The organism is Vibrio mimicus CAIM 602 (assembly GCF_000338875.1).
Lineage (GTDB): Bacteria > Pseudomonadota > Gammaproteobacteria > Enterobacterales > Vibrionaceae > Vibrio > Vibrio mimicus.
In genome coordinates this window covers 1-57,671 of sequence record NZ_AOMO01000044.1, presented here as the reverse complement: position 1 = coordinate 57,671, position 57,671 = coordinate 1, and the positions used below count along the sequence as shown (strand labels likewise).

The following is a 57,671-nucleotide window of genomic DNA, read 5'->3' as shown; positions in this document are numbered from 1 at the left end:
ACTGCGTTGGAAGCACCCGGTGTTAGGTGAGTTTTCTAACGAAACTTTAATCCACATGGCAGAGCAGAATGGGTTGATCTTTGAAGTGGGCCATTTTGTCTTACATCAAGCGCTCAAAGCCGCCAGCAATTGGCTGAGCATTTGCCCCACTTTTCGTATTGCGATTAATGTTTCCTCGGTGCAGCTAAAAAACAGCCGTTTTGTTGAACAGATCCATGATCTGCTGACGTTTTACCACTTCCCTGCCCACCAGTTAGAGCTGGAGATCACCGAAAGCGGTTTGATTGTGGACGAACCAACTGCGATTGATATCCTCAATCGGCTGCACGGGCTAGGTGTGACACTATCACTGGATGATTTTGGTACTGGCTACGCATCATTTCAGTACCTGAAAAAATTTCCTTTTGATGGCATCAAGATTGATAAAAGCTTTTTGGAGCAAATTGAACACAGCGAAAATGATCAAGAGATCGTACGCTCTATGCTGCATGTTGCAAAAAAGCTCAAGCTCAAGGTCGTAGCAGAAGGGATTGAAACCAAGCAACAAGAGCAGTTCATTCTGGAGCATGGCTGCGATATTGGCCAAGGCTTTCTCTATGGCAGGCCTATGCCCAGTGACGCATTTGAACAAAAGCTAATACAGCATGCCCAAGGATTACCAGCGCAAGAATAAGCCCAGCTATGGTTGTTTCGTGCTGAGGGATTCGCTTATCATTCCTTTACTCTTCAGTGGGCGCTACCTATAATCGCGCTCCTCTTTTTCTTTCCCTATGAGCGATAATCGAGATGGATCGACTAATTGCAACACTTAAAAAACTCGAAAAGCAGAACTATCGTGCTTATCAGCAGATCAAAGGTCAATATGACTTTGGTGACTTTACTCTGTTCATCGACCACATTCAGTCTGATCCATACGCTTCAGCCTCTCGTCTACGTGCCACTCGTGCTTGGTCATTGACAGGTCTAGATTGGCTGAGAGAGAAATCGCCTGCTTACCAAATGGCGGCTCGTGATTTTATCGCTCGTGCATTTGCTGAATTTGCAAAGCAAGACAATAGCTTATCCATCGCTATCAGCGGTCAAACCGTTCTCGACAGCACTTCTGTACTGTTCAACGAGGATGGCATCGAACTGCGTTTTCGCATGAGTATGCCGGCAGAAGGACGCGATATTCTTGCGAAAAAAGCACTGAATATTCTGACTTTCCATCTGCCTAAGTATATCCGCCGCGCCACGCTTGATCGTGAACTGGATAAAGCAGCGCTACTGCATCACTGTGAAGTCGTAGAAGATCAAGAAGCGATGCGTGCACAACTGGATGATCTGGGTTTGGTGGCTTTTGTTGCCAACGGCAGTGTACTGCCTCGCTTAGCGGGTAACTGCGATCTGCCGATGAAAGAAGCCGTACCGTTCCAAACACCGAAATCCCTCGAAGTGACTCTTTCAACGCCAAACCAAGGTGACTTGGTTGGTATGGGTATCCCACAAGGGATTACCTTGATTGTCGGTGGGGGTTTCCACGGTAAATCAACGTTGCTTACCGCACTAGAACGTTCAATTTACAACCATATTCCTGGCGATGGCCGTGAGCGCATGGTGACGGATTTGAAAGCCATGAAAATCCGTGCGGAAGAAGGTCGTTGCGTACACAACCTGAACTTATCCAACTACATCAATCACTTGCCTATGGGTAAGGATACAACGGATTTCAGCACTCAAGATGCTTCAGGCTCAACTTCGCAATCGGCTTGGCTGCAAGAATCGATTGAAGCGGGTGCAACCACACTGCTGATCGATGAAGATACTTCCGCAACCAACTTTATGATCCGCGATGAGCGCATGCAGGCACTCGTCAGCAAAGGCGCAGAGCCGATCACGCCATTGGTCGATCGTATCGGGCAACTGCGTGATGATCTCGGCATCTCGACTCTCGTGGTAATGGGTGGTTCTGGTGATTATTTGGATGTTGCCGATACTGTGATCCAAATGCATGACTATCAGCCACTTGATGTCACAGAAAAAGCACGTGAAGTGATCGCTCAGCATCCAACTCAGCGCCGCAATGAATGTGAAACGCCATTGGCAACCTTTACCCCTCGTGCTCTAAACTGCGCCACACTGCAAAAACTGCTGTTGGATGGTAAATTCCGCGTTTCAGCCAAGGGCCTAGATTCACTGCGTTTTGGTAAAGAGTTCACGGATCTTTCCGCCCTTGAGCAACTACAAAGCTCAAGCGAAGTGAATGCGATTGGTTGGTTGTGGTTCCAACTGGCACAACTGCCAGGATGGACGGAAAATCCAGCTAAAGCAATGAACAAGATGCTTGAAGGTGATTGGTATCAAGCGATGCCAAATCACGGCGACCTCGCGAAACCACGTATTTTGGATGCTATGGCCGCGCTTAACCGTATGCGCAAGGCACAATTTAAAGCCTAAGCCATTAGCTGAGTTTCCAGCACCAATGAGCTTCAAAACAGTAACGCGACCAACTGGTCGCGTTACTGTTTCTAAAACCTGATTAGAATTCTTGCCTGAGCACGTTCCAAGCTTCACACAGAATACGGAAACGTTCCGCATTTCCATTATCCCGATCTGGATGCCAACGCAGCGCGAGCTTTCGCCATGTTTTTCGGATCTCAAACGAACTGGCTTCTTCGCTCAATTCAAACAAGCGCAAAGCTTGGCCACGGGTTAAATCTTTTCCATTATGGCTGCCTACAGAGTGGCGATAACGCGTCCAGAATTCATTAAGCAGTCTTTTGACTTCACCTTCATTCGCTTCATAGTTCATCCACTGGGTATAGTAGTCACGCAAAGGATCATCGACGTCGATTTCATGAAATTCACTACGCATCATCGGCATCAGAATGATGTTCATCGCTTCCACTTGTAACCACTTTTCTGGGTGCAATGTTTCTTGCAACTGGTACAGCGCATTCATGATCAAAAAGTTACGCTTGAACAGATCTTTTTCTGGCTGAGCATCCAACACGGGCATTAAGCCTAGTTCACTCAAATGCGCTGCCAAGGTGTGCACTTTCCACCCCGAAGGTTGACGCTTCAATACTTCGAAGATCGGCCACAACAGCGGATTTTCCATATAAGTTTGAAACGTTGCAGCAAGCTGGTGACTTTCTGACATAAGGCTTCCATTCCGAAGAAATACAGTAATTCAAGACCAATCTAACCGATTTGTCACGGTGGTGAAATGGCAAATCTTCATTGTGTGAAGCTCAATCCGCATAAGGCTTATAGGCTGTTTTTCTGACACCAGAAAAGCCAGTTTTCTGGCGTTTTCTCTCACGCTTCAAATTGACAATTGAACAATGTTCATAATGATGGCAGGATAATCAGCATTCCATTGACGGAGCCACTCATTATGCCACTATCTCGACCTCTCATCGGATTAACCCTGATTTACAGTTTGGTGTTTGTTTTTTCTTCGATTGCCCCCCTCTCACGCGCAGTCTGGTTAGCAGAAATTATTCCTGCCATTCTAGTATTAGGCACCATTTGGTGGGTTTCCCTACGCTGGTCATTCAGCACCACCGCGTATGTATTGATGTTTATCTGGCTCTGTTTACACACAGTGGGAGCCAAATACACCTTCGCAGAAGTGCCGTTTGATTGGTTCAATTCACTGATCGGTTCGACGCGCAATCAATATGATCGTGTCGCGCATTTTTCGATTGGTCTCTACGCCTATCCCATCGCTGAATGGTTGCTACGCAAACAACAATCGAAACCATGGCTAGCCTACAGTTTTGCTCTTTTCAGCATAATGAGCCTTGCCGCCGGCTATGAAATTATTGAATGGTGGTATGCCGCCCTTGCTGGCGGAGAAGAGGGGATCGCCTTTTTAGGTTCACAAGGTGACATTTGGGATGCCCAGAAAGATATGCTGTGCGATACCCTTGGCGCGATAACTGCGTTGGGATTACTCACTTGGCAACGAGTTCGCTCTTAAACCGTCGTGTTATGTTTTAGCCAAGCCAAATACGGCTCAAAACCTTGTGTGATTGGCAGTTGAACAATCTGTGGCACTTGGTAGTGGTGTAATTGTTGAATCACACTCTCCACTGCCGAGTAACATCCGACTTGGGTTTTGATGATTAAAAGGAACTCATTGTCTTGGCAATAGGTATCTTGCCACAGGTAATGGCTTTCAATTGGCAACGTCTGAACACACGCCGCCAGCTTGTGTTCAAGCAAATGACGAATGATCTGCTCAGCGTTTTTCTTTTCGTTAGTGGTGGTCAGTACGACACAATATTCCGTAGGGTTCATAGGATATCCTCGCTAGCTTAGACCTGAGATGCAAAGGTACTGCACGTACTCATTCCATGGATTGCCCAAAGTGTAAATTGGTGGTTAATTCAGTAGTAAGTTTGTTAAATTGACCATAAGGCTCGACAGAGTTCGACAAGAATATGATCGGTCGCAAGCTATACATGTACTTTCTATGAATTGCATCTCAATTTCGGAACAAAGATGATAAAGCAGGCCAACAAGTGGACTGAATATGTTTATGCTAAAAACAAATATAACAATACATCCAAGCCCAGCGTTACCTAGACGCGAGGCATAATAAAAACTCTTTTTGCTGCTGAGAATAAATGTATGAATAACCCTAATGTAGAAGAAACGATTGAATGCTGCCCGCTTTGCCAACACGACGAATTTTTAATTTCCGCGGATAATGAAAAGTTCTTCTGTGGCCAGTGCGGTTTTCATACCAACTCGCTCACTAGCATTCAGCCAATGCTTGCGGCCAGAGCGAATCTAAATAACCGCTTTGTTCACTTCGGAATAAAAACCCGTCAATAAACCAAACTGATTTCGCAGTTAGGCATAATGCTTTTACCGCGTTTACCATCAATCGGGAAACGCGGTGAGCATATTAATAAGGGGAATTATTTTCAGCGTTTATGCCGAGCGGAGTACTGGGTTATCACTTAAGAATTCAGTCAACTGAAGCAGAGTGTTCAATACGATAACCTGCTCAGAATCACTGAGGTTTTGTGGGTTTAATGGACTCAGTTGAAAGGTCAACACTCCAGCATTCAGTCCCGCTTCAACGCCTTTCGGTGTATCGTCCACATAAATACACTCATCCAAAGTAAAGCCCATATTCATTGCGCAATAGCGAATGAGATCAGGTTCTGGCTTCCAACTGTTGGCATCAAATGCAGAAAAAATCCGCCCTTTGAAATAGTGATCCAACCCGGCCAGTGCCAACGTCGTGGTGATTTTTTCTCGTGGAGCATTTGAAAGCACACAAAATTCAATTTGATTACGTTTCAGATAATGGAGTAAGGCACGAGCGCCCCCCATGGGCGACAACTTACGGCTAAAGGTAGCAGTCACAATCGCTCGGTAACGTTGCTCAAGCAAATCAATATCCGCAGTGATCTGCGCTAATTGACATGCCGAATTGAGGATGTCAGCAATTTTGCCGCCGGAGAAATGTTCTGCCACTTGTTGGTAGGTTAGCGTAACGCCAATTTCACCAAATACTTGAACCAGCGCTTCACAGCACAAACGCTCGCTGTCTACTAAGGTTCCTTCACAGTCAAAAATGACGCATTTCACTCTGGATTCAGTCATTATTCATCCCTCCATCCTATTGGCAGTGTATATCTCACTTCCGCGCTAAAAAGGATGGAGTTAACAGAATGACAGAAATAAATGCATGAGTGTGCATAACTTCAACCAGCATCACTCTTTTCAGGTCAGAATGGCTGACTAGAGTTCGATATAAGGAGTCGCTTCACTCGCCGCTACAGAGTTCCATTTCGCGTAAAGTGCATGAGCAAATTGCTCACGGTCACCGTAAGGCGTATTCGCTTTCACCACTAAATCAGAAAAGAGAACATTTCCTTCATGTTCAGTTACCATGCCTGCCGCCACTGGCTCACCAAGGTGGAAACCAAGAAATAGCTGACACGGTGGTGAGTAGATAATTTGAGTGAAAAACTCGACCAAACGTTCTTGCTGATATTTGTCAGAGCTGCGCGTGGCTTGTAAAAGTGCAAACCATACCGTCAAGCGATGAAAATCAACTAAGTAGATATCTTGCAGCAGTTGCTCATCACTGGCTTGTGGCTGGAAAGATGTAACTTGAGCTTGCTGACTTAAAGATTGATAAATATCGCGCCCTTCTAAACTTTCGGCAGTCGGGAACTCGACATCCACCTGACTACATAACCACTGATTTTTGGCAACAACCACAGGTGAGGGAGAGTAAATCATAGCGGGACTTCTTCTTGGTTGGTTAAGCAACTTCTATTTCATATCCGTTGCAGTAACGGCAGCATACTCATCCAACCCCCGTGCGACAAGCTTTAATCCCTTCCAATCTCGAATTGGCTAGTCGATTTACCTATGTTCTCGGGCTTGAAGCTGCACTGTGGACGGAAAATCAGTATGATGAGGTCACTTAAACTGAACGGAACGTCATTATGCTCAATCCCATTCGCAGTGCCTTGCTTCTTTCTTTCGCTTTTGTACTGAGTGGCTGTGATCGCTCAGAAGTCGGCGATGTCAGCCTCGGCATGTTTACTTTGAAAGATATTAAAATCAACAACCTGAATGATCCGATTGTCACTGGTGTCACCTGTCATGTCGCGAGTATTGAAGCCGATTTAAGTCTGGCAGATCCTTCCGATTCTTCGATTTCTTGCCGCCAAACTGGTGAGATAACGCCAGAGATGATCGCCCAAATTGATAAATCCTCTTCTGGTGAAGTGGTATTTCAAAAATCCAAAAGCATTTTCTTCAAATCGATGAAGATTCGCCGCATTTTTGATGCCAAGAACCAAACCCTGATGTATCTCTCCTACTCTACTAAAGAAACATCAGGCAGCTTCAAACATAGCTTATCAACCATTCCTTTATGGGGAACACAGGCTTACAACGCCTTCCCTGAAACACCGACAAAATAAGCTGAAATTCAGCAGCCTGAGGTGTGTTTCATATCACTTCAGGCTGTAATAAAAATGAAAGTAATCTTTCATAACTGTGATATGATGCGCGAAAATTTTCAATCAACACTTTCAATATGAAGTTTCCCGGCCAGCGCAAATCTAAGCACTATTTTCCAACTCACGCCCGAGATCCACTCGTAAACCAAATTCAGCAAACACCGAAGCTCCACCGCCCAACGATTGTGGGTGTGGGTCAGACCATCGTGGATATTGAAGCTCGTGTCGATGACGACTTCCTTGCCCGCTACGATCTCAGCAAAGGTCATTCGCTGGTACTGGAAGAGAGTAAAGCGGATGCGCTCTACGAAGAATTGGTTGAACGTGGCTTGATCACTCACCAATATCCGGGAGATACCATTGGTAATACATTGCACAACTATTCCGTGTTGGCGGACAGTAAATCAGTTTTGCTGGGTGTAATGTCGAAAAATATCGAAGTCGGCTCATACGCTTATCGCTACCTGTGCCGAACCTCTTCGCGCATGAACCTCAACCATTTGCAAACGGTTGATGGCCCAATTGGTCGTTGTTATACCCTGATTTCTGAAGATGGCGAGCGTACTTTCGCGATCAATGAAGGGCACATGAACAAGCTGCGCCCAGATAGCATTCCGGAAGAAGTGTTTGAAAAAGCTTCAGCTCTGGTTGTTTCATCCTATTTGATGCGTGGTAAACCAGAAGACCCAATGCCACAGGCCGTACAACGTGCTATTGAGATTGCGAAAGCACACGGCATTCCCGTAGTACTCACTCTAGGCACGAAGTATGTGATCGAAGGTAATGCTCAGTGGTGGCAAGACTACATGAAAGAGCACATTACTGCCGTTGCGATGAACGAAGAGGAAGGCGCAGCACTAACGGGTGAACGTGATCCACTGCTTACAGCGGATAAGGCTCTGGAATGGGTTGACTTGGTTCTGTGTACTGCAGGCCCAGTAGGTTTGTACATGGCTGGCTATATTGAAGAATCTGCCAAGCGTGAAACGGAGCTGCCGCTGCTACCAGGCAATATTCCTGAATTTAACAAGTACGAATTCAGCCGAGCCATGCGCAAGCAAGACTGTACTCATCCGCTGAAGGTGTATTCACACATTGGCCCGTATTTAGGCGGCCCACTGGAGATTAAAAACACCAATGGCGCTGGTGATGGCGCACTTTCTGCACTGTTGCATGATATGGCGGCTAACGCGTATCACCAACGTAATGTGCCAAATTCAGCCAAGCATGATCAGCCTTATTTGACTTACTCCTCGCTCTCTCAAGTGTGTAAATACGCTAACCGTGTGAGCTATGAAGTGTTGACTCAGCACTCACCACGTTTATCACGTGCATTACCAGAGCGTGAAGATAGCTTGGAAGAAGCTTACTGGGATCGTTAATCACCATATGGTGAAAACAATGTTCTGTAAGTGACTCTAAAGTAATAAAGAAGGCGACCATTGGTCGCCTTCTTTGTTTTCCAGTTAATGAAATGGCTTATTTTTCCAATTCATAACTTTTTTGTGCGGTGTAATAATTTTCTTTGAATGCCAAACTACCCCACATGGCGTTGGCGTGCGCTCGAGTCACGATCGATTCGTCAAGCTGAAGCGGTGTCATCTTATGTGTCACTGAGTCATATTGATAGGTCGTGATATCTTGTCCTGGTTGCAATACGACGACTTGGTTATCCGGTGTTAACCAACCAAAGTTTTTGTCGCGTTGCATCATCGCGCGTTGTTTTTCAACGGGAACGTCTTTGGTTAAATCAAAGCCGATCATTGGGTTTTCACTGCTAATACCGGCTAAGGAAAGCAGCGTCGGAGCCAAATCCAACTGGCTGAGTAAGCGATCATCTTTACGCGCTTCAATATCACCACCAAAAATAACTGCTGGAATATGGAAATATTCAACCGGGATTGGATTAGTGCCTTGCGTGCGCGCGTCATGGTCTGCGACTACAACAAACACTGTGTTATCCCAATAAGGTGATTTCTTTGCTTTTTCAACAAATTGCCCCAGTGCGTAGTCAGCGTATTTCACCGCATTTTCTACCGTCTGTTTAGGTTCGTTGTATTGAGTAATCACGCCATCTGGGTATTCAAATGGACTATGGTTAGACGAGGTAAACACCAAGCTAAAGAAAGGCTTACCTTCTTTTGCCATTTGAGTGAACTGTTCATCCGCTTTGTTAAATAGATCTTCATCCGATGCTCCCCATGAACCCACAAATTTCGGGTTAGAGAAGGTGGGAAGATCTTGCATGTCCACAAAGCCATTACCGAGGAAGAAACTCTTCATATTGTCAAAATGGCTCTCGCCACCATAAATGAATTGCGTGTGGTACTGCTTAGTTTTCAGCAAACCCGCAATCGAGAAGAAGTTATTCTGGCTTTTACCAAGCTTCACGACAGAGCGAGCTGGCGTTGGAGAAAAACCCGTAGTTACTGCTTCAATACCGCGTACAGAGCGAGTACCCGTGGCGTACATACGAGTGAATGCCCAGCCTTCGTTAATCAGTTTGTCCATGTTTGGAGAAACATCAATCCCACCGAGGCTTTTCACATAACGCGCACCGTGGCTTTCCATCAACAAGATCACGATGTTTTTAGGCGTACCTTGGTAAGCCGCAACATGTTTAGCCATGGACGGTTTAGTGTCACTAACGAAATCTTCTGGAGCCACATTCATAGAAGCTCGAATTTCATCAATCACGAGTTGTTTATCCATCTTAGGATAAAACTCAAACGCATTGGCTTCTGATCCCATTTGCTTCGCAGCGAAAATCACGGAATACGAAGAGTTCAAAACAAGATCATTCATCAAAGGATCGCTAGAGAAAGAAACCATCGCAGGGTTCATTGGACGGTGCCCTAATGAAGAACGGGCACCTAAGATACCGATTGCAACCACAAGCACGGCAATGACTGGACGCCAATACCATTTCGGGTAACGCAAATCGGAAACCAGAGTTTTACTCCATCTCCAGCCGAGTACCACAGTCAGCACACTCACAACTAGGCCAATAAACAGCTCCAGTTTGTAGCCAGACCACAGCATTCCGAAGACTTCTTTTGGATAAATCAGGTATTCCACAAACAAGCGATTAGGACGCAGATCGTACTCGATGATAAAAGGAGGTGTCGCCACTTCCATGTATACAACAAGCCAAAGACCTGCGGTGATCCAAGCACGCAGCACCCAATTCCAAATACGACCCAGCCAATGCTCACCAGAAATTAAGCTAGTCAAAAGTGCAGGTAAAATGAACAAGTAGCAGATTGACGCAAAGTCCACCCGTAAACCACTGGCGAAAATGCGTACCCAACCTTCTGCATTCGCCACGCGGTCAAAATGCCAAATCGCCAACCCTAAACGGGATAACGTAAAAATGGCTAACAAGGCAAGCAAAGCGCAAACGATAGGATAAAGAGGGCCAACGAATAGTTTTAGTTTATTCAAAGTCGTTACCTAGGATTGTTTATAGATTTAGTAAATGAATATCGATAATGTCAGATTAACATTTAAAATCAAACAACCCTTGGCAACAAAACTCAAATATTCAGTTTATTACGCCGAATAACGATCAGAGAGCCCAGCAATAAAGTAACAAGGAAAGAGATTGCCCCACCTGATGAGCTTTGGCTAGCTACTGTTGTAGTGGTTCCCCCGACATTTAATGTACGCACCCCGTTACTCTCTGTAACGTAATATTTCGGCGTCTCTAACCCGTTCATCACCCGCAAGATCCAACTGTAATAGTCAGAAACTTCTGTGAAGACAGAGGTAACAGGTTGAGAAGCATCACCACAAATGGATGGACCAAAACTGGTGATTCCAATTTGAATATAACCTGAGCCATTATCCCAGTAGACAGGACCGCCCGAGTCACCAGAGCATGTTGAGTTACGGTATGAACCAGACTGAGGACCAGTAAAACAGAGATGTCCCGAGCTAAAATTGGCTCCGTAATAAGCTGTACATGTGGAAAATGGAACAAATGTCAGATTCGTTTCGAGTAGTTGTGTTCCCCCCGTGGTATTGGTACTCACATAGCCGTGGCCGACTGCTTTGTAGGAGCCACCCGTGGGGTAGTTATCATTCACCGTACTATTCAATACGCCAACAAAATTGCTCACATTAAGGTCGTTTTCTAGCTTGATAATGGCAATGTCATTCGGCCAATAGGCCGATGAAGAATGGACATAGTTATCGGGATAGTAAAATTCTGCGCCACGAGCGAACTGAATGTTGCCATTCGGGTAATCATTTTCATCTTGCAACTGAGGAATCGCTACGGTGTAGAGCATGGCGTAACTGTCGCCATAGATGCAGTGTGCCGCGGTGAGGATGTAACGTGAGTTAAGAACCGTAGCACCGCAATAAGTTCTAGTGCTGTATTGATAGGGTGAGATATAAATCGCCAAACTGGCAAAAGAGGGATAATTGCTCACGGTCGCGACTGTGCCATTGACGATATAAGGGGTAACCTCAACCGCAGAGACCTTAGTGACTAACAGTAAAAGTATCCATAGCCATTTGCGCATGCTCCACCTCATTGGTTGAATTGGTTGTTCTGCTTATTTATCACCCGCTTAAAGTGTAGCAATGAAATGAAAGTATGCGACGCAGATAACAAAAAACCCGCAGTTTTACCTGCGGGCTTATCAATTCAAGTTAATTCAGTGAATTATGCTTCTTCGCGACGACGGCTATGGCCACGTTCACCACGGTAGCTACCACTGCTCTCACCACTACGGTTGCGCTCAAAACGACGCTCACCTTCACGGAAAGGACGGCCTTCACCACCACGGCCACGACCACCACGGAAACCGCCTTCACGGTTGCCTTCTGGACGACGACCACCGTCACGACGTGGGCCACCTTCACGACGAGCACCACCACGAGATTCGCGGAAATCGTCGAAGTCACACACTACTGCGCCCACTTCTTTTTGGCGGATACGCAGCTTGCGTAGCTTGCTAGAAACGTCGCTCGACATGGCTTTTGGCAGCTGAACAAACGTATGGCCTTGAGCCAGTTTGATTGCACCGATAGAACCTTTAGTCAGACCCAGTTCGTTCGCCAATGCACCCACGATGTCTTTCACTTGAACGCCTTGGTCACGACCAACTTGCAGTTGGTAAGTATCCCAATCGTGGTTCTCTTGATCACGACCACCGAATTCACGGCGAGCAGGACGATCACCATCACGGCGGTCATCACGACGCTCACGACGACGTGATTTTTCACGCTCCATCGCTTCGATCATTGGGTCAGCACCTACGTAGAATAGAGGACGCTTACCTTGCTGACGTTTCAGCAGAATCGCAGCCAGTGTGGTTGAGTCGATTTCCAGTGACGCTTGCAGTTTTTCAACCAGCTCAGCGAAACGCTCCAGTGAGCTGAACTCTTTATCTGCAGCCAGTTCTTGACCCAGCTTAGTCAGACGAGATTCAGCCACTTTATCGCGATGCGGCAGTTGGATCTCTTCCATAGAAGAACGAGTTACACGCTCGATAGTGCGCAGCATGCGAATTTGGTTAGTACGAACCAGCAGGATCGCCTTACCTTTACGTCCAGCACGACCAGTACGGCCGATACGGTGGATGTAAGATTCAACATCGAATGGGATGTCGTAGTTAAATACGTGAGTGATACGTGGAACGTCCAGACCACGTGCTACTACGTCAGTCGCAACCAGAATATCAATCACACCTTGCTTGATATGATCAACGGTGCGCTCACGCAGAGACTGAGGGATATCACCGTGCAGAGCCGCCGCTTTAAAGCCACGCGCACACAGCCAATCCGCTAGACGCTCAGTATCCTGACGAGTACGTACGAATACGATAGAAGCATCAGTTTCTTCGGTTTCAAGCAGACGAGCCATCGCTTCATCTTTCTCAACACCTTTTACCACCCAGTATTGCTGTTCAACTTTAGCCACAGTTTGGTTAGAACCGGCTACGTCAACACACTCTGGGTTACGTAGGAAACGCTCAACGATCTCTTTTACCATTGGAGGCATAGTTGCAGAGAACAGTACGCGTTGTGCTGATTCTGGAGCTTGCTCCATGATCCAAGTAACGTCATCAACGAAGCCCATTTTGAGCATTTCGTCTGCTTCATCAAGGATGAAAGTATGACATTCGTCTAGGTGTAGACGATCACGAGTGATCAGATCTTTTACGCGGCCTGGAGTACCCACAACAATGTGAGCGCCAGATTTCAGAGCGCGCATTTGATCAAGAATTGAAGCACCACCGTAGATTTCAAGAACCTTCAGGCCTTTGATGTTTTGGCCAAGGTTTTTGATCTCAGCCGCTACCTGAATCGCCAGCTCACGCGTTGGCGCCATAACGATAGCTTGTGGCTTGTGTTGAGACAGATTAAGTTTGTTCAGCAGAGGCAGTGAGAATGCCGCTGTTTTACCCGTACCTGTTTGCGCTTTACCCAGTGCATCACGACCTTCGAGCAAAACAGGAATCGCTGCTGCTTGGATAGGTGTAGGTGATACAAAGCCCATTTCGGTTAGGGCAGAAAGGATGGCGCTGTTCAGTGCTAAATCACTGAATTGAATTGCAGTATCTTGCATGGGGATCCCACTAAATGAAGAAATAACCAAGGTCCCACGTGCTTTACCATTTCCAACCAATCCAATGAATTGCTGAGTCCGTTCAGATGCGGATAAGTATTAAAACGCATCAAGCCGCTAGGGACATATAAGGGACGCGGATTATTCCTTAAAAGCATAAAAAAAAGCTAGGAAAAATTGAATTTCATCACAAAAATTTCTTAGCAAAGGAAAAATGATGCCTCATTGACCGAAAAAACCCGTCAAAACACCAAATTTGCTGACAATTTCAGCGAATAAATAAACAGCCAACGATGCTCGAACTCACGTTTTCGGTAGTAATCCAGTCCCTCAATGATTATAGTGTGCCCAACTTAAACGGTTAGATAAAAAAGATGTTCCAAGACAATCCGCTCCTCGCGCAGCTTAAGCAAAAAATCCAAGAAACCTTGCCTAAAAAAGAAGGCACCATCAAAGCCAGTGACAAAGGTTTTGGCTTCCTCGAAGTCGATAGCAAAACCAGTTACTTTGTTCCGCCTCCTTATATGAAGAAGTGTTTACATGGCGACAAAGTCGTGGCTTTCATCCGCACCGAAAATGAACGTGAAGTCGCAGAGCCTTCTGAACTTATCGAACAATCACTGACTCGCTTCATTGGCCGCGTAAAACTGTTTAAAGGCAAACTCAATGTAGCGCCTGATCATCCACAACTTAAAAAGATGGCGTTGAAGGCGAAAACGAAGAAAGGCCTCAACGAAGCTGACTTCCAAGAAGGTGACTGGGTGGTTGCTCATCTCATTCGCCACCCTCTTAAAGGTGACAATGGTTTCTTCGCTGAGATTTCACACAAAATCACCGATGCTAATGACAAGATTGCGCCTTGGTGGGTGACGTTGGCCGAAAATGATCTGCCAAACAGTGAACCTGCTGGCATTGACGACTGGCAACTGAAAGATGATGCAGATTTGGTTCGTGAAGATCTGACTGCGGTACCTTTTGTCACTATCGATGGTGAATCCACCAAAGATATGGATGACGCGCTGTACGCACAAAAACTGCCTAACGGTGATTTTGCGCTGACTATCGCGATTGCCGACCCAACCGCTTACATCACACCAGAAGATGAGATGGACAAAGTCGCTCGTGAGCGTGGCTTTACCATTTATTTGCCGGGTCGCAACATTCCAATGTTGCCGCGTGATCTAGCCGATGAGCTTTGCTCACTGATGGAAAACCAAGTTCGTCCAGCCCTATGCTGCTCGGTGACCATTAGTAAAGATGGCGTGATTGGCGATGATATTCGCTTCTTCTCAGCCAACATAAAGTCACATGCACGTCTGGTTTACGACCATGTTTCTGACTGGTTGGAAACTGGCAGCTCGGAACAATGGCAACCAAGCGAAGAAATCGCCCAAGTGGTGCGTGATCTCTATGCCTTCTCACAAGCACGTGCCAACTGGCGTGAAACCCACGCGGTTGTGTTCCCAGACCGCCCAGACTACCGTTTCGAACTGAGTGAAGATAACGATGTGGTGGCGATTCATGCTGACATGCGCCGCACCGCGAACCGCTTGGTCGAAGAATCGATGATCACTGCAAACATCTGTGCGGGTAAAACGCTGCAAGCGACGTTTGGTTTAGGTGTATTCAATACCCATGCTGGTTTCAAAGCCGAGAAAATGGCCGATGTGGTGGAGTTGATGGCAGCACACGGTGCACCGAATGCCGATGCTGAAACACTGGCAACGGTGGAAGGCTTTGCCGCTCTGCGCCGCTGGCTGGCAACACAAGAAACTAGCTACCTTGATAACCGTATTCGTAAGTACCAGAGCTACAGTGAGATTGGCAACCAGCCTCTCCCCCACTTCGCTATGGGTCTTGATGTGTATGCAACTTGGACTTCACCGATTCGTAAATACGGCGACATGATTAACCACCGTCTGCTGAAAGCACACATTCTGGGCAAAGCCCCTGTGCAAACGCCGGATGAGACTGTTGGTGAAGAACTTGCACTGCATCGTAAGCATCACAAAATTGCCGAACGTAATGTGGCAGATTGGCTCTATGCTCGCACTCTGGCCGATGAGCCAGCGAAAGAAACTCGCTTCCAAGCAGAGATCTTTGACATCAACCGCCCAGGTATGCGTGTTCGCTTACTCGAAAACGGCGCAATGGCCTTTATTCCGGGTGCGCTGATCCTCGATAACAAAGAGCGTATCGAGTGTAATGGCGAAGATGGTACGGTGTCGATTGATAAAGAAGTGGTGTACAAACTCGGTGATGTACTGGAAATCGTTCTTGCAGAAGTGAACCAAGAAAACCGCAGCCTAGTGGGTAAACCAACTCAAGTGTTTGCTGATCTGGCCACGGAAGCACAAGCTAATACTGAAGAGAATAGCGAACCTCAAGCGTAATTCGATAAGCTTAGGCTTTCGCCCTCTTACCAAAAAGGCATTCCTCGGAATGCCTTTTGTTTATCTCGTGTCTCAAACTATACCCAGAAATAAGCTTTAGGGTCTTTCTCCACTTCGCGCATCATGGCGGTTAAATCTTCGCTACGAGCCAAAAATGGATAAGGGATCCAAGGTTCGCTGCTGGCCTGCTTTTCATCGTAGACATAAAGCGCCCACTGCTTTGAAGCCTCTTCCCAGATGATTTTTGCCACCAGACTTTCATAATCACAGTGGGTCGAATCGAGCTTGTAGTGGCACAGAATAAACTGTATTCCGTTTTCGATCGGCTCAAAGCTGGATTTGCCTAACTCAGCAGGCAAACTCTGATTGCGGCTCATACAGAGCAATTCTGCACGCCGTTCAAGCTGTCGCTGTAGAAGGTTGACAATCATTTTTAACCTCACTGGTGACTTAGTCGACTCAGTATCGCTATCTGTGGAAAGCAATTCCATGATCTCAGTGTCATTTGAGTATAAGCAATCACAGCAATCCCTGCTGATTTCACAAATCCAGAACTAAACCTAGAAACGCATTCACATTTTTGTCATACGTTTCAGGCATACTGCACAAGATTTTTTCACAATATGGGAGCTACTTTATGTTTAGGATGGCACTTGCCGCCGTTTGCGCACTATTCTTTTCCATCACAGCGATGACACCTTCTGCGCAAGCAAGTGAAATTACCGTTTCAGGTTCCACCTCAGTGACTAGAATCATGGATGTACTCGCTGAAGAGTATAACAAGATGCACCCAGAGACTTATGTTGCTGTGCAAGGCGTTGGCTCCACCGCAGGGATTGCATTACTGAAAAAGGGGGTTGCCGATATTGCCATGACCTCGCGTTACCTGACGGAAAGTGAATCACAGGACAATTTGAACAGTTTTATGCTGGCATTTGATGGTTTAGCGGTAGTCGTTAACCAAGCCAACCCGCTGACCAATCTAAGCCGTGAACAACTGTATGGTATTTATAAAGGTCAAATTACGAACTGGAAACAGGTCGGCGGCAAAGACCAAAAAATTGCCGTAGTCACCCGCGAAGCGTCATCCGGAACGCGCTACAGTTTTGAAAGCTTGATGGGACTGACCAAAACACTGAACAATAGAGAAGTTTCTGATGTGGCATCAACGGCGTTAGTCGTGAACAGCAACAGCATGATGAAGACGCTGGTTAACCACAACACTCAAGCGATTGGTTTTATCTCGATCGGCTCAGTAGATAAGTCGGTCAAAGCGATTCAGTTTGAGAAAACCGACCCGACGTCCGATAACATTGCCAAGCACAGTTACCAATTGTCGCGCCCTTTTTTGATTCTACATTACACGGATAAGGCCGATGAACAGACTCAACAATTCATTGCCTTTTTACAGTCGGATCGTGCGAAGAAATTGATTGTGGAATACGGCTATATCATGCCAAGTGATGTTGAATAAGCTACGGTTTGATAAGCGCTAAGATCTGTCGCTTCATGCAAAAAAACAAGGAGAGCCAATGCTCTCCTTGTTTTTATCAAAATCGATTAGAAATGCAGTTGAATAACGGAAACGACCACACAACCTGGGCGGCGAACGCCTTCGATCTCAACCTTGATTTCACGTTCAATCTCAAGGCCTTTCTTGATTGGTGTCACCTTTGATAACGTGCTCACAGCACGTACTCGGTTGCCCGATTTCACTGGATAAGGGAAACGTACCGAGTTAAGCCCAATATTCACCACCATTTTTGCGGTAGGGAACAGAGATTTCTCTTCATCAACGCTGTCAGTCAACTTAGGCAGCAGAGCCAGAGTTAAGAAACCGTGGGCGATCGTCGTTTTGAACGGCGACTCTGATTCCGCGCGCTCTGGATTGGTATGAATCCACTGCATATCTTCAGTCACCATACCAAATTGATTGATACGTTCTTGATCGACCAGCAACCAGTCTCCAGTGTGGATCACTTCCCCCACTTGGGTTTGCAGTTGATCATACAAAGCCTGAGCTTCCGGTTTGAGCACAATCGGTTCCGGAATCGGCGTTTCTTCATTGGCAGGCAGGTGCAGATCTTTCACCCACGCAAACAGCGGGCGACGATTGGTTTTGTGCAAAATGTCATCCCAGTACTCGCGCACAGACGGAGACACCCACTGTTTAAATTCAGTGTGCTTAACCAAGTTTTCAGCTCGATGCTTTAGTAGATCAGCGACTCTCATCAAAACCTCATTCTTAACCAAGAAGAAATGGAAACGCCCTAATTTTGAAGTACTTCACAGTAAGCTGCAATGACTTTCGGGCGTACATGCGTAATCCGTAAGTCATAAACACCTATAAAAACAATGCATTATCAATAAAACATTATTTTATTAGCCTTCCACTCATTAGAGCAAACACACCATTTCTTTATGCGATTTTGTCGAAGCGTTAGCTTTACGCTCACCTTGTCATGGGATAAGCCGCCTAAGCACGAGCTTGAAATCCGACGTCTGACTGAAAATACCAAGCAAATATTGCGCCGAGTTGTGATTTATTGGCTTAGCTCGGCCTGTGTTACAAAGTTTCAAGCTGGTTAATGTAAGCTTCGGCGGTTGCTAAAATCGCCTGTTGATCGCTACTTTTCATCTTATCCCATGTTTTATATAGCATCCCAATTCGAGGATTGTTAGCGAGTCGGTCACGATGTTTGAGCATAAAGCGCCAATAGAGCGAATTAAGTGGGCAGGCATGCTCACCTGATTTCTGTTTAACCTGATAAGAACACGAAGTGCAGTAATCACTCATTTTATTGATGTAAGAGCCACTCGCGGCATAAGGTTTAGTAGCAATCAAACCGCCATCCGCAAATAACGCCATGCCACGGGTATTAGGAAGCTCAACCCATTCAATCGCATCGATATAAATCCCTAAGTACCATGCATCGACTTGATCCGGATTGCACTCAGTCAGAAGCGCAAAATTTCCTGTTACCATTAAGCGCTGAATATGGTGTGCATAGCCAAAGTTCAGTGATTGTGTGATCGCTTGTTGTAGACAACGCATGTGAGTTTGCCCATGCCAAAAATAGCCCGGCAACGGGCGCGAAGCTTGTAAATGATTACGTGTTTTGTAGCTGGGCATATTGCTCCAATACATGCCGCGCACATACTCCCGCCAGCCCAAAATTTGCCGCACAAAACCTTCTATTTGAGCTAAAGAGATCCCCCCTTGAGCAACACGATAAGTTTCAATTGCCGTTTCAATGACTTCGCGTGAGGAAAGCAGCTTACAATTCAGCGCAAATGAAAGCCGACTGTGATAGAGGCTCCAGCTGTGCGGGTGCTCCGCCGTCATCGCATCTTGAAAGCGGCCAAAGTTGGGTAAGCAGAGCTGGCAAAAATGCGCCAGTAAGGAGAGCGCTTGCGCACGATTAATCGGCCATAGCAAAGAATCCCTCACCCGACCCATTGATTCGATCCCATGCCGATCTAAACGTGCTTTCATCGACGAGATTGGGTTATCAAACCGCAGCGGGGCTGGCAAGTTAAGCAGATCCTGCGCTTTTAATTTATTGCGGTTATCCGCATCAAAATTCCATTGTCCACCCTCTGGTTTACCATCCGGTTCCATCAAATAACTGAAACGTTTACGCATCCTCCGATAAAAGTGTTCCATCAAAACCGCTTTTCCGGCAGGAAACTGCTCGGTGATTTCAGAAAATGGCAACAGAAAGTGCTCGGTATCCACACAACCAATGATCGCTTCAGGCAAACGTAAATTCGCTAACTGTTCGAGTAAGCGATATTCGTCTGGTCTTTGGTACTGAAAGGATCTGGCTTGAACTTGGGAACATACCTGACTGATCAAATGCGGCAAATCGGCAAACTCTGCTGTGGCATCCAGATCCAGATGCATGACGTGATGCCCCTCTGCCGATAGATAGTCGACAAATGCTTTCATGGCAGCAAAAAACGCGCACTGCTTTTGGATATGGTGACGCACATACGCCTGCTCCTGATGCAACTCCGCGATCAGATACAACACATCGTCTCTGGGTTCGGTAAACCAAGAGTGAGCATGATTGAGTTGATCCCCCAATATCAATCGAACAACCGGATAGTGCATGGTGCTCCTTTATGGCAAACAGTAGAGTCGGAAACTCATTTGGATAGAGACACTTGAGTATACGTTCTGCCATGCGCTCAGATCAGTAAAGGAGTAAAAACGCATTCCCAAGAGCTCGATGCATAACAGAACGAATTCAATAAACATCTGATATTTCATGTAGATATTAGTTATTTAGCTCTAAAAATTAAGGATGAGAGCTTCATTCCACAAAATCTGTCACCACTTCGCTTTCCCACCCCAAATTGATTAAATTTGCCTTCGATCACATTTCGGCAAACCACTTGAAAAAGTGGGACGCAAAGCTTCCGGTCTGTGGGTTAAAGAGGTTCCCGACGAACACGACTTCAAACCTATGATAGCGGGGTTGCCATAACAGCAATCTGTTGTGTCTTTATGCGTTGCTGAATGTGGTGCCGTTCAGAACACTTCTGAGCGATGCCTGACAAGAATTTGTCAGCACCCAACAGTCAGCCAACAAAAAAGAGTCAGTGATGAACAAGCAACCTAAAATGACCGCTATCGCGTTAATCCTATCGGCGATCAGTGGAGTCGCCTATGGACACGGTTATATCTCAGCAGTGGAAAACGGCATTGCAGAAGGACGTGCCGCTTTATGTAAATTTGCCGCCAATGGTACTGCTGAGAAAAACACTAACTGTGGTGGTGTTCAGTACGAACCGCAAAGTGTAGAAGGGCCTGACGGCTTCCCTGTAACAGGTCCTCGTGATGGCAAGATTGCCAGTGCTGAAACGGCGCTGGCCGCAGCACTGGATGAACAAACTGCCGACCGCTGGGTAAAACGCCCAATTCAAGCTGGCCCACAAACCTTTGAGTGGACCTTTACCGCCAACCACGTCACTAAAGACTGGAAATACTACATCACCAAGCCAAACTGGAACCCAAACCAGCCACTGTCGCGCGATGCCTTTGATCTCAATCCATTCTGTGTGGTGGAAGGCAATATGGTGCAGCCGCCAAAACGTGTTAACCACGAATGTGTTGTGCCTGAGCGTGAAGGTTATCAAGTAATCCTTGCGGTATGGGATGTGGGTGATACCGCGGCTTCTTTCTATAACGTGATTGACGTGAAATTTGACGGTAACGGCCCAGTATTACCCGATTGGAACCAAGCCGGACAAATCATTCCAAGCATGGACCTTAGCATTGGCGATACGGTATACACACGTGTGTTTGATGCAACAGGTGAAAACCCTGCTTATCGCACTGAGCTGAAAATCGACTCTGAGACGCTAACCCAAGCTAATCAATGGTCTTACGCTCTGGCGACTAAGATTAACCAGACGCAAAAACAGCAACGCGCTGGTCAACTCAATGGAGATCAGTTTGTTCCGGTTTACGGCACTAACCCGATTTACCTAAAAGAAGGCAGCGGCTTGAAGCGTGTTGAAATTGGCTACCAAATTGAAGCGCCACAGCCTGAGTATTCACTGACAGTTTCTGGTCTAGCGAAAGAGTATGAAATTGACGAGCAGCCTGTTCAGCTTGATCTGACTTTAGAAGCACAAGGTGAAATGACAGCCGAACTGACGGTTTATAACCACCACCAAAAACCGCTAGCGAGCCGGACTCAAGCGATGACGGATGGCGAGCTGAAATCAGTAACCTTAGAACTGAGCGAAGCCAAAGCGGGGCATCATATGTTGGTTTCTCGCATCAAGGATCGCGATGGCAATCTGCAAGATCAGCAAACGCTAGACTTCATGTTGGTTGAGCCACAAACCCCACCAACACCGGGGGATTATGATTTTGTCTTCCCTAATGGTTTGAAAGAGTATGTGGCAGGTACCAAAGTTCTGGGTTCTGACGGTGCAATCTACCAATGTAAGCCGTGGCCATATTCTGGCTACTGCCAACAATGGTCAACCAACGCGACCCAGTACCAACCGGGTACAGGCAGCCATTGGGATATGGCGTGGGATAAACTATAAATCCCCTATCTAAAACACAAAATCCCTCAGCCAACGCTGAGGGATTTTTTATTTCGGTTAGAGAGAGCCTCATCACCGATAGAACAAAAAGTAACAGGATTAAACCTTGTTTTACTCTTCATCCATCTCGCAATCAGTACAACTTTGCAGGGCGATTTCGTGTTCAAACACGATCGTATCACTACCTTCTGCCAGTAATTCCGCGATTTCATCCGCGACTTCTTGCTCATCTTCCGCTTCAACTTGGTTCGCCAGTTCTTCTTCTGAGTAACCGTAGAAGTTCAGCAATAAGTAATCACGCGCTTCCTCTTTCGTACACGTCACGTTCACTGAAAGATCTGGCTCAACGTTGTCTTGCGCGATAATTGCCGCCACTTGTGCCAAAACATCCTCTTTCATTGCAGCCGTTAACCAGCCCAGATCCGTGCTTACTGTGGTTTTTTTACAGTCAAAACAAGGAAGTTGATGAAAGTAATATTGAAAATCAGTCATAAGTCATTTCTTCTTTGAGTGTTGAATAGCAGGATTATGCGCGATTTCTCGCAAAATACTATCTCAATAGAGATGGAAAGCGAGATTGCTGAGCTTGAGCTGAAAACCATTAACACAATGATGCACAAAAACTGGCAAACTTTCGAAACGCAAGAAACAAGATATGACCTCGCTAGCACGGAAGTCACCAGTGCAAATCACGTCGATATGCAGATTTTGGCCAGCTTCTCTTCTGCGAGAGGGATAAGATCTGAGGTTGTTATTTGAGCAATACATATGCTTTTAATCTCTTATTTCATTCTTTTCTAATCAAAAAGGTAACTTGATTACCAATATAAACTTATCGTTTTGCGATAATTTCTTATTGATTTACGAATCATGGTTATTTAGTATTGCATCAACAAATTCAATAACGACGATGAATAAAGGCATAGTAATGAAAAAACACATCTTCCTATCGATTGTATTACTTGTAATTGCAACGCCTAGTTTGGCAAAAGGCATATTTCTGGAGGATCTTATTAATACTGAGTACAACATTACTGAAGATAACTCATGGAAAAATTCTCCTTATGCAATCGATGAAACACCGCAGTTAAATGCCTTTACTGGTGATAGATGCTCAGCAGAGACTAAGAAACATCTCAATACCTACCCAGATTCGAGTAGCAACCGCAATGTGGAATGCTATGTCACCCATTTTCCAAATAGTGATGTCAAAACTCACATTCAATCGAATGATAATGGTGATGTAAGTGTGGGTTTCTCTTGGGATTTTAATTGAGAAACGGTAAGCAAAGGCTGTCATGACGTTTGCAATTAACCAAAACCGCTTTTAGCCTCTAACTTTCCCAAATCAGCGCTTGACCTTCCCCTAGGGTAAAGCTTTAAAGTACGGCTAAGTTTTTCATTCAAGGCACAAAATGCGCTTATCTCCCATTCGCATATTCTGGATCTCCATCATCAGCATGTTTGCCATGCTGAGCTCCAGTTTTGCTTCAAGCGCGCCTTTAATGACTTGGCAAATGATCAGTGCCTCCACTCACCAATCCGAACCTGAAGCTGAAGCACCTTCCGGTTGCGTGATGATGGATAGCAGCCAAATGTCTCACACCATGCCGATGGGCAACTCCTCGATGCAGGAGAACTCAAGCCATTGCATGAGTGATGCTCCCTCGATCCATAACTGTTGTACCGCTGCATGCGTGAGTGTGTTCGCGTTTTTACCACAAACCTCCTATAGCCTACCTGCACAATACCAACTAGCTTTGATTCCCTATGAATCCGCAAAATCCGTAGTGCAAAGGCAGCAATCCCTCTATCGACCTCCAATAGCCTAATTCAATCACAAATTCGTCGTGTCACTGTGCTCCTGTGAGCCGTGATGTGTGTTTTCACGTCTTTTTTTGACGTGCAGATTGGATTAGAAAAAATGAAACCGAGCCTATTGGCGCTGTGTATCAGCGTTTCCGCTCTGGTCGTAACGCCTGTGATGGCGCAGTCTTCTGCGACTTCTTCAGGTCAGTTGCTGTCCCAAAGCGATCCTTTGACTCTGCTTATTGAACAAGCGCTCGCCAACGATGCAAGCCGTAAGCAGTTTTATGCCCAATCCCAAGCCATGCGAGAAACCGGCGTTGCCGCGACTACGCTCATGGACCCCAAACTCAAAGTCGGTTTTGGTGGTTTACCGGTCGATAGCTTCAAATTTGATGAAGATGCGATGACCAATATTTCCGTTGGTTTAATGCAACAATTTGAGCGCGGCGATACCTTAGATTTGCAAGGCAAAAAAGCCTCACAGCAAGCCGATGGCATGGCTTTGCAAGTCGAAAATCGGGAGCGAGAAGTCGCCAACGGTATCACTCAACTCTGGTTGGAGCTAGGTTATCAGCAGCAAGCGGAACGTGTGCTGCGTGAAAATCAGCGCTTAATGCGCGAGCTGGAAAGCTTCATCAGCACCAACTACTCCATCGGTAAAAATGAAGCGCAAGATCTGCTGAATGCTCAACTGCAAGTCAGCCAGTTAGAAGAAAAACTGCAAGCCAATCAGCAAATGCAGCGTCGGCTTCTCTCGCAAATGTCCGAATGGTTGGGCAGTGAATGGCTCGCCAATCAAGTTCAGTTGAAAACCAGTAATCAACTGGATTGGCAAAAGCTGGATGATTTGCTCGAAACCACGTCATCAGGCAAGTATTTCCCACTCTTGGCGCAGCACCCTATGGTGCGTATGGCTGATGCCAATATTGCGGTGAACCAAACTCAAGTGGAATTGGCCGAGCAATCGTACACACCACAATTTGGGGTGGAAGTGATGTACGCCTATCGCCAAGCCAACAACATGAAAGGAGAACCCGCTTCCGATCTGGTGAGCGCCTATTTAACGATGGACATCCCGTTATTTACGGGTAATCGCCAAGATCGCAGCCATGCCGCCGCGCAATACCAAGTGGGTGCCGCCAAATCGCAAAAAGATCTGCTTCTTGCGCAAATGAATGCCAAGGTCAATGCCCTATTGGTTGACCGTACCAATCTTGAGCAACGCCTCGAACGTTACAAAACCACTTTGCTTGATCAAGCCAAAGCACGCACCAAAGCAGTGGAACGTGGCTATCAAAACAATACTTCGCAGTTCAACGATGTGATTACCGCCACTCGGGATGAACTGGCTGTCGAATTGGAATGGCAGCGTCTTATCACTGACTACAACCAAGTCAGCAGTAATTTAGCCATGTTGCTTGGCGGGTTTGATTACTCCGTCACCCAACCTGAACTGAATGCTGAATCTAGTCGTCGCTCATCTGCCAAGGAATAACCTCATGAAAACATTAAAAACCACAACCATTGCTTTACTGATTGGCGGCGCACTGGGCTTTGCGGCTAACCAATACTTCAATAGCCACGATATGAGCGCGATGGCTTCCACTGCCGATAGCAAAGGGGCGAATGAGCCACTTTATTGGGTTGCACCGATGGATCCGAATTACAAACGTGACAAACCGGGCAAATCACCGATGGGGATGGATTTGATCCCAGTTTATGCCGAGGATTTGGCAAGCAGTAATGACAAACCGGGCACAGTAAAAATCGATCCGGCGGTCGAAAATAATCTGGGCGTGAAAACGGTGCAGGTCGAACTCAGCAAATTGTCACCTCGTATTGAAACCGTCGGTTATATCGCGTTTGACGAAAGCCAACTTTGGCAAACCAACGTGCGCGTTTCCGGTTGGGTAGAAAAGCTCTACATCAACGCCGTAGGTGAGCAAGTGAAAAAAGGCGATGTGCTATTTACCCTCTACTCTCCAGAGTTGGTAAAAGCACAAGAAGAGTTGTTGAACGCGGTGCGAACCGGTCGTGAGGGCCTGGTCAAAGGGGCAACCGAAAGGCTCAGCTCACTTGGCGTAGATCGTGAGCAGATCAATCAAGTGATTCGTCGTGGCAAAGCTTCCCAAACCATCGAAGTGAAAGCGTTAGCCAATGGCGTGATTGCCAGCCTGAATATTCGTGAAGGGGGATATTTATCTCCAGCGCAAGCCGTGATCAGCGCTGGCCCACTCAACGAAGTGTGGGTGGATGCCGAAGTGTTTGAGCGTCAGGCTCACTGGCTAAACAAAGGTAGCCAAGCTAGCATGACTTTGGATGCCCTACCCGGCCAAGAGTGGCAAGGTAAAGTGGATTACGTTTATCCCATCCTTGACCCTAAAACGCGCACACTCAGAATGCGCCTGAAATTTGCTAACCCGAATGGCGAACTCAAGCCCAATATGTTTGCCAATATCACCTTGCAGCCGGTGAGTGATTCCAAAGTGCTTACCGTGCCGAAATCGGCCGTGATCCGATCCGGTGGGATGACTCGTGTGGTACTGGCAGAAGGCGAAGGCAAATACCGCTCAGCGCGTATTGAAATTGGCCGCGAAGCAGATGACAAAGTCGAAGTGCTGCAAGGCTTAACGCAAACCGATCGCATCGTCACCTCCGCGCATTTCATGCTCGATTCAGAATCAAGCCAAACGGCCGATCTTTCGCGCATCAATGGTGTTGAAGCCCCGGCAGAAACCGCATGGGCCAAAGGTGAAATTACCGATGTGATGGCCAATCACGGCATGTTAACCATCAACCACCAGCCGGTATCTCAATGGAATTGGCCCGCCATGACCATGAACTTCAATGTCGCTAAAAGCATTGATCTGAGCGGACTGAAAAAAGGTCAGCCAATTGAGTTTGAAATGCAGAAAAACGACTCCGGCCAATATGAGATCATCGATGTCAAAGCCGGCAACTCGCAAGTCGCGGGGGAAATGTGGATCAACGGCGATGTGTCCACCTTAATGGCCGAATTCGGCATGGTGACGTTATCGCACCTTCCGGTTGCCGAATGGAGCTGGGATGCAGGTCAAATCAACTTTTCCGTGGGCGATAACATCAACCTTTCCGGCTTTGAAGAGGGCCAGAAAGTCCGATTTCTAGTGGCTAGAAATGGCTCGGAATACTCACTGAAACAACTGGAAGCCATCGGAGGTCAACAATGATCTCAGCCATTATTCGTTGGTCTCTCAACAACCGATTTCTCGTGCTCATCGCTACCCTTTTTCTCACCTTGGGTGGTCTTTATAGTGTGAAAATGACGCCGGTGGATGCATTGCCGGATCTATCGGATGTGCAAGTCATCATCAAAACCAGTTATCCCGGACAAGCGCCGCAAGTGGTGGAAGATCAAGTCACCTACCGCTGACAACCGCCATGTTAGCGGTGCCGGGGGCAGAAACCGTACGTGGCTACTCGTTCTTTGGTGACTCTTACGTTTACATCATTTTCAATGATAAAACTGACATGTACTGGGCACGTTCGCGCGTGTTGGAGTATTTAAGCCAAGTCGCCCCGAAACTGCCTGCCAATGCCAAACCGACACTGGGCCCAGATGCCACCGGGGTGGGCTGGATTTACAGCTATGTGTTGCAAGATAAAACCGGTAAGCATGATTTAGCCCAACTCAGAAGCCTGCAAGATTGGTTCTTGAAATACGAACTGCAAACGGTGGAAGGGGTATCGGAAATCGCGACCGTTGGCGGCATGGTCAAGCAGTATCAAGTGCAGATCGATCCGGCAAAACTGCGCGCGTATAACCTGACTTTGCAGCAAGTCAACATGGCGATCCAAAACGGTAACCAAGAAACCGGCGCATCAGTTATTGAGGTCGCCGAAGCGGAGCACATGGTGCGCACCACGGGTTACTTAACCAGCATTGAAGATATTCAATCACTGCCACTTAAAGTGACCGATAAAGGCACACCACTGCTGCTTGGCGATATTGCCGACATCAACATCGGCCCACAAATGCGCCGTGGCATTTCCGAGTTTAACGGCGAAGGCGAAGCGGTAGGCGGCGTCATCGTGATGCGTTTTGGTGAAAACGCCAGTCAGGTGATCGACAACGTCAAAGCCAAGTTGGCAGAACTGCAACGCAGCTTGCCGGAAGGGGTAGAAATCGTCTCCACCTATGATCGCTCAACGTTAATCAATGCTGCGGTTGAGAACCTTTGGAAGAAGCTGGCGGAAGAGTTCATCGTCGTAGCGATTGTCTGCGCGCTGTTCCTGTTCCACATCCGTTCTTCCTTGGTGATCGCGCTGAGTCTGCCTGTCGGTATTCTTTCCGCCTTTATCGTCATGCATTGGCAAGGCATCAACGCCAACATCATGTCACTGGGGGGGATCGCGATTGCGATTGGTGCGATGGTGGATGGCGCGATCGTCATGATCGAAAACGTTCACAAGCATATTGAGCGCACGCCACTCACGGATAAAAACCGCTGGCAAGTGATTGGCAAAGCGGCAGAAGAAGTCGGTGCGCCACTGTTTTTTTCCTTGCTGATCATCACCCTAAGCTTTGTGCCTGTGTTTGCTCTGGAAGGCCAAGAAGGGAAAATGTTCTCTCCCCTCGCCTTTACCAAAACCTATGCGATGGCGGCGGCAGCAGGTCTAGCCATTACTTTAGTGCCGGTACTGATGGGGTATTTCATCCGCGGGAAAGTACTTTCTGAGCATAAAAACCCAGTCAACCGTGGTTTAGTTGCTCTGTATCGCCCGCTATTAAACCTCAGCCTGAAATACCCAAAATCCATGATTGTGTTGGCCTTGGGTTTGATGGCCTCAGCTTACTACCCCACCAGCCAACTCGGCAGTGAGTTTATTCCACCATTGGATGAAGGCGATTTGATGTACATGCCCACCACATACCCGGGCATTTCGGTTGGTAAAGCGCGTGAGTTGCTGCAACAAACCAATAAGCTGATCAAAACCGTGCCGGAAGTACAAACGGTATGGGGAAAAATTGGCCGTGCGGATTCCGCCACCGACCCTGCGCCACTCACCATGATTGAAACTGTGATTCAGTTAAAGCCTCGTGATCAATGGCGTGAAGGTGTCACCACCGAATCGCTGCGTAAGGAGTTTGATAATCTGGTGCAGTTCCCCGGCTTAACCAACGCTTGGGTCATGCCGATTAAAACACGTATCGACATGCTTGCGACTGGCATTAAGACGCCCATCGGGATCAAAATCTCAGGCCCAGAGCTGAAGGAGATTGAAAAAATTGGCGCGCAACTTGAACCGATCCTGAAAGGTGTTCAAGGCACCGCATCGGTTTACGCTGAGCGAGTGGCGGGTGGACGCTACGTGACCATCGATATCAAACGCCGCGCCGCCGCACGTTATGGCTTGAGCATTAAAGATGTGCAGCAAGTCATCTCCACTGCTGTCGGTGGTATGAATGTGGGTGAAACCATTGAAGGACTGGAGCGTTACCCAATCAACGTTCGCTACCCGCAAGATTACCGCGACTCAGTGGTGAAACTGCAAAACTTACCGCTCGTCACTCCGAACGGTGCGCGTATTGCGCTAGCCGATGTTGCCGACATTCGCTATGAAGATGGCCCACCGATGATCAAAACCGAAAACGCACGCCCGAATGGCTGGGTGTTTGTGGATATTGATGGTCGCGATCTGGGGACTTACGTACAAGAAGCACAAAAAACCGTAGCCGAGCAACTGGTTCTGCCTGCCGGTTATGCGCTGACTTGGTCTGGTCAATACGAATACATGGAACGCGCCAAAGAGCGTTTAAGTGTCGTGGTACCAATCACGCTCGCCATCATCATGCTGCTGCTGTATTTCAGCTTCCGACGCGTGGGTGAAGTGCTGATCATCATGGCGACACTTCCCCTCGCCATGGTGGGTGGCCTGTGGTTAATGCATTACCTAAACTATAACTTATCGATTGCAGTTGGCGTTGGCTTCATTGCCCTTGCTGGGGTTGCCGTTGAAATTGGAGTGATCATGTTGGTTTACCTCAACCAAGCATGGCACTGCAAAAAGTTGGATGCCGAAGAGAATCATCAGCCACTGAGCATGAAAGATCTCACTGAGGCTATTCGTGAAGGGGCCGGTTTACGCGTACGCCCAGTCATGATGACGGTTCTGACGGTGATCATTGGCCTTATCCCCATTATGTATGGCGAAGGTACAGGATCGGAGGTGATGCAACGCATCGCAGCCCCAATGATTGGCGGCATGGCATCCGCACTCTTGCTGACTCTGCTCGTGCTGCCCGCCATTTTCAAACTCTGGAAAAGCAAAGAGCTTCCAAAACACTAAGATCGCGGGGCAAACCGCCCCGCTCAATAACCTAAAAATCAAACAAAACGAAACCCAAAAAAGGAACATAACAATGATGAAGAAAACACTGATTGCGATGGCACTGACTTTCACCGCAACCACCACTTTTGCTAACACCATGGATCACTCCAAGATGGATCATGGCAACATGGGCAAATCCGAAATGAGTGGAAAAATGGACCACAGCATGATGAACATGGATCATTCCCAAATGATGGGTATGGAAGGCATATCTGATGTGGGGATGCCAGCACCGGGCGCGAAAGCAAACAAAGTGGTGCACGTAATTTTGAGTGATGACATGAAGATCACGTTCAAGAAAGACGTGACCATTGAACCTAACGATGTGGTTCAGTTTGTGGTGATGAACACGGGCAAAATCGATCATGAATTTTCGATTGGTTCAGCCGCGGAGCAACTGAAACACCGTGAAATGATGCGTCAAATGGGTAACCATGAACACGACAGCGGCAGCACTGTCACCGTAAAACCGGGCAAAGCCAAAGAGCTGTTATGGCATTTCCAAGGTGACAACAAAGTGGAGTTTGCTTGTAACATCCCGGGGCATGCTGAAGCGGGTATGGTGAAAAGTGTAGAGCTGTAATTTCACTCTTCTCTTCATTCAACCCCCGGCACTCAGTGCTGGGGGTTTTCTTATAGACCAGACACACTGGCAATGGTTAAAGGAACCACATGAATCTTCATGGCCAAGAAGTTCGTTCCCTCGTTATTTGGATTTACCAAATGGATAGAGCAACTGCTGCATCTCTGGCTTATCAATATTCTCCGCGGTTACGACTTTCACCGGAATATCAATCACATTCGGCACTCTTTTACCTTTTAGTACGTTGTACAGTGTTGTCAGACCCTGATAGCCAATTTGATACGCATCCTGCACCACAAAGCCTTGGATAGTGCCCGCTTTCAAAAACGCTATAATGCCTTCCGTGCTATCAAAGCCCATTACTTTGACCTTACCCGCAATACCCAAGTTATCAACTGCGTTCGCTACCCCCAAAGTACAGCCTTCATTTGTCGCATACACTGCCGACAGATCTGGGTTCGCACGCACCATATCGATCGTCTTATCCAGTGCTTTCTGTGGGTCGCCATCGCTGTACTGAACTTCTAACACCGTGATGTCGGGATATTGTTCTTTCATCGCATCAATAAACCCTTTCGAACGGTCTATCGTACTTTGGGCACCAGCAACATGAGCAATAATGCCTACTTTACCCTTACCACCGAGCATTTCCCCCAAGGTCATTGCTGCAACCGCACCCGCTTTTACGTTGTTCGTTGCGATGAAACTAGCTGGGATATCAGAGTTAATACCCGAGTCAAACGTCGCAATTTCAATACCACGAGACTTCGCTTCTTCCGCTGGTACCACTAACGCATTAGAGTCCAGCGCCGCCAGTAAAATCCCATCTGGGCGACGCGCCATCATGTCCTCCATTAACTGGATTTGCTCTGAAATCTGAGTCTCAGATGCAGGGCCTACAAAATTGGTCTTCACTCCCAATTCTTTCGCCGCTGTGTCTGAACCCAATTTCACCGTTTGCCAGAATTCGTGCTGATAACCTTTACTGACCACTGGGATATACATATCGTCCTTTGCCTGGGCGGTACCCAGTCCGACCGCAGCCAGTACTGCAAGTAGAATTAATTTGGCAGATTTCATTATTCATTCTCCATATATCAAATAAGGTACTTGTGATTGAATATTTCTATCGTTACTGCATTACTTCACTTTCTTTCTTAGTGTGTCTAGGTAAACCGCTGCGATGACAACTGTACCCATTGCAACCATTTGCCAGAATTGCGATACCCCCATCAGGTTTAATCCATTCTTCAAAATACTCATGATGAATGCCCCGATGATCGTTCCCCCTATCGTGCCGATTCCGCCCATTAAGCTGGTGCCACCGATAATGACGGCCGCTATCGCTTCAAGCTCATACCCTACACCCGCGGTCGGTTGACCCGAGTTTAAACGCGCGGTAATAATCACCCCTGCAATGCCCGTCATTAAACCGCAGAAGGTGTACACAAACATTTTGACGCGATTAACTTTAATCCCTGAAAGATGTGCCGCCCCTTCACTGCTTCCCACAGCGTAGATATACCGACCAATGACTGTACGTTTGAGAAGGTAAGCCGCAATAAAGGCAATCGCAGCAAAGTAGATAACGGGGTAAGGAATAGCGTCAAACAATTTACCTTGCGCCAACAGCTTGAAGCTTGGGTATTCCGTAAAGTACAAAGCTCGGCCATCGGTCAACACCAAATTGAGGCCACGGATAGACATCATCAACCCCAACGTCGCAATAAAGGGAGGAATGGTGATGTGAGTGATTAACGCCCCGTTCAGCACACCACAAAGTGCGCCGGCTAACGCTCCCACCATGATACAAATCGGTAATGGCAAACCTATTGATGCCGCTAAACCTACGCAGACACCCGAGAAGGCCATCACCGACCCCACCGATAGGTCGATGCCCGCAGTGATAATTACGTAGGTACACCCTATCGCAATAATCCCTATAACTGAGGTCTGCAGGGCAACCGTAAGTAAGTTATCGACGTTAAGGAAGTAAGGGGTTCCTAAACTAAAGAAAATCATTAGTAAGACTAAGCTGATTAAAGGTGCAAACTTCATGATGAGTTCTTTGTTCAGTACCTGACTTTTTCTGGATGACGTTGATAATTTGTCATCAGCACTTACATCGCTACTCATTTGTTACCCCTCTAATGTTGCGTATTTCATGATATTTTCTTGATTGGCTTCTTCCGCTTGAAGCTCGCCGGTTATCTTCCCGTTACGCATCACTAAGATGCGATCACATATACCCAATACTTCAGGCAATTCTGAAGAGATGACGATGATGGATTTACCTTGTTTGGCCAGTTGATTTATTAGCTCGTAGATCTCCAGCTTCGCCCCTACATCAATCCCTCGAGTGGGCTCATCAAAAATCAAAATTTCAGTGTTTTTACATATCCACTTAGCGATGATGATTTTTTGCTGATTACCCCCGCTTAAATTGCCCGCGACCTGCTCAAGGCTCGGGGTTTTAATCCGCAGTTTGTCTCTTAGCTTCTGGGATATCTCTCTCGATGTGCGCTCATTGATTACCCCTGCACCATTTGAGTAATCATCAAAACTGCTCAGCATAATGTTGTCTTGTACTGACATCCCCAGAGCTAAACCATCTTTCTTGCGGTCTTCGGTTAGGTAAGCAACCCCAAGTTGGATGGCTTCATGCACATTGCTGATTTCCACTGGTCGGCCAAATAGTTTGATATCGCCACTGTCGATTGAGTCTGCACCGAAAATTGCGCGAGCCACTTCTGAGCGTCCTGCCCCCATTAAGCCAGTGAAGCCCAAGATCTCACCGCGCTTTAAACGGAAGCTGACATCATTAAAAACGCCTTTTCGGTTTAAATGATTAACTTCAAGCACTGCCTCTTCTGACGGCTTATTGGCGCGTTGAGGGTAGATATCGCCAAGGTCTCGACCCACCATCATCGCAATTAGGTCGTCGATTTTAACGGTGCGGTAATCTACGGTGTTGATGAAGGTCCCATCACGCAATACTGTCGCGCGGTCTGCTATCTGTGCCAGCTCTTCCAAACGATGCGAGATATATACAATCCCTACCCCTTGCTCTTTGAGCATATTGGTCACTTTAAATAGACTCTCGATTTCTGACTCGGTCAGGGCCGCTGTTGGCTCATCCATGATGAGTACTTTGGCGTTCACCGACAACGCTTTAGCGATTTCCACCATCTGCTGTTGTGCCACTGTCAGGCTTTCAACCAACATCTCTGGTTTGATATCGAGGTTGAGTTTATCCAGCAACGCTTGAGTGGCTTTGGCTTGCGCCTCTTCATCCAACACCCATTTGTTTTTACTGGTGTACTCTCGACCGATATAGATATTTTCAGCCACCGTCAGATCAGGGAACAAGTTGAATTCTTGGTGAATAATCGTGATCCCCCTCTCTTGTGCTGAGATTGGGCTGGTGAACATCACTCGTTCACCCTCATAGGTGATGTGTCCATCATCTGGGGTATACACCCCAGACAATACTTTCATCAGTGTAGATTTACCCGCGCCATTCTCGCCAATTAGGGCGTGCACTTCGCCTTTTTTGAGATTGAAACTGACATTATCCAGCGCTAACACCCCAGGGAAATGCTTGGTAATGCCATTCATTTGTACGATTGTTGCATCCATACATCCTTCCGCTAGTTATGTAGCTAGGAATATTTCGTGTTTTGGGGAATAGCTACAGAACTTACAAATAACCTCTCTTTGCCACGCACAGAGCGCCCCCAATTATCTCTATGTTTAGAAGCTCCTACTTATAAAGCTTCTCGATATAAGGAGCGAATCTCATCAGCACTTGGTGTCACTGGATTCCCGCCTAAACACACATCATTCATTGCTTTATCGATCCATAACTCGATGTCTTGATCTGCTACACCTAAGACTCTAAAACCATCTGGGATTTCAACTTTACGCGATAGCTTTTTGATCAGTTCAACCGCAAGTTGTGCCGCTTCTTGATCATTCAAGTGAGAGGTATCCCCACCCATAGCTTCAGCAACCCCACGATACCGCTCTGGCACAGAAGCGGCGTTAAATGCACAAACAATTGGCAGCAAGATGGCATTACAAACACCATGAGGGAGATCGTGAGTTGCGCCTGGTTGATGCGCCATTGCGTGAACTAATCCCAAGCCTGCGTTATTAAATGACATGCCAGCCAAGAACTGAGCATCCGCTAGGTGAGTTCGAGCCTCAATGTTCTGACCATTTTCAACCGCTTCAGGTAGCCACTGAGTAATCAACCGAATCGCTTCTAATGCAGTTGGTCTGGTTAAGGTGTGCGCACCCGGCGTTACATAAGATTCAATGGCGTGCGTGAGCGCATCCATTCCCGTCGCGGCGGTAATACTAGGGGGTAAACCAAGCATTAATGTCGGATCATTAACGGCAATGTCTGGGATCTGTTTCGAATCAATAATGACCATTTTCACTTGGCGTACCTCATCCGTGATCACCGAATTTGAGGTCATTTCCGCTGCCGTTCCTGCCGTTGTGTTGATTGCAATAAAGAAGTCTCCGGTTTTCTTCACCTTCCCGACGCCTTCATAATCGACGATGTCTCCCGCATTTGCCGCCAAAATACGAATCGCTTTAGCGCAATCGACCGGGCTGCCACCGCCAACGGCGATCAAACAATCACATTCATTCTTTGAGTAAATCTCAAGCCCTTCACGAACGAGTGTCGCAGTTGGGTTGGGGGTGACTTTGTCAAACAGCACATAGCCAATAGCAGTCTGTTCCAACAATTCGAATAGGTGATTTAATATACCCAGTTGAATCAGCGTCTTATCCGTAACAATCATCGCACATTTCACGGGTTGTTGAGTGAGTGCCGCTATTGCATCATCGACGGCGCCAATACCGAAGTAACTTAATTTAGGAAGGTTTAATGAGAATGACATACTATATTCTCCTGATTATTGCTCTACACGTAAGCCGTAAGATTTGAACTTCTCATGCACAATTTGCATTGATGCGTCATCCAAAACTGGGACCTCTGGTGTGATCGCTAAGGTTTTCAGATAAAGATTTGCCAACACTTCGACTTCATGAGCGAGCCAAAGCGCTTTTTTTAAATTGACTTCACCCACAATCAGTCCGTGATGCTGCAACAAAATGGCTTTGCTCTTCGAAATGCCTTCCTCTACATATTTGGATAGTTGAGAGCTACCAAATGTCGCATAGGGAACACACGGAATTTCTGAAGCGCCTGTTGCCGCGATCATGTAATGAATGGCAGGAATGGATTTATTTAGAATGGACACGGCTGCACAGTTGATTGCATGGTTATGAATCACTGCATCGATATCATCACGCTGCTTATAGCAGGCTAGATGAAAACGCCATTCAGAAGAGGGAAGCTTCCCTTCTTCAAAACGACCTGCGTGGGCCACATATACAATGTGATCTGGAGATAACTCTTCATAAGGGACACCGGTTGGTGTAATCAACATCCCGCTTTCAAAGCGTACACTTATGTTACCGGCGGTACCTTGATTTAATCCTAAACGAGTCATCTCTAAGCAGGTATCAATAATTTGCTGAGATAATTCAAATCGATTCACGTTTTAATTCCTTAAAGACTAGTGACACCTTTTTTCAAAATGATATTGCCGTATTTGGCCGTTTCCCCTGTAAGGACTACGGCATAGCATTGTTTCGCACGTTCATAGAATTCATAACGCTCGACTCTTTCAATGTATTCTGTTGTTACATTGGCGACTGCCATCGCTTTTCGATATTTCTCTTCTACCGATGGGTCGAGTTCGTCCCCTAATACCGCTTGCATCATGGCCAATGGTCGCGCCACATACTGATCTAATTCAAACAAGGGGATGATGCCTGCCAATAGAGTCTCAACGCCCACACCATCACAGCGAATAACATTCTGATTTAAGGTGTGCGCTGGGAAATGAGCATCAGCAAACAAGATTTCATCGCCATGCCCCATTTCGGAAAGCGTTGCTAACAGTGATGGCGAAATTGCGGGATGAATACTTTTAAGCATGACTTGTCTCCTTTTCGTCATAACGGCAATTGACCAGATTAGGATTGACGACACGTAATGGAGGTTTCATGTTTCGTTGCGCGTCTTGGATACTTGAGTAATACCCGGCACCGAAGAAGGCGAACATGGCTGCACCTGTGACGGTTGCTTCAGCTTGCTCCACTATGTGCAGTGGACGTTGCAAAGCATTGGCTCTGAGTTGATTCCATAACGCATTTTTTGTGCCACCACCGACGACCACGATTGGACCATCATTGAGCTGACACAATTGGTTGAGATAATTAAAGTGTTGGCACAGTTGGTGGCTTAATCCCTCAAACAGCGCTCGGACGATCTGTCCACGAGAAGTATGTATCGATAAACCTTCAATAGAACCCTGACCTACGCCATTCGTACCTACGGTGAAACAAGGAGTAAACACGACGCCTTCCGCACCTTGGCGGACTTCCTCTGCCTCTTTGATCATGACGGTGTATAGTTCGTCTGCAGTTTGCTCCACAGTGAAAAATTGCTTGGCTACCCATTCAACAACCGCACTGGAAAGCCACTGCACGGCCGGGTTATACAAGCCTCTGACTGAGTCCAGCTCTACCGTCACGCCATTTTCTAACGCCTGTTGGTTTAATGTTGGGCGCTGACTTCGAGCCATTAAGATTTCCCAGGTTCCGGAACTTAAAATGGCTTGGTTTTCCTCTGCGCCAGACCCCACTAAAGCCAGTTGAGTGTCATGACCTGCTGAAATTACCGGGGTACTTGTTGGTAGTCCAAATAACTGAGCGACTTCTTTTGTCAGTCGCCCGACTTGCTCACCAGCCATCACAATAGGAGGGAAATGTTCGTCGGATAGCGCAAGATAATTGAGTACCCTCTCATGCCAGCGACCAGTATCTAAACTGGTTAGCATTGAAGTACCAGCCATAGTGTAATCTGTCGTCAAAACACCAGTCAGTCTGTGGGTGATCATCGATGAAATAAAGACAAACTTATCCATCTTTGAATATACGTTCGGCTCGTGCTCTTTCAGCCAGCGAAGCTTGTATAATGTATTGAAACTGTAGTTACCAATACCGTTGTCTCGGAAGAGTTCAAGGCGGTCGAGTTCCTCTTCAACTTGTGCCATTACCGGAACCGTTCTTGGGCATTTCCAAGAGATAATGGGATAAAGTTGTCGACCATCTTTATCAAATGGAGCACCATCAACCCCAAATGTCGTGACCGTCAAAGCCTTCACATTTCCTGCACCAATTTGACGAATCACATGCTGACCACACTCGACTAACTTCTGCCAAATCTCTTCAAAATACCACACATGAAAATCACGGTTCTGCTCATCACATTTTGACGAATTTTTAAGGAAGTGAGACGAGACAATCGCCCCTTTTGAGTCGATAGCAATCGCTCGAAGATTCGTCGCTCCACAATCTAAAACCATCACGACTGACATAGGGCCTCCTGATTCGGGCGAGGTTCCCCCCGCCCAATTGTGGTCATTTGTAAAGAGGCCCGAAAGTTGCGCAAGCACGGTAATCTTGCCCTTCTTTATCCTGACCAAATGCACTCCAAGTGTGAGGGCGGAAGACATTCTTATCTTCCACATTGTGCATTGCTATAGGAATACGAAGCATAGAAGCCAGCGTAATCAGATCGGCTCCTACGTGACCGTATGTAAGCACACAGTGGTTTGCTCCCCAGTTCGCCATCACCGAGTACACATTTCTAAACGCACCTTCACCATTCAAACGAGGCACAAACCATGTTGTTGGCCACGTAGGGTTAGTGCGCTCATCGAGTATCTCGTGAGCCTCTTTGGGGAGAGTGATGGAGTGCCCCTCTGCAATTTGAAGTACCGGACCTACACCTCTAATAAGGTTGATGCGGTGCATAGTGAAAGGCATATCCCCATGTGTCAGGAAATTGGAAGAGAAGCCGCCCCCCCGGAAATATTCAATGATCGCAGGTGGCCACTGAGTAGCATTAAGGCAATTCTGTACATCTTTTGACACCATTTCCCAATGAGGTTTAATGACTGGATTACCTTGTTCATCTCTTGCTTCACCAGATCCATCAAGTGCAGCGGACCCCGAATTGATTAAGTGAAGAAAGCCAGATTCAGGACGATAACCACTTACACGTTCTACCGAATCCTGAGACCAATAAGTGCGCACATCACAGAAAATCTGAGCCTTACCAGTCAGCATTTTGCCGAACAGCATATTCACACCGTTAAGGCTGTCGTTTTCTGTTGCGATGGCGAACGGCTCACGAATACCATTCCAGTCAAATGAAGAGTTAAGAATCGCTTCACTGAAATCACCATTTGGCAGATGATCGGTCCATTGACGCTGTCCCTGAAAACCGCCAACAACCGCATTATGACCCAAGGCCTCTTCACCAAACCCGAGCTCGGCCAATTTGGAATTACCAACCATAAGGTCACGCATGATCATGGTCATTTTAACCACGGTCTCCCAGTCTTCTTCTTTGCGTGCCACATCGAGTGGGCGACCATTGTAGTCTTTGCCTTCTTTACAGTTTTCTTTCGTCCAGGCCAACGCTAACTCAAATTCTTCTTTGTCAAAAATTTCACGATCAAGGCGACGCTTGATTTCCGTCATATCTACGTATTCGTTGCGCATACCCAGATAATGTTGGAAAAAGCTTTGATCAACGACAGAACCAGCGATCCCCATGGAAACGGATCCCATCGATAAGTTCGATTTACCACGAATAGTTGCCACCGTTAGGCCAGCTCGGCAAAAACGCAAAATTTTCTCTTGAACGTCATTTGGAATCGATGTGTCATCGGCATCCTGCACCTCTTCACCGTAAATTGAGAACGCGGGTAAACCAAGTTGCGAATAACCTGCCATCGCAGCAGCAAGATATACTGCGCCCGGACGCTCGGTACCATTAAACCCCCAAACTGCTTTTGGCATATGTGGGTCCATATCAATGGTCTCTGTTCCATAACACCAGCACGGTGTGACAGTGATAGTCAGACCGACATTTTCACGCTTGAACTTTTCCGCACAGGCCGCGGCTTCAGCAACACCCCCAATTGTTGAATCGGCAATGACACACTCCAACATTTCACCACCTACGTGGCGAATATGTTCAGTAATGAAGTTAACCAAGTTCTTAGCCATGTTCATGGTCTGCTCTTCAAGAGACTCGCGAACACCAAGACGGCGGCCATCGATGGTAGGCCGAATACCAATTTTCACTAAGTTGTTCATTTTACGTTCTCTTATTTCACGTTATGTTGAATTATTCTTTTATTTGATAGCCCTTAAGGCCAAAGTAGATCAGATAAAAAAACCAACCGTGGAGAGACAAACCGAAATACACTGAATGCAACAATAGAAGCGAATTGAAAGTTAGAAGCTTGAGCCTCAGAGCCACCTACTTGATTTATGCCATGGCATATTCGGCATATTCATCAATTTTATAAAAAATAAAAATACAGTTTACACATGAACAATATTTTATTTATTAAAAAATCACTTCCGCATTAGACACTAAAATATCCACCTCATCCAATCCACATATTCTTAACAAGCTTTTCTTTTTATATTTGCTTTTATCGGCCAATAAAATAACCTTATCGGAAACCTGAATGAATTCTCGCTTAATTTCATAATTATACTCATTAGAATCCCATACACCAGAATGTTCATCGAAACCCACACAAGAGATTACACAAAAATCCAACGCCATCTCAGACAGAGTATTTCTAGCAATCGTTCCATAAAACGCTTTATACTTTTCCGATAAACGTCCTCCTATACAAATTACATTAACATTATGCTTTCCACTCAATATATTAATATTGTTAATCGAATTAGTTACAACTGTACAATGAATATTCGGCAGTGCCTGAGCGACCAACCAACTGGTAGAACTCGCATCCAACCCAATCGCAGCGCCTTTAAAAATATGAGAGATAACTTCTTTTACTAAAATTCTTTTATCATCAATATTGTGATTTACCCGTTCATTGAATGATATCCCCTCATCTCGGTAGCTTTTCATCACTGCCCCTCCATGAATTCGGGTTACCTCTCCTTTACTGTCAAGCACCTTCAAATCTCTCCTGATAGTCTCAGGAGAAACATTTAACTCCCTTGCTAGCTCGACAACTGAAACTCGGCCGACTTTGTCAACTACACTAAGGATGTGATTCGCCCGACTCGCGGTATGCACACAGCTCTCTCTTTTCTGATTCAGCTTGTTTTAACTACAACTATAATCCAAAGTGTCCTTAATTATGCGAAGTTGATCACATTGAATTTTTATTAATTAATTTTTAAGGGAAACTTGGTACTCTCACACAAAAAATCGGTCATTTTTTGTGGCTATCCGTTCTCTAAAATAGAAATAAATAAAAATCACATACAAATTAAGTTATTACCCACAATAAAAAACTTAAATCTCTATTATTACAGCGTTTACTGGATAAATTAAAAACAATAAGATATAAAACATCATCTTGATAGTGATTCACTATTCAACATGTCAAAATTTAATTTAATCTCAATAACCAACATTACGGACATTATATTAGGAGCCGCGATAAGCAGTTGTAGTTTTTCACAGGCATAATAGCATCAAAAATTAATAAATCCGAGCAGCGAATCTCTGGCACAAAATGTAGAAGATGAACAATATAGCGTTAATCATCAGACTGATGATTAACCGTAACAATAAGTGATACTGGCTAATTATGTTGAATTAAACGTTGCTCCAGAAGACGATCACATAAACTGTTATACCTGGCTGAAGAGACTACATTTTTTCGCTTACTTCCCACTTGAGTCTAGCTATTGTGTCGGCAGAAAACTTTTTGGCCTCTCGTTAATTTTCTGCACATCAGATTCAACAACTATGGCCGCTGTTGATTTCTTGAAAAAATGGTTACGCCAAAAGTAATCGTGTATTTGGTTTTGACAATACTCTTTACTCAAATACCTATAGCTATCAATTTCCCACTATAAGTTATAATAAGACGGCCTCCGATATACACCGAGGCCGTCGTACAACAATATATGTCGAATATCTATAGGAAAGCTTTAAATGGCAGCTCCGGCTCATTTTTGAAGATGTCTTGGAAACCGCGGAAGTGTTGGTAATGCATACGCCCTTTGTCAGTTGGGTAAGTATATTTACCGCCAACTTGCCAGAAGAAAGGCGCAAACTGGTACTGCAAGCGGTCTCTTTTCATGTTCCACAGCACTTCAATTTCACGCGGATCATTTTGGAAGTTCGCCCAAATATCATGGTGGAATGGCACCACAACTTGGCAATCTAACGATTCAGCGGCACGTAAAATATCCGAAGAGGTCATTTTATCGGTCACACCACGTGGGTTCTCACCATAAGAGAGCAGCGCCACATCAATTTGGTAATCATTACCGTGTTTCGCATAGTAGTTAGAGTAATGTGAGTCACCGGAGTGATACACAGAACCGCCAGAGGTTTCAATCAGGTAGTTGACCGCTCGCTCATCCATGCCATCCAAAATCTCTTTATCGTAGGAAGACACGCCTTTCGGCAAGGTCACTAACGCGGTGCGATCGAACGAATCCAGCACGCGAATTTTGACATCGCCGATTTCCAGCACATCACCGACTTTTGCCACAATGCAGCGCTCCTGCGGTACGCCCCAGCCTAGCCACAAATCAACACAGGCTTGCGGGCCAATGAATTTCACGTGATCTCCGCAATTTTGCAGCACCGCTGCGGCAACGTTAACGTCAATATGGTCAGCGTGATCGTGTGATGCCAGCACGGCATCAATTTCTTTAATCGCAAACGGATCGAGCGGGAAAATCGAGGTACGTAAGTTAGGTTGTAGCGCTTCCACACCGCCCATACGCATCATCTGGTGCTGGGTATTCATCAAACGGTTTTTTTGCGTTTTTTTACCCGTTCCACACCAGAAATCGATCGAAAGATTCGTGTTGCCCGCGCTTTTTAGCCAAATCCCAGTACAACCCAGCCACCACATTGAAAAGGTATTTGGCTCCACTATCGTTTGTTCAATCTCTTCATTTAGCCAAGTTCCCCACTCAGGGAACGTACTCAAAATCCAGGATTCGCGAGTGATTTCATTCACTTTACTCATAACAACACCTCTTGTTTCACAACGTTAAGATAAATTTAGGATGTAGGGAACCAAGCGCCGAAACCCTGAGGATTGGCACTGGCGGTTGGGTTGGTTATTTTAATTTGGTAAAAGTGAGTGAAACGCTACACTAAAATGACTTGCGTTCCTTGCGCTTCAAGGGCTTTCACCACTTGCGCATTCGCATTTTTACCTGTGATGACGATGTCAATTTTGCTGGTAGGGCAAAACAGCATACCGGTACGTTGCCCGACTTTTGAACTGTCCACCACGACCACCAGCTTATCGATCTGCTCGAGCATCTGCTGTTCGGCAACGGCCGTGAGCATATCGGTTTTATACAATCCGGCTTCGGTTAGCCCTTTGCCAGAGGTAAACATCCAGTTTCCTGCGTAACTACCGAGTGAATCCGGCGCAGGATTGAGGAAAATGCTTTGCGCTCGATTGTATTGCCCGCCAATGATGATCACATCGTCGTGATCTTCGTTAATCAGATAGCTCGCCAAAGGAAAATAGTTGGTCACTATCTGCACTTTTTCGCCACACAACTGCTGACCCAGCAAAAAGGCGGTCGAACCACAGTTGATCACCACGCTATCGCCCGGTTGGCACAGCTCAGCCGCTTTCAAAGCGATCAGTGATTTTTCTTCATAATGCTCTGTGCTGTTGATATTCAGCGGTGACCACTTTCTTTTTTGGGTTTCAATGCGCTCTGCCCCATTACGCACTTTGCGCAGCTTACCTAGCTCATCGAGCTTGGCGATATCACGCCGCGCCGTGGCCGGAGAAACATTAAAGCGCTCAATAATGTGCGAAACGTTAATCGCTTGACTCTCTTCAAGCAGAGATAAAATGCCGTTATGTCTTTGGACTTCATTCATACCATCACCTAACTGAGAAAAAACTCACCGAATGTCTACTTAGTGATTACTTGGTGATTAAACTTGATTGAATTTGATTCTATTAATCACCCGTAAACTTGTCAAACTTTCTCCGCATAGAAATCATACATTTATCACAAATAAATTTAAATTATTGATTTTAAATCATTTAATTAAATCATGGTGATCTACCTATCATTTGTATGGTTTTCTTTTGACCAAAATTGATAAAAATCAAAATAATCACAAATGAGCATTGAATGATTACTTTTGATTGTTAAAGTTTATTCCGTGAGCAAAAGGGGTCGATTTTACGCACCACATAAAATCACTCTTCCTACATCAAAACAACTAAGGGTAAAGATATGGAGTTCTTGTACGACGTTTTCTATATTTTTTACAGCCAAGTAATGACCAAAGCTCCCTTGCTGCTGGGATTGGTGACCTTAATCGGTTATTGGCTGCTAAGACGCGATGCGACAACCATCATTAAAGGTTCGATAAAAACCATCGTGGGTTTCATGCTGGTACAAGTGGGCGCAGGCACACTGGTGGCAGGCTTTAAACCTGTGATTGAAAAACTGTCGCAATACCACGGATTAACGGGTTCGGTGATTGACCCCTACACCTCGATGATGGCCACCATGGAAACCATGGGGGACAACTATTCATGGGTAGGTTACGCCGTACTACTGGCGTTGGCGCTCAACATTCTTTTGGTGCTGTTTCGCCGCTACACCGGCATTCGTACCATCATGTTGACTGGACACATCATGTTCCAGCAAGCGGGGTTGATTGCGGTGTTCTACTTTGTGCTCGGCGCTGGCATGTGGGAAACCATCATTTATTCGGCGGTATTGATGGCGCTCTACTGGGGTATCTCTTCTAACATCATGTTCAAACCGACCGAAGAAGTCACTGGCGGCGCGGGTTTCTCCATCGGCCACCAACAGCAAGTCGCTTCATGGATCGCCACCAAAATCGCTCCCAAATTGGGGGATAAAAAAGACAGTGTTGATCACCTGCAACTGCCTAAATGGCTGCATATTTTCCACGACAGCATCGCTGCCACCGCGATTGTGATGACGGTGTTCTTCGGGATCATTCTGCTCTCCTTCGGCCTTGATAATCTGCAACAGATGGCGGGTTCAACTCACTGGAGTATCTACATCCTTGAAACCGGTCTTAAATTCGCGGTAGCAATTCAAGTGATTGTTGCAGGTGTGCGCATGTTTGTCGCCGAGTTGTCCGAAGCGTTCAAAGGCATCTCCGAGCGCGTCATTCCTAATGCGGTACTCGCGATTGACTGTGCGGCGATCTACGCTTTCTCTCCTAACGCCATGGTGTTTGGCTTTATGTGGGGCGCTCTCGGCCAGTTTGCAGCAGTCTTGGCCATGCTGGCCTTTAATGCGCCAATCATGATCATCCCCGGCTTCATTCCTATGTTCTTCTCTAACGCGACCATCGGCGTATTTGCTAACCATTTTGGTGGTTGGAAAGCGGTCATGAAGATCTGTTTTGTGATGGGCATTATCGAAGTGCTCGGCTCAGCTTGGGCGATTCATCTCTTCACCCAGCAAGGTACGGAATTCAGTGGCTGGATGGGCATGGCCGACTGGGCTCTGGTCTTCCCGCCAATTATGCAAGGTTTATCAGCGTCTAAACTCTTCTTCTTCGTGCTGGTTGCACTGGCTTTGGTCTACATGTTCTTTGCCTCAAAACAGCTACGAGCCGAAGAAGATGCACAAGGCAGCATCACCGTCAGCGAGGAGCCGGAAGTGATTGAAGCGGTTGAGCAAGCATTGCAAGCGGCGCAAGACACACGTCCAGTCAGTATTCTGGCGGTATGCGGTAACGGCCAAGGTTCATCGATGATGATGAAGATGAAAATCGGCAAGTATCTGGAGCAAAAAGGCATTCCCCACGTAATGGATTCTTGCGCGGTCTCTGATTACAAATCCAAACTCGCGACCACCGACATCATCGTCTCCTCGAAACATCTGTCGGCCGAGATGGAACCAGGTGAAGGCAAGTTTGTTCTAGGCGTGCAGAACATGCTCAACCCGAATTCCTTTGGCAATGAACTGCTCGATATCATCAATAACCATTTTGTGAAAATTCGATAACTCGACTGGCGGTGGGAAGCGATGCCTCCTTCGTTTCTTTCCGCCCACCCTACGACAATAAGAAGCTGGTTTCATCAGCTCTACTCTGGAGATAGAAACATGGGACTCAAACAATCCTTAATCGAGAACAACTCAATCCAATTGCAAGCCAAAGCCGATAACTGGCGTGAGGCGATCAAAATTGGCACCGATATGTTGATCGCCTCTGGCGCGATTACGCCAGCCTATCACGAGGCGATCATTGCCAGTGTCGAGCAGCTCGGCCCCTACATCTGCATCGCACCCAATCTTGCCCTGCCCCATGCGCGCCCTGAAAACGGCGTGTTGAAAACCGCCTTTGCGCTAGTGACATTGCAAAACCCTATCTATTTCGAAGGTGAAGAGGAACCAGTGGATGTGCTGATCACCTTAGCGGGCAGCTCTTCGGATGAGCATATGGAAGGCCTGATGGAAGTCACGCAAGTGCTGGATGATGAGAACAGCGACACCGGAGTCGATCTGGATAAGCTGCGCCGCTGCCGCGATAAACAGCAAGTCTTTGCCGTGATCGACCAAGCCCTCTCGCAACAAACTTCTGCCCAACAAGAATTAGCGCACATCGCGTAGGAGGGAGACATGTACAGCGAACTGAAACAGCGCGTGCTCGACGCCAATCTCAAACTGCCTAAATACGGTTTAGTGACTTTTACGTGGGGCAATGTATCGGAAATTGACCGTGAGCGCGGCGTACTGGCGATTAAACCAAGCGGCGTAGAGTACGATGTAATGCGTGCCGAGGATATGGTGATTGTCGATCTCACGGGCAAAGTAGTGGAAGGCAAATTGAACCCATCAAGCGATACCGCAACCCATATTGAAATCTATCGCGCCTTCCCAGAAGTCGGGGGCGTAGTGCATACCCACTCGCGCAGTGCCACTATTTGGGCTCAAGCTGGCATCGATATTCCCGCGCTCGGTACAACCCATGCCGATTACTTTTACGGCGATATTCCCTGCACACGTAAGCTTTCGCACAGCGAAATTGCTGGTGAGTACGAAAAAAACACTGGCCTAGTGATCGTCGAAGAGTTTCGCCATCGCCATATCGACCCAATGGCGGTACCGAGCGTGATTGTGGCCGGACACGCGCCTTTCTCTTGGGGAAAAGATGCGGATGACGCTGTGCATAACGCCGTGGTGCTGGAAGAGATTTCCGCTATGGCACTGGCAACCCGTTCGCTCAATAGCGGCATAAAAATTCAGCCCGAATTGTCCGATAAACACTACCTGCGCAAACACGGCGCGAACGCTTACTACGGCCAGAGGTAATCGCTATGTATAAAGTGCTCGCCTTAGATCTGGATGGCACCGTACTCAGTGACGATCACACCATCCATCCGCAAGTTAAAGAGGCGATTCATGCGGCTCAGCAGCATTGCCATGTGCTGATCGTCACTGGTCGCCACCACACGGCGGCGCGCCCTTACTACGATGAACTGGAACTCACCACTCCCATCATCTGTTGCAACGGCACTTATGTGTATGACTACGCGAGCGAAACAGTGCTGCAACACAACGCGATCGATAAACAAGATGCACTGACCTTTATCGATTTGGCACAAGAGTTTCAGCTCAAGCTGGTGATGTACATCAAAGACGCGATGACTTACTCACAGCGCAGCCCCGTTGCCTACATGCAGGCATTGGAAAAATGGGCGCAAGCGGCTTCTCTCACTCATCCGCCGCAAATTTATGCCATCGACTCCTTTCATCAAACCGCTCGTGAGTCTGAATTTGTGTGGAAATTTGTCGTCGAAGGTTTGCCAAGCTCGGTCGAACGACTCCTAGAGCATCCGTGGGTGAATGCCCGTTTTAATGGTGAGCGCTCTTGGTCCAACCGCATTGATTTTGCTGCCAAAGGCAACAGCAAAGGCGATCGCCTTGCGCAATACGTAACCCAGCTCGGCTACGCTGCCAACCATGTGATGGCGGTTGGCGATAACCACAATGACATCTCCATGCTGCGCTATGCCGGCCACGGCGTTGCCATGGCCAATGCCGATGACACCGTGAAATCTTACGCGCGCAACCTTTGCCCTACCGATAACAACCACGCTGGGCTTGCTCAACTGATACGTGAACATATTCAAGGATAAACACCATGACCAAACCAATGATTCAAATCGCCCTCGACCAAACCAACCTTTCTGATGCGCTTGCCGTGGCCAGCAATGTCGCCAGCTACGTTGATGTAATTGAAGTCGGCACCATTTTGGCTTTCGCAGAAGGCATGAAGGCGGTTTCGACTCTGCGCAGCAATCATCCGGAACACATTCTAGTGTGTGATATGAAAACCACGGACGGCGGAGCAATTTTATCGCGCATGGCATTTGAAGCGGGTGCGGATTGGATCACCGTGTCGGCTGCCGCGCACATCGCCACCATTGCAGCGTGTAAAAAAGTGGCGGATGAGCTGAATGGCGAAATTCAAATCGAGATTTATGGCAACTGGACGATGCAAGATGCTAAAGCCTGGGTTGATTTAGGCATAACTCAAGCGATTTACCACCGCTCGCGTGATGCGGAATTAGCAGGTATTGGTTGGACAACGGAAGATCTCGACAAAATGCGCCAGCTTTCTGCGCTGGGTATTGAACTTTCGATTACTGGCGGCATTGTTCCGGAAGATATTTACCTGTTTGAAGGGATCAAAACCAAAACCTTTATTGCCGGGCGTGCTTTAGCAGGCGCAGAAGGTCAACAAACCGCCGCTGCCCTACGTGAACAGATCGACCGTTTCTGGCCATAACGGGAGCCCATCATGTATCAACATTTACTGCGCCACCGTGTCGGCTTGTATGAAAAAGCACTGCCAAACACGTTAAGTTGGGATGAGAAACTTGCCTGCACCAAAGAACTCGGTTTCGATTTTCTGGAAATCTCTGTGGATGAAAGTGAAGAACGCCGCAGCCGCTTAGATTGGGATGATGCAACCATTTACCCGTTGCGCCGTCTTTGTGAGGATTATGGAGTGCCACTGCAATCCATGTGCCTCAGTGCTCATCGCAAGTTTCCTTTTGGTTCGGCCGATCCAGCGCTGCGCGATGAAGCACTGCGTATTATGCAAAAGGCGATCACCCTCGCCTACAAACTGGGCATTCGCACTATCCAGTTGGCGGGGTATGACGTCTATTATGAGCCAGCTAACCAAGCCACTCATCAGCATTTTATTGAGGGCATGCAACATGCCGCCCGTTTAGCCGAGCGCGCTGGCGTGATGTTGGCTGTCGAGATCATGGATACGCCCTACCTCAATGCTCTGAGCAAATTTGAAGTGTTAAATCGGCAGATCCAATCGCCCTTTTTTACGGCGTACCCGGACGTTGGCAACATCTCTGGTTGGAATTATGACTTGCTGACCGAACTCTCGTTAAGCAAACCACACATCACCCAGATCCATCTCAAAGACACTTACAAGGTGAGCGAGCACTCAGCCGGACAGTTTCGTGATTTAGTGATTGGAGAAGGTGAAGTCGACTTTGATGGGTTATTCCGCCACCTGAAAGAGCTGGACTGTGTGGTGCCCTTAGTGATTGAAATGTGGGCGCACGATGAACACTGGCAAAACCATATTCACACCGCGCAGCGTCGATTAAATCAAGCTTGTGATCGCGCCGAATTACCCCGCTTGTTCCCTCATCTTTAAGCTCCTGAGCCGCGCTAGGCGGCGATTCCCTCAGCAGGGAATGTGCGGTGGGTTTCCCCCGACCTACCGCACTTTTTCAGGCTCGCCTTCAGGGTTGACTTCATATCCACCTTGGCGCACAGTGGCGGCTGTTTGTTTGAAATTCCAACCGGTTAGCATGAAATTACTCCACCTTCAGCTGTTTTGGTACGAAAAGCACCATACCTTGCTTGAATTAGAAGCCCTGCCGCAACTTAGCCCAATGCAACAGCAAGAACTCGAAGAGTGGATCAAAACTCGGCGCAAAATTCTCAGCTATGAGGTACATCAACACTCGTGGATTAAGGTTAATGCCGATGGGTTTTCATCGCAGCTCACCTTTAAACCCAACGGCACATTAATTGAACAAGATATGTTTAGCGACAAAGCCCTGCATGGCTTGTGGAAAGTGATGGACGGTTTTTTGTTCGTCAAAGTGATCAGCGGCGAGTTTATTGTTGAGTACCAAATTGTCGGCCATCGGGCTAACAATGTGCATGGTGGTGTTGAGTACATCAATGGCCGGGTAAGTACCTACAGCAAATTCGCCCAATTAGCCTCTAAAGAATAAGCACCTAGCCATCAGCGTTAGCCATTACCAAAATTGGCTTTAGCTTAAAAAGGGCGTTAGACCAAGCGGTCGAGACAAACCCAAATCGCACAGATCGCCACTGCGCCACTCATCCATAAATTACGCAGCAGCATTGCACGGTGAAAGACGCGGCTTTGGGTCGCGATTTCATTCTTGCGCTTTAGAATTTGCTGGAGTAACAACCATAGCCCCAGCAAGGCGAGTGCCAGTTGCAGTGCAGAAAACAGCCCGATTTTGATCAGCAGTAACATACCTGCCGTTAACGCTAACGAACTGCGAGTCCACGCCAGTTGCGTTCTTTCACGCTGCAAACCGGGATCACGCTCTACCTCTGTTTTCATCTCACTCATAATGCCCAAAGCCCGATCAACACAGCGAAAGCGATGACCACACCTGTCATCACCATCAGGCTTTTGCTGTATTTAAACGGCCCTTCAAGCCGCATCGCTTTCTCGTTTTGATACCAGCGTAGAAATGCCCACACGGCCGTGGCAAATGCGACGCCTGCCAATGCCGGAGTTAGCCACTGGCTGTGGCTTAATATCGCCGAATCGTGCGTCGCGCTAAGTAGATCTATCCCCACCGCGGTAGCAAGAAAGGCTAATGCCGTACGAATCCAAGCCAAAAAAGTCCGTTCATTAGCCAGCGAAAAACGATAATCCGGATCTTTACCCATCTTCATTGTGAAAACCTTAATTTGCAATCACTGTTGTATGTGTTGAATCGAGCTCAGTGCGGTATGCATGCTGAACGAATCTGTCAAAGTAATGAGTTTGAAAAAAACGATATCAAAAGCCGCCATCTGCAGCAGTTGTGGGGTCACCATGCCTAATTGAGAATGTTCTTCGGTGTAACTGTAAGGGATCACATAATCCGCCAGTTGCGCCACTTTATCGCGCCCATAGCGTGTTAAAGCAATCACTTGAGCGCCGTTTTGTTTAGCGCGTTCAATCGCGGTCAACACTTCTTGGGTATTCCCCCGCGCAGAAACCACCAGCAGCACATCATTTGCTTTGAGCAGAGAAGCTTGCACAATTTGAATGTGATAATCCTGATTGAACTGCACGTTAAAACCCGCACGAATCAGCTTATGGTTGATGTCTGCCGCGACGATGGCTGAAGCGCCAATCCCCGCCAACGCAATCTTGTTGGCCTTCAACAGTTGCTGCGCACACTGCTCCACCAATTCAGCATCAATCAGGCCGATGGATTGTTCTATGGTCGACACAAACAGATGCTTGGCTTTTTCGATAATCTGCGCCGTGGAATCGCCAGTTTCAATACTGGCATAAACAGATTGAGCCGTACGTGCCATCTCTTGCGGTGCTTGTGCGGCGAGTTTTAACTTCAGATCAGGAAAACCGCTACAACCGAGGCTTTTCGCATAGCGAATCACTGACGAATCACTGATCCCAAGCAGCGCGCCGACTTTCGTCGCGCTCAACTCCGATAAATCAAACTGCCGTTCAACAATCAATTGCGAGAGCTTTTGCTCATTTTGATTACTCGAATGTACTAACGTTTTTACCTTGTTGATGAGTTTATCCATCGAAGACCCTTGTTGACTCAAAAAGCCGCCACACACTACCGCGGTGACGGCCAGATACTACCGATTCTACTGGTTTTTTTCGACTGGCTCAGTGAAGCCAAGCAACATAGAGGCAATAAAACCCACCACCCATGCAGCCAACACAGCAAACAAGAAAGAAGGAATTTGCCCTTCACCCACTAGCGGGATTAATGACAGGCCAGCCGTACCAAATGGAATGATGATCCCCACTTTAAAAGCCGCCATCATAGCGCCCCCCGCAAAACCGCCGATGCAACCTGCAATAAAGGTTTTTCCAAGCGGTAGCGAAACACCAAACAGCAGCGGCTCGCCAACACCAAGAATCCCTACAGGTAAAGCGCCCGTAATGGTTTTCTTTAAACGCTCATTTTTGGTTTTTAAGAAAACATAAGCCGCCGCACCCACTTGGCCCATGCCACCCATGGCCAAAATAGGGAACAGATAATTGAGGCCAAACGTTTCTAGAATTTGCGCATGGATTGGGATAAGCCCTTGGTGCAATCCGGTTAACAGTAGGAATAAGAAACCGCCACCTAGTACACCACCGACAGCAACAGAACCCGCTGATTCATTAAGCAATGCAACAGAAACCAGATTGCCTAACCAAACATTGACGGCGTGCGCAATCGGCTGTAACACCAACAACGCGACTGCAGAGGAAACCAGAATCGTCAGGGTTGGCGTGAGAATGAGATCAAGGCTTTCCTTGCAGTGACTGCGAAACCACAGTTCAAATTTGGATGAAAACACACACACCAACAATACGGCAAACATGCCACCGCCGCCCGGCACTAAAGTATTTCCAAACAGTTGAATATTAGCCAACCCCGGAGCCGCTAGAATGGCCGCCATCACTGCGCCAATGGCGGGTGAAGCGTGCAGCTCTTTCGCAGTGTTCATCCCGATCATCACAGATAACACGGCGAATACCGCTTTGCCCACCACAGTGAATAGGTCAAAAATTTCTGGGTAAGCGGCCACGAATTCAGGCGATACCAGTTTAAAAATGTTGACGATACCCAAAACCAAACCACAGCCGATCAATGCGGGAATCGTTGGGACGAAAATTGCAGCTAAGGTGTTCAGTGCACGACGAACCGAGAATGGCTGAGCGGTTGCAGGAGCATTAGTTTGAGTCTCCACACCCCTGCCTGACATTCTCTTTTGCAGCACACCAGTTACCTTCGCTGCCGTACCCATCCCCACAATGATTTGATACTGCTCGCCAGCATCTACCACGCCTTTAATGCCATCGACTTCACGCAACGCTTCCATATTGAACTGGCTGCGATCTTTGAGCACAAGGCGAACCCGTGTCATGCAGTTGGTTAAGGTCGCGACATTCTCAAAGCCACCAATATGGCGTTCAATCTCGTCGGCAATGATTTCCAAATGTTCTATCTTGTTAGCCATATCAGATTCCTTGCAGTAGCTGCTGTTTGAGGGATTGGAAAGGTTTAGAGGCGATAAGAAGAGCTTGAGGTGGCTCAATATCCAACCAATGCAGCAGCACCGCAGCGCGCACATTGTAATTGACCTGATTGAGTAAGGCTTGCGCCTCATCCCTCTTCACATCACAGATTTCACTGACGATGCGCTGAGCTCGCACTCGTAATTTCTCGTTGCTGGCTTTGACATCAATCATTAAGTTGCCATGCACTTTACCTAGCTGAATCATCACCGCAGTGCTGATCATGCCGAGCAACATCTTTTGCGCCGAACCACTCTTCATTCGCGTAGAGCCTGACAGCACTTCAGCACCAACATCGGGCGCAATCGCGACATCCGCCAGTTCGGAGATCAAGCCCCATCCGCGAGTACTCAATGCAATGGTTTTAGCGCCTACTTGTCTTGCGTATTCGAGCCCGGATAGCACAAAAGGTGTACGTCCACTTGCCGCAATGCCAAGGACCACATCCTGCGCATTGAGCTGTCGAGCCCTTAACTCAGCAGGTGCAGACTCTCGACAATCTTCGATATTTTCTACTGCACTCAGCATCGCCGCATGACCACCCGCAATAATCGCCTGAACCAATTCCGGTTCGGTGCCAAAAGTCGGAGGGCACTCCGCAGAATCCAGCACACCAAGACGTCCGCTGGTGCCTGCCCCGACATAGAACAAACGCCCACCTTGGCGCATTTGCTCAGCAATAACGCATACCGCTTCCGCGACTTGCGGTAATACGCGGCGAATCGAAAGCGCAACACTGGCATCATGTTCATTCAGCAATTCAAGAATTTTGAGCACTGGCAGATCCGACAAATTTGCGGTCTCCGGGTTTAGCTCTTGACTCACAGTGGATAACAACTCACTCATAACGCTCTCCGTTGGTTTTCGACATTGAAATAATAATTCAATGTCGAAAACCAACAACGATATAATTAGTAAAAGTCGAGATTCGTCACAAGGAATTTCATTAACGATACGAATTGGTATCAACCATCCATCACGATTAACAATGAAAGCCTGAAAATTGACCATAAAAAAATCCGAGTGCACAAGGCACTCGGATTAGCAGACATGACTTATTAGTTTTTAGTTCTTCTCGTCATAAGACAAGAGATCAACTAGTTACTAGCAGGTAATGACTTCGCTTCCATTACGAGATAAGCATTCCAAGATTGTTCATCACGAATACGTTTTACGAAGCCGCGGTTGGTCAACCAGCTTTCACTCGTCTCTGTAATAGCAGGCTTAGTCAGCTTAGTTTCACGCGTCACTTTACAAGCTTCAAACGTGCCTGCTGCAACTTCAACAGTTTCTTTACCCACATAGGTATCCGAGTAACTAAACTCTGAGTTAGACCATGCATTGGTAATCTCCGTCAATTCTGTTTGTTGGGTTACAGTGCGTAAACCTTGCACCGTTGAATCGCCGACGGTAAAGCTCGCCAAAGGCGCATTAAGCGCAGGACCTGAAAACACTGGAATCCCTAAGTGTTTATCAGCATCCGCGATTTTCGATTCTAAAGCGACTTTGGCAATACCCCACCCAAAGGATCCATCGGTATTGAATCCTTCTTGGCCAAGATCGTAGCCATATGCAGAATAGGCCTCTTCATACCCTAATAAATTCCCATTCAGATCCTTAACATCGATGATGGTTTTTTCCAGTAAACCATCCCACGCAGTGATCCAACTTGGCATTTCTGATACTAAATTCACCTCCGTGAGCCAAGAATAGCCACTGCCAAAGTAAGAATATTCGAAGATCAATTGTGAAGGGTAGCCACTAATCGTGCGATCAACCGCATATACCACTTTGTCTCCCACTTGCTTTGTATAGCCAGCATCAGGTAGCGAAGCTAAACATGCTTCTAATGTTGCCGGTGATGTTGGTGTGGGTGGTGTCGGTGGTGTCGGTGGTGTCGGTGGTGTTGTCTGTGAATAATTATCAACAATCAACTGCGCCGCAGTAGAACCGAACAGATAGTTTGAATCTGATTCATCCTTTTGATCTACAAAGTGTGCAATTCGAACGAAACCATCAACTTCAGCAAGATACAGTGCATTATCCGCTGTGTTGAAATTACTCCAAGTTGTCTTTCCAGCAATAGAAGCAGGCAATGTCATTTTGCGCAGAGTTTTTCCATGCTGAGTAATGTCTTGCCACTCACCTTCTTCGGCATACTTAGTAAAGTTCTCATACCAGTCCCAACCTCTTGAGTAATACATTACTTTTCCGTTGGATAATAAGTGAGCAAAAACATGGCCTTCAGCTAAACCCGCGATCGGAATCAGATCGGCTGAATTAATGGAACCTTCACGGTTTCCTGAATCAGCCGCCACTGTATCAGCCAACGTAGAAATCCATGTTTCTTGCTCGTTCTTAATAGCGCTGATGCCGTTACACATTTGATTTAAGGCTGCATAACGCTTAGGATCGCCCTCCTTACACCAGCTTCCTTTATTAAAGGTATAGAAGCCACCTTCTAGTTTTTCGGACGAAACCAAGTAGCCATAAGTGTTGGAAGGGAACATCAAATCTTGTGGGATAACACTTGCCCACACTTCATCGTCAGCACTCTTCTTAAGCACTGAGCTCACATTCAGGCCGCTGAGATCCATTTTTTTCGCCGAAACTTTTTCATTCTTTGACGAATTACCCGTTTCTAAAGTAATAGAACCATCATCGTTGAGGGTAATTTTTACAATGGCATCAGTCTCAGCTTCCCAACCCTCTTTATCTAGAATTAATTGTTCAGGATTAGCCATGTTGGTAACTGGAACAAACGAATCTGAGGCATGATCAAGCTCATATTCTTGATCAATCACTTCATCATTCTTACCCAGTGCCACAAAGCCGTAGCTCAATTCTTTGAGACCGTTTTCTTCTTCACCGGCAAACCATGTCAATGTTTCATTTTTAATCAATTCAGCTAAGTTAGCATCAGTGGCACTCTTAGCCGCTTCGTTAATATTCACTTTATCTTCTAGGTTCTCAACACTGATGCCCACATGCTGTTTATCAATGTCTTGGCCTGCTTTGATAGGGTCAAAATTCTCCCCTGCAGTTTCAACCGTAGTCACAACATTCGAAAGCGCCTTACTCACTTCAGCCGCAATCAGTGACGTCAGCTTTTCAACACTGATACCTGCATTGGCGGCGGCTTGCTCTAACTTATCTGTATTTTCAGCCATGATGGTGGCGGTGACTTGTGCGATGCGGTGAAGTCTTGCGAATTCTTTCTGATCGGCAGCGCTAAGCTCTTTTGATGATTTACCTTCGACATAATCGGCGGCCAAATCGAGCTTCGTACCTAGCTTAGCTTGTACTGCTGCTTTAGCTTCTTCAAGCGTGCGACCATTTTCAATTTCGTTATGCACTAGCGTAGTCAATGGGCTGATAAATGGAGAGCCAGGAGGTGCACTTAAGCGATAGCTTTTTGTCAGTGGCGCATCACCATAGTCAGCATCTTTGGTTTGACCTGCAACAACCTCAATCAACAGACTGCCTTTAGCAATCTGCTCTGGAGTCAAACCTTGTAGCGTGAACTGCCCATTTTCACCAGTGGTTGCCGAAGGCTCATCACGATCACACATTTTATTGGCATTAAGGTCTAAACACGCATTTGCGCCAATGAGGTAGCCGTCTGCAGCACGCGCTGTCAGTGACATCTCTGGACTGGGCTTATCAACACTTGGCTGGCTAGTATTCGACTGAGTGCTGTCACTTCCGCACGCAGCTAATGTCAAAGCTATCGCCATTGCCAATACTGAACGTTGAGGGCTCATAATAATCTCCATTAATATAAAAATTCGCTGTTTTCCATGACGGCTAGTCTATTTAGCTATCATTATTTATTACCTGTGGTAATGGGTTAGAAAGATAACAAAACGGAGTTTTATCAAACCTCTCAGCGATCAAGATTCATAATTCATACTTATGGAAATAATGGCTTTTATAAGCATTTTGCGTGTCACTTCTAAATATCAAATAGAGTAACTTACTGATCTAAAGTGACAATTTCTTACACTTTTAATTAAGTGAAATGCTGTATCCAAGTTTTTTAGAAAAATGAGTTGCTGATTTACTCATCCAGAGAATGTGATCTCTTTATTATCCGCTCAACTTTAGAATTGGATGAAATATAAACTATTCAGTTCTTTTGAATGGTAGGGAAAAATAAAGGCGAGCCAATGGCTCGCCTTTTATTGTCATCCCTAAACCACCGCTTTCAGCGGTGGTGATTGTTCCTAGGGGCTTTTGCCCGAAAATGCGCCCATGTTAAAGACAAACTCTTATTCACCATAAGTAAGAGGAGTCAAATAACATGGGCGACTATCGAAGTTCATCACACGTCTATTGGCGTTGTAAATATCATATCGTTTGGACACCAAAATTTCGTTTTAAGATCTTAAAA

At 46.8% G+C, this 57,671-nt stretch carries 50 protein-coding genes, 2 pseudogenes and 1 riboswitch (1 of these 53 running past the window's edge); of the genes and pseudogenes, 24 read left to right on the top strand and 28 right to left on the bottom strand.

What is annotated here, in order from left to right; all coding sequences use genetic code 11:
- Window positions 1-673, top strand: partial view of a sensor domain-containing phosphodiesterase gene (locus D908_RS06095; RefSeq protein ID WP_005525635.1) — the 3' portion only. 1,226 nt of this gene lie to the left of the window's left edge; the window shows 673 of its 1,899 coding nt (coding positions 1,227-1,899); its start codon lies off the left edge, out of view; it ends in the stop codon at window positions 671-673.
- A 113-nt stretch (window positions 674-786) separates the two neighbouring features.
- Complete coding sequence (locus D908_RS06100; protein ID WP_000375444.1) at window positions 787-2,436, top strand: ABC-ATPase domain-containing protein; 1,650 nt, start codon at window positions 787-789, stop codon at window positions 2,434-2,436.
- A gap of 82 nt (window positions 2,437-2,518) precedes the next feature.
- Here the strand turns inward: D908_RS06100 and D908_RS06105 are convergent, their stop codons facing one another.
- Entirely contained in the window at window positions 2,519-3,142 is a 624-nt protein-coding gene (locus D908_RS06105) for a DNA-J related domain-containing protein (RefSeq protein WP_000004275.1), read from the bottom strand.
- A 237-nt stretch (window positions 3,143-3,379) separates the two neighbouring features.
- Here D908_RS06105 and D908_RS06110 point away from each other — a divergent pair, with 237 nt between their 5' ends.
- The gene (locus tag D908_RS06110) at window positions 3,380-3,967 is read left to right on the top strand and encodes a DUF2238 domain-containing protein (protein ID WP_001131378.1); all 588 of its coding nucleotides are present in this window, start codon (window positions 3,380-3,382) and stop codon (window positions 3,965-3,967) included.
- Here D908_RS06110 and cutA read toward each other — a convergent pair.
- On the bottom strand, window positions 3,964-4,287 hold the full coding sequence (gene cutA / locus D908_RS06115) for a divalent-cation tolerance protein CutA (protein WP_005525631.1): 324 nt from the start codon (window positions 4,285-4,287) through the stop codon (window positions 3,964-3,966). The two genes, D908_RS06110 and cutA, sit on opposite strands and share 4 nt — an antisense overlap.
- A gap of 333 nt (window positions 4,288-4,620) precedes the next feature.
- Here cutA and D908_RS0119640 point away from each other — a divergent pair, with 333 nt between their 5' ends.
- On the top strand, window positions 4,621-4,827 hold the full coding sequence (locus D908_RS0119640) for a hypothetical protein (RefSeq protein WP_032467663.1): 207 nt from the start codon (window positions 4,621-4,623) through the stop codon (window positions 4,825-4,827).
- Between the two features lie 99 nt (window positions 4,828-4,926).
- Here the strand turns inward: D908_RS0119640 and D908_RS06120 are convergent, their stop codons facing one another.
- Window positions 4,927-5,607, bottom strand: coding sequence for an HAD family hydrolase (locus D908_RS06120; RefSeq protein WP_005525629.1), 681 nt, complete (start codon window positions 5,605-5,607; stop codon window positions 4,927-4,929).
- 138 nt (window positions 5,608-5,745) lie between these two features.
- The gene (locus tag D908_RS06125) at window positions 5,746-6,252 is read right to left on the bottom strand and encodes a hypothetical protein (protein ID WP_005525627.1); all 507 of its coding nucleotides are present in this window, start codon (window positions 6,250-6,252) and stop codon (window positions 5,746-5,748) included.
- Between the two features lie 209 nt (window positions 6,253-6,461).
- Here D908_RS06125 and D908_RS06130 point away from each other — a divergent pair, with 209 nt between their 5' ends.
- Both D908_RS06130 and D908_RS06135 read left to right on the top strand, forming a co-directional pair.
- Window positions 6,462-6,944: a CreA family protein gene (locus D908_RS06130; protein WP_005525626.1), complete on the top strand. Its 483-nt coding sequence runs from the start codon at window positions 6,462-6,464 to the stop codon at window positions 6,942-6,944.
- A 116-nt stretch (window positions 6,945-7,060) separates the two neighbouring features.
- On the top strand, window positions 7,061-8,365 hold the full coding sequence (locus tag D908_RS06135) for an inosine/guanosine kinase (RefSeq protein WP_005525623.1): 1,305 nt from the start codon (window positions 7,061-7,063) through the stop codon (window positions 8,363-8,365).
- A 97-nt stretch (window positions 8,366-8,462) separates the two neighbouring features.
- Here the strand turns inward: D908_RS06135 and D908_RS06140 are convergent, their stop codons facing one another.
- The 3 genes from D908_RS06140 to D908_RS06150 form a co-directional block, all read right to left on the bottom strand.
- The gene (locus D908_RS06140; protein WP_005525622.1) at window positions 8,463-10,427 is read right to left on the bottom strand and encodes an LTA synthase family protein; all 1,965 of its coding nucleotides are present in this window, start codon (window positions 10,425-10,427) and stop codon (window positions 8,463-8,465) included.
- 92 nt (window positions 10,428-10,519) lie between these two features.
- Window positions 10,520-11,512: a GlyGly-anchored extracellular serine protease VesA gene (vesA, locus tag D908_RS06145; protein ID WP_005525620.1), complete on the bottom strand. Its 993-nt coding sequence runs from the start codon at window positions 11,510-11,512 to the stop codon at window positions 10,520-10,522.
- A gap of 143 nt (window positions 11,513-11,655) precedes the next feature.
- Window positions 11,656-13,563, bottom strand: coding sequence for a DEAD/DEAH box helicase (locus tag D908_RS06150; protein WP_005525618.1), 1,908 nt, complete (start codon window positions 13,561-13,563; stop codon window positions 11,656-11,658).
- Between the two features lie 374 nt (window positions 13,564-13,937).
- On the opposite strand from D908_RS06150, the gene rnb reads away from it, so the two are divergent.
- A complete protein-coding gene (gene rnb, locus D908_RS06155) occupies window positions 13,938-15,956 on the top strand; it encodes an exoribonuclease II (protein ID WP_005525616.1) in 2,019 nt (672 codons plus the stop codon).
- Between the two features lie 77 nt (window positions 15,957-16,033).
- Here rnb and D908_RS06160 read toward each other — a convergent pair whose 3' ends face one another.
- Complete coding sequence (locus D908_RS06160; RefSeq protein WP_000636803.1) at window positions 16,034-16,387, bottom strand: DUF3024 domain-containing protein; 354 nt, start codon at window positions 16,385-16,387, stop codon at window positions 16,034-16,036.
- 206 nt (window positions 16,388-16,593) lie between these two features.
- On the opposite strand from D908_RS06160, the gene D908_RS06165 reads away from it, so the two are divergent.
- Window positions 16,594-17,430: a phosphate ABC transporter substrate-binding protein PstS family protein gene (locus D908_RS06165; protein ID WP_005517852.1), complete on the top strand. Its 837-nt coding sequence runs from the start codon at window positions 16,594-16,596 to the stop codon at window positions 17,428-17,430.
- An 86-nt stretch (window positions 17,431-17,516) separates the two neighbouring features.
- Here the strand turns inward: D908_RS06165 and D908_RS06170 are convergent, their stop codons facing one another.
- Together D908_RS06170 and D908_RS06175 are read right to left on the bottom strand one after the other, a co-directional pair.
- A complete protein-coding gene (locus D908_RS06170; protein ID WP_001261548.1) occupies window positions 17,517-18,188 on the bottom strand; it encodes a MaoC family dehydratase in 672 nt (223 codons plus the stop codon).
- Window positions 18,189-18,522: 334 nt separating this feature from the next.
- A complete protein-coding gene (locus tag D908_RS06175; protein WP_005525613.1) occupies window positions 18,523-20,073 on the bottom strand; it encodes a cryptochrome/photolyase family protein in 1,551 nt (516 codons plus the stop codon).
- A 264-nt stretch (window positions 20,074-20,337) separates the two neighbouring features.
- A riboswitch (cyclic di-GMP riboswitch) is annotated at window positions 20,338-20,448 on the top strand.
- 119 nt (window positions 20,449-20,567) lie between these two features.
- Between D908_RS06175 and gbpA the strand changes: the two genes are divergently transcribed.
- Window positions 20,568-22,025, top strand: a complete 1,458-nt coding sequence (gene gbpA / locus D908_RS06180; protein WP_005525611.1) for an N-acetylglucosamine-binding protein GbpA — start codon at window positions 20,568-20,570, stop codon at window positions 22,023-22,025.
- A gap of 111 nt (window positions 22,026-22,136) precedes the next feature.
- Here the strand turns inward: gbpA and D908_RS06185 are convergent, their stop codons facing one another.
- Window positions 22,137-22,517 (bottom strand): hypothetical protein, encoded by a 381-nt coding sequence (locus D908_RS06185; protein ID WP_000129236.1) that lies wholly within the window; start codon window positions 22,515-22,517, stop codon window positions 22,137-22,139.
- 36 nt (window positions 22,518-22,553) lie between these two features.
- On the opposite strand from D908_RS06185, the gene D908_RS06190 reads away from it, so the two are divergent.
- The 7 genes and pseudogenes from D908_RS06190 to copI all read left to right on the top strand — a co-directional run bounded on the left by D908_RS06190 (window position 22,554) and on the right by copI (window position 30,789).
- Complete coding sequence (locus D908_RS06190) at window positions 22,554-22,784, top strand: hypothetical protein (RefSeq protein ID WP_005525608.1); 231 nt, start codon at window positions 22,554-22,556, stop codon at window positions 22,782-22,784.
- Window positions 22,785-22,953: 169 nt separating this feature from the next.
- Window positions 22,954-23,301 (top strand): hypothetical protein, encoded by a 348-nt coding sequence (locus tag D908_RS06195; RefSeq protein ID WP_005525605.1) that lies wholly within the window; start codon window positions 22,954-22,956, stop codon window positions 23,299-23,301.
- A 193-nt stretch (window positions 23,302-23,494) separates the two neighbouring features.
- Window positions 23,495-23,857 carry a hypothetical protein gene (locus tag D908_RS0119635; protein WP_315972152.1) on the top strand — a complete coding sequence of 121 codons (363 nt, stop codon included), beginning with the start codon at window positions 23,495-23,497 and terminating at the stop codon, window positions 23,855-23,857.
- Between the two features lie 92 nt (window positions 23,858-23,949).
- Window positions 23,950-25,329: a TolC family protein gene (locus D908_RS06200; protein WP_005525598.1), complete on the top strand. Its 1,380-nt coding sequence runs from the start codon at window positions 23,950-23,952 to the stop codon at window positions 25,327-25,329.
- 4 nt (window positions 25,330-25,333) lie between these two features.
- The gene (locus D908_RS06205; RefSeq protein ID WP_005525594.1) at window positions 25,334-27,043 is read left to right on the top strand and encodes an efflux RND transporter periplasmic adaptor subunit; all 1,710 of its coding nucleotides are present in this window, start codon (window positions 25,334-25,336) and stop codon (window positions 27,041-27,043) included.
- Window positions 27,040-30,164 (top strand): annotated as a pseudogene (locus tag D908_RS06210) (efflux RND transporter permease subunit). Before D908_RS06205 ends, D908_RS06210 begins: the two are co-directional and overlap by 4 nt.
- A 73-nt stretch (window positions 30,165-30,237) precedes the next feature.
- Entirely contained in the window at window positions 30,238-30,789 is a 552-nt protein-coding gene (copI, locus tag D908_RS06215; RefSeq protein ID WP_032467661.1) for a copper-resistant cuproprotein CopI, read from the top strand.
- A gap of 123 nt (window positions 30,790-30,912) precedes the next feature.
- On the opposite strand, the gene D908_RS06220 is transcribed toward copI, so the two are convergent.
- The 11 genes from D908_RS06220 to ulaR all read right to left on the bottom strand — a co-directional run bounded on the left by D908_RS06220 (window position 30,913) and on the right by ulaR (window position 43,816).
- On the bottom strand, window positions 30,913-31,869 hold the full coding sequence (locus D908_RS06220; RefSeq protein WP_005525584.1) for an ABC transporter substrate-binding protein: 957 nt from the start codon (window positions 31,867-31,869) through the stop codon (window positions 30,913-30,915).
- Window positions 31,870-31,929: 60 nt separating this feature from the next.
- Window positions 31,930-32,925, bottom strand: coding sequence for an ABC transporter permease (locus tag D908_RS06225; protein ID WP_005525583.1), 996 nt, complete (start codon window positions 32,923-32,925; stop codon window positions 31,930-31,932).
- Window positions 32,926-32,928: 3 nt separating this feature from the next.
- Entirely contained in the window at window positions 32,929-34,428 is a 1,500-nt protein-coding gene (locus tag D908_RS06230; RefSeq protein WP_005525581.1) for a sugar ABC transporter ATP-binding protein, read from the bottom strand.
- Window positions 34,429-34,556: 128 nt separating this feature from the next.
- A complete protein-coding gene (gene fucO / locus D908_RS06235) occupies window positions 34,557-35,705 on the bottom strand; it encodes a lactaldehyde reductase (protein ID WP_005525579.1) in 1,149 nt (382 codons plus the stop codon).
- Window positions 35,706-35,720: 15 nt separating this feature from the next.
- Window positions 35,721-36,368, bottom strand: coding sequence for an L-fuculose-phosphate aldolase (fucA, locus tag D908_RS06240; RefSeq protein WP_005525577.1), 648 nt, complete (start codon window positions 36,366-36,368; stop codon window positions 35,721-35,723).
- Between the two features lie 11 nt (window positions 36,369-36,379).
- On the bottom strand, window positions 36,380-36,811 hold the full coding sequence (gene fucU, locus D908_RS06245) for an L-fucose mutarotase (RefSeq protein ID WP_005525575.1): 432 nt from the start codon (window positions 36,809-36,811) through the stop codon (window positions 36,380-36,382).
- Window positions 36,804-38,255, bottom strand: coding sequence for an L-fuculokinase (fucK, locus tag D908_RS06250; protein ID WP_005525573.1), 1,452 nt, complete (start codon window positions 38,253-38,255; stop codon window positions 36,804-36,806). The genes fucU and fucK overlap by 8 nt, the downstream gene beginning before the upstream one ends.
- Window positions 38,256-38,298: 43 nt before the next feature.
- Complete coding sequence (fucI, locus tag D908_RS06255) at window positions 38,299-40,047, bottom strand: L-fucose isomerase (protein WP_005525571.1); 1,749 nt, start codon at window positions 40,045-40,047, stop codon at window positions 38,299-38,301.
- A gap of 256 nt (window positions 40,048-40,303) precedes the next feature.
- Window positions 40,304-41,014: a DeoR/GlpR family DNA-binding transcription regulator gene (locus D908_RS06260; protein WP_005525569.1), complete on the bottom strand. Its 711-nt coding sequence runs from the start codon at window positions 41,012-41,014 to the stop codon at window positions 40,304-40,306.
- 853 nt (window positions 41,015-41,867) lie between these two features.
- Complete coding sequence (ulaG, locus tag D908_RS06265; protein ID WP_005525567.1) at window positions 41,868-42,935, bottom strand: L-ascorbate 6-phosphate lactonase; 1,068 nt, start codon at window positions 42,933-42,935, stop codon at window positions 41,868-41,870.
- 125 nt (window positions 42,936-43,060) lie between these two features.
- Window positions 43,061-43,816: an HTH-type transcriptional regulator UlaR gene (gene ulaR, locus D908_RS06270; RefSeq protein WP_005525564.1), complete on the bottom strand. Its 756-nt coding sequence runs from the start codon at window positions 43,814-43,816 to the stop codon at window positions 43,061-43,063.
- A gap of 365 nt (window positions 43,817-44,181) precedes the next feature.
- Between ulaR and D908_RS06275 the strand changes: the two genes are divergently transcribed.
- The 7 genes from D908_RS06275 to D908_RS06305 all read left to right on the top strand — a co-directional run bounded on the left by D908_RS06275 (window position 44,182) and on the right by D908_RS06305 (window position 50,216).
- Window positions 44,182-45,942 carry a PTS ascorbate-specific subunit IIBC gene (locus D908_RS06275; RefSeq protein WP_005525561.1) on the top strand — a complete coding sequence of 587 codons (1,761 nt, stop codon included), beginning with the start codon at window positions 44,182-44,184 and terminating at the stop codon, window positions 45,940-45,942.
- A 99-nt stretch (window positions 45,943-46,041) separates the two neighbouring features.
- Window positions 46,042-46,548, top strand: coding sequence for a PTS sugar transporter subunit IIA (locus D908_RS06280; protein ID WP_005525559.1), 507 nt, complete (start codon window positions 46,042-46,044; stop codon window positions 46,546-46,548).
- A 9-nt stretch (window positions 46,549-46,557) separates the two neighbouring features.
- Window positions 46,558-47,250, top strand: coding sequence for an L-ribulose-5-phosphate 4-epimerase (locus tag D908_RS06285; protein WP_005525557.1), 693 nt, complete (start codon window positions 46,558-46,560; stop codon window positions 47,248-47,250).
- Between the two features lie 5 nt (window positions 47,251-47,255).
- Window positions 47,256-48,077 (top strand): Cof-type HAD-IIB family hydrolase, encoded by an 822-nt coding sequence (locus D908_RS06290; protein ID WP_005525555.1) that lies wholly within the window; start codon window positions 47,256-47,258, stop codon window positions 48,075-48,077.
- A gap of 5 nt (window positions 48,078-48,082) precedes the next feature.
- Window positions 48,083-48,730: a 3-keto-L-gulonate-6-phosphate decarboxylase UlaD gene (locus D908_RS06295; RefSeq protein ID WP_005525553.1), complete on the top strand. Its 648-nt coding sequence runs from the start codon at window positions 48,083-48,085 to the stop codon at window positions 48,728-48,730.
- Window positions 48,731-48,742: 12 nt separating this feature from the next.
- Window positions 48,743-49,627 carry an L-ribulose-5-phosphate 3-epimerase gene (locus D908_RS06300; protein WP_005525551.1) on the top strand — a complete coding sequence of 295 codons (885 nt, stop codon included), beginning with the start codon at window positions 48,743-48,745 and terminating at the stop codon, window positions 49,625-49,627.
- Between the two features lie 157 nt (window positions 49,628-49,784).
- Window positions 49,785-50,216 carry a hypothetical protein gene (locus tag D908_RS06305; RefSeq protein WP_005525548.1) on the top strand — a complete coding sequence of 144 codons (432 nt, stop codon included), beginning with the start codon at window positions 49,785-49,787 and terminating at the stop codon, window positions 50,214-50,216.
- Window positions 50,217-50,272: 56 nt separating this feature from the next.
- Here D908_RS06305 and D908_RS06310 read toward each other — a convergent pair whose 3' ends face one another.
- The 6 genes from D908_RS06310 to D908_RS22315 all read right to left on the bottom strand — a co-directional run bounded on the left by D908_RS06310 (window position 50,273) and on the right by D908_RS22315 (window position 57,042).
- Window positions 50,273-50,578: a DUF202 domain-containing protein gene (locus D908_RS06310; protein ID WP_000846365.1), complete on the bottom strand. Its 306-nt coding sequence runs from the start codon at window positions 50,576-50,578 to the stop codon at window positions 50,273-50,275.
- Window positions 50,579-50,583: 5 nt separating this feature from the next.
- On the bottom strand, window positions 50,584-50,919 hold the full coding sequence (locus D908_RS06315; RefSeq protein WP_000781647.1) for a YidH family protein: 336 nt from the start codon (window positions 50,917-50,919) through the stop codon (window positions 50,584-50,586).
- Window positions 50,920-50,940: 21 nt separating this feature from the next.
- Entirely contained in the window at window positions 50,941-51,786 is an 846-nt protein-coding gene (locus D908_RS06320; protein ID WP_000359364.1) for a MurR/RpiR family transcriptional regulator, read from the bottom strand.
- Window positions 51,787-51,852: 66 nt separating this feature from the next.
- Window positions 51,853-53,220: a PTS transporter subunit EIIC gene (locus D908_RS06325; RefSeq protein WP_001284490.1), complete on the bottom strand. Its 1,368-nt coding sequence runs from the start codon at window positions 53,218-53,220 to the stop codon at window positions 51,853-51,855.
- 1 nt (window position 53,221) lies between these two features.
- On the bottom strand, window positions 53,222-54,124 hold the full coding sequence (murQ, locus tag D908_RS06330) for an N-acetylmuramic acid 6-phosphate etherase (protein WP_005525545.1): 903 nt from the start codon (window positions 54,122-54,124) through the stop codon (window positions 53,222-53,224).
- A 251-nt stretch (window positions 54,125-54,375) separates the two neighbouring features.
- Complete coding sequence (locus tag D908_RS22315) at window positions 54,376-57,042, bottom strand: hypothetical protein (protein WP_167733110.1); 2,667 nt, start codon at window positions 57,040-57,042, stop codon at window positions 54,376-54,378.
- Window positions 57,043-57,581: 539 nt separating this feature from the next.
- Here D908_RS22315 and D908_RS20595 point away from each other — a divergent pair.
- Window positions 57,582-57,671: pseudogene (locus tag D908_RS20595) on the top strand (IS200/IS605 family transposase); the annotation flags it as partial.

Bases quoted from the DNA above. Each gene is read 5' to 3' on its own strand.
- murQ (WP_005525545.1), bottom strand. From the start codon at position 54,124: ATGAGTGAGTTGTTATCCACTGTGAGTCAAGAGCTAAACCCGGAGACC.
- D908_RS06230 (WP_005525581.1), bottom strand. From the start codon at position 34,428: ATGGATGCAACAATCGTACAAATGAATGGCATTACCAAGCATTTCCCT.
- D908_RS06280 (WP_005525559.1), top strand. From the start codon at position 46,042: ATGGGACTCAAACAATCCTTAATCGAGAACAACTCAATCCAATTGCAA.
- D908_RS06300 (WP_005525551.1), top strand. From the start codon at position 48,743: ATGTATCAACATTTACTGCGCCACCGTGTCGGCTTGTATGAAAAAGCA.
- D908_RS06120 (WP_005525629.1), bottom strand. From the start codon at position 5,607: ATGACTGAATCCAGAGTGAAATGCGTCATTTTTGACTGTGAAGGAACC.
- D908_RS06305 (WP_005525548.1), top strand. From the start codon at position 49,785: ATGAAATTACTCCACCTTCAGCTGTTTTGGTACGAAAAGCACCATACC.
- D908_RS06200 (WP_005525598.1), top strand. From the start codon at position 23,950: ATGAAACCGAGCCTATTGGCGCTGTGTATCAGCGTTTCCGCTCTGGTC.
- fucI (WP_005525571.1), bottom strand. From the start codon at position 40,047: ATGAACAACTTAGTGAAAATTGGTATTCGGCCTACCATCGATGGCCGC.
- D908_RS06320 (WP_000359364.1), bottom strand. From the start codon at position 51,786: ATGGATAAACTCATCAACAAGGTAAAAACGTTAGTACATTCGAGTAAT.
- D908_RS06185 (WP_000129236.1), bottom strand. From the start codon at position 22,517: ATGACTGATTTTCAATATTACTTTCATCAACTTCCTTGTTTTGACTGT.
- D908_RS06190 (WP_005525608.1), top strand. From the start codon at position 22,554: ATGCGCGATTTCTCGCAAAATACTATCTCAATAGAGATGGAAAGCGAG.
- D908_RS06160 (WP_000636803.1), bottom strand. From the start codon at position 16,387: ATGATTGTCAACCTTCTACAGCGACAGCTTGAACGGCGTGCAGAATTG.
- D908_RS06310 (WP_000846365.1), bottom strand. From the start codon at position 50,578: ATGAAAACAGAGGTAGAGCGTGATCCCGGTTTGCAGCGTGAAAGAACG.
- D908_RS06105 (WP_000004275.1), bottom strand. From the start codon at position 3,142: ATGTCAGAAAGTCACCAGCTTGCTGCAACGTTTCAAACTTATATGGAA.
- D908_RS06295 (WP_005525553.1), top strand. From the start codon at position 48,083: ATGACCAAACCAATGATTCAAATCGCCCTCGACCAAACCAACCTTTCT.
- D908_RS06125 (WP_005525627.1), bottom strand. From the start codon at position 6,252: ATGATTTACTCTCCCTCACCTGTGGTTGTTGCCAAAAATCAGTGGTTA.
- cutA (WP_005525631.1), bottom strand. From the start codon at position 4,287: ATGAACCCTACGGAATATTGTGTCGTACTGACCACCACTAACGAAAAG.
- D908_RS22315 (WP_167733110.1), bottom strand. From the start codon at position 57,042: ATGAGCCCTCAACGTTCAGTATTGGCAATGGCGATAGCTTTGACATTA.
- D908_RS06275 (WP_005525561.1), top strand. From the start codon at position 44,182: ATGGAGTTCTTGTACGACGTTTTCTATATTTTTTACAGCCAAGTAATG.
- ulaR (WP_005525564.1), bottom strand. From the start codon at position 43,816: ATGAATGAAGTCCAAAGACATAACGGCATTTTATCTCTGCTTGAAGAG.
- D908_RS06130 (WP_005525626.1), top strand. From the start codon at position 6,462: ATGCTCAATCCCATTCGCAGTGCCTTGCTTCTTTCTTTCGCTTTTGTA.
- D908_RS06225 (WP_005525583.1), bottom strand. From the start codon at position 32,925: ATGAGTAGCGATGTAAGTGCTGATGACAAATTATCAACGTCATCCAGA.
- rnb (WP_005525616.1), top strand. From the start codon at position 13,938: ATGTTCCAAGACAATCCGCTCCTCGCGCAGCTTAAGCAAAAAATCCAA.
- fucK (WP_005525573.1), bottom strand. From the start codon at position 38,255: ATGTCAGTCGTGATGGTTTTAGATTGTGGAGCGACGAATCTTCGAGCG.
- D908_RS0119640 (WP_032467663.1), top strand. From the start codon at position 4,621: ATGAATAACCCTAATGTAGAAGAAACGATTGAATGCTGCCCGCTTTGC.
- D908_RS06150 (WP_005525618.1), bottom strand. From the start codon at position 13,563: ATGCAAGATACTGCAATTCAATTCAGTGATTTAGCACTGAACAGCGCC.
- gbpA (WP_005525611.1), top strand. From the start codon at position 20,568: ATGAACAAGCAACCTAAAATGACCGCTATCGCGTTAATCCTATCGGCG.
- D908_RS06110 (WP_001131378.1), top strand. From the start codon at position 3,380: ATGCCACTATCTCGACCTCTCATCGGATTAACCCTGATTTACAGTTTG.
- copI (WP_032467661.1), top strand. From the start codon at position 30,238: ATGATGAAGAAAACACTGATTGCGATGGCACTGACTTTCACCGCAACC.
- fucU (WP_005525575.1), bottom strand. From the start codon at position 36,811: ATGCTTAAAAGTATTCATCCCGCAATTTCGCCATCACTGTTAGCAACG.
- D908_RS06195 (WP_005525605.1), top strand. From the start codon at position 22,954: ATGAAAAAACACATCTTCCTATCGATTGTATTACTTGTAATTGCAACG.
- D908_RS06285 (WP_005525557.1), top strand. From the start codon at position 46,558: ATGTACAGCGAACTGAAACAGCGCGTGCTCGACGCCAATCTCAAACTG.
- D908_RS06325 (WP_001284490.1), bottom strand. From the start codon at position 53,220: ATGGCTAACAAGATAGAACATTTGGAAATCATTGCCGACGAGATTGAA.
- D908_RS06135 (WP_005525623.1), top strand. From the start codon at position 7,061: ATGAAGTTTCCCGGCCAGCGCAAATCTAAGCACTATTTTCCAACTCAC.
- D908_RS06220 (WP_005525584.1), bottom strand. From the start codon at position 31,869: ATGAAATCTGCCAAATTAATTCTACTTGCAGTACTGGCTGCGGTCGGA.
- D908_RS06290 (WP_005525555.1), top strand. From the start codon at position 47,256: ATGTATAAAGTGCTCGCCTTAGATCTGGATGGCACCGTACTCAGTGAC.
- D908_RS06165 (WP_005517852.1), top strand. From the start codon at position 16,594: ATGTTTAGGATGGCACTTGCCGCCGTTTGCGCACTATTCTTTTCCATC.
- fucO (WP_005525579.1), bottom strand. From the start codon at position 35,705: ATGTCATTCTCATTAAACCTTCCTAAATTAAGTTACTTCGGTATTGGC.
- D908_RS06205 (WP_005525594.1), top strand. From the start codon at position 25,334: ATGAAAACATTAAAAACCACAACCATTGCTTTACTGATTGGCGGCGCA.
- D908_RS06175 (WP_005525613.1), bottom strand. From the start codon at position 20,073: ATGCACTATCCGGTTGTTCGATTGATATTGGGGGATCAACTCAATCAT.
- ulaG (WP_005525567.1), bottom strand. From the start codon at position 42,935: ATGAGTAAAGTGAATGAAATCACTCGCGAATCCTGGATTTTGAGTACG.
- vesA (WP_005525620.1), bottom strand. From the start codon at position 11,512: ATGCGCAAATGGCTATGGATACTTTTACTGTTAGTCACTAAGGTCTCT.
- D908_RS06100 (WP_000375444.1), top strand. From the start codon at position 787: ATGGATCGACTAATTGCAACACTTAAAAAACTCGAAAAGCAGAACTAT.
- D908_RS0119635 (WP_315972152.1), top strand. From the start codon at position 23,495: ATGCTGAGCTCCAGTTTTGCTTCAAGCGCGCCTTTAATGACTTGGCAA.
- D908_RS06315 (WP_000781647.1), bottom strand. From the start codon at position 50,919: ATGAAGATGGGTAAAGATCCGGATTATCGTTTTTCGCTGGCTAATGAA.
- D908_RS06170 (WP_001261548.1), bottom strand. From the start codon at position 18,188: ATGAGAGTCGCTGATCTACTAAAGCATCGAGCTGAAAACTTGGTTAAG.